Below are 48,367 nucleotides of genomic sequence, written 5' to 3' on the forward strand. Positions count from 1 at the left end.
TTCTCTATGGCTAATGTTTGCTCTTGCATCTTCTGCGGGTCTAATGGTGATTGGTAATATCACTTCTATCGCTGCAGAACAGGCAGGTATAACTCAAGCTGCCTACTTGGTGGTGATTCTTTCGATCTTCAACTCCGGCGGACGTATTGCGGCAGGCATGCTTTCAGACAAGATCGGCGGCGTTAAAACTCTGATGCTTGCATTCATTATGCAGGGTATCAACATGGCGCTATTCGCAAGCTTCAAGACTGATTTTACCTTGATGATCGGTGCCGCACTTGCGGGTATCGGCTATGGCACCCTACTTGCCGTATTCCCATCAATCACTGCAGATTATTACGGCCTGAAAAACTACGGTGCTAACTATGGCGTACTATACACGGCATGGGGTATCAGTGGCTTTATCGGGCCAGTTGTTGCAGCCGTTGCAGTTGATACAACAGGTACCTACACACTTGCTTACACAATCTGCGCAGTAATGATGGCTGTTGCAGTTTTCCTGTCAATCATCACCAAACCAGTAGATTCTGAAGCCCTGGAAAGAAAATTTGCTCAAGCATAATTACTGCTTATATAAAATAAATTCGATTTAAGCAAAAGCCTGACAACAATCGTCAGGCTTTTATGTTTTATAATTCAGTCATAATTAACTTTACGAGACAATTTCTACTTTCAAGACCATTTCTTATTTCATATATTTTCAAAAACAAACACTTCGCACATATTGTTCACAGGTAACAAACTGCAACTATATAATCTACAAGAAAAACTGGGGTTAACTTTACAAAATCAAAACCATACCATCATAAGATTAATTATAAGTAATTGAAATCATTGTTATAGATATTAAAATGAAACATTAATCAAAGCCTTCTTTATATACCAAAAATATACAAATACAACCATGGATTTAGCACGGTTATTATTAACAATAACCTTATACTCTTTACTGACTTCTTCCCAATAAAAATATAACCCACTTATTATTAAGAGAAAAGTAATTCGCTTGGATGTAAAAACCTTAGGATATTTGTTAATTTATCAACTGTAACTATATTTAAATACATTCTTTTTTTATCACCTACAAGTAACTAACCAGTACCACTAACTTGACTAATTTTATTCTCACCTCTTTTAATTTCACAAAAACAATAATTGAGAAGTTTATTTTTTGCCATTCTAAGAGATACGAACTTTATGTTCGTATCTCTAGTAATAGTTTCTTCATTGCGAATGGACGCTAGGAGTGAGTAATGAATAATAAAAAAACATATAATCGGCTTCGACTCGGTGTACTAATTACAGCAGGGTGTATACTCGGGCTAGCAGGCAGCCTGGTTTATGCTGAAGTTGAACTTGTGCCACCATCGCCCCCAATAAGCTCGCTGAAAGGTATACAACCAGCACCTGTACCTGGAATAGATGAATATATTAAAGATAAATATGCGGCTATCCAGCTTGGTAAAGCGTTATTTTGGGACATGCAGGTCGGTAGTCAGGGGCAAAGCTGCGGCAGTTGCCACTTTCACGCAGGCGCGGATAGTCGAGCTAAAAACCAATTGAGTCCAAGTTTAAATCATACTGATGAATCATATAGAGGGGTATTTAACTCAACACTATCTGGTGGAAAAGGAGGGCCAAACTATACACTGACAGCAACAGATTATCCCTTTAGAAAATATGAGAATCCTGATGACAGAAAATCAAAAGTTCTTTTTGATTCTGATGATGTCACTTCTTCCCAAGGAGTCTTTCCTTCCTCCTTCACCGACCTGTCAGGCAATGACTACCCAGCAGAGTTTAATGACGGAAAGGAAAACTGTACGACAGATTCTGACATTTTTAACATTAGCCACATCGCATTACGCAAAGTTGAACCTCGAAACACCCCCACTGTTATTAATGCAATTTTCAACTTTCGTAACTTCTGGGATGGTCGAGCTAACAACGTCTTTAATGGTGTCGACCCATTTGGCCATCGAAATAAAGACGCATATGTTCTTCGTTATGATATAAAAACCAATAAGCTGAGTCCCAAAAAAGTTGCCTTGATCAATTCAAGTGCAGCTTCTCAAGCCGTAGGGCCAGTGGTCAGTTCGTTTGAAATGGCATGTAAAGACAAAACGTTCAAAGTAACTGCTCAAAAACTACTAAACTTGACTCCCCTAGCTTTGCAGCAAGTCGACCGCTCTGACAGTCAATTAGGTCGAATAAGTGCTTATCCGGCAAAAGGCCTATTAGATTCTTACAAGTCTATGATTATGAAGGCTTTCAGAGATGAGTACTGGATGAGTCCGCAGCTTACTGACGGCTTTACCCAAATGGAAAATAATTTCTCTCTTTTCTGGGGGCTGGCAATTCAAATGTATGAAAGTACTTTAGTCTCTGATGATTCTCCGTTTGATCGCTATATGGATGGTGACTCTTCAGCTCTCAATGAATCAGAAATCAAAGGCATGGCAATATTTCTTGGCAAAGGCAATTGCGCTAATTGCCACAGTGGCCCTGAGTTTTCCAAGGCAGCAACCCACTTGGTAGGTGAAGAGGAAGAAGAAGGGCTCGTTGAAAGAATGCTCATGGCCGATGGCTATGCCGCAATCTATGATAACGGCTTCTATAATATTGGCGTTCGCCCAACCAAAGAAGATCTAGGCTTAGGCGGTAAGGACCAATGGGGCAACCCGCTATCATTTTCTCTTCAGGCTAAAGATATGGCGGCGGGAAAAAATGCACCAGATAACTTCGAAGTTGATCCTGAAACCTTTGAGGAAGCAGCAGGCGTAGATATAACTCCGTATGAACGAGATGCTGTATTTGGCGCATTTAAAGTCCCGGGGCTTCGTAATGTTGAGCTAACTGGTCCTTATATGCATAACGGCGGTATGTCATCACTCATACAAGTTGTTAATTTCTACAACCGCGGTGGTAACCGTATTGGTGAACACTCTAATGACTCAACTGGATTTGATGGAAATAACACTACATCCAATTTGGATCCTGACATTCGTGAATTAGGTTTAACTGAAGAGGAAAAAGGCCATCTAGTCGCCTTCTTAAAATCACTGACAGACGAACGAGTTCGCTGGGAAGCTGCGCCATTTGATCGACCGCAGCTCTTCGTTCCTGCCGGAGGTTTTGGTGACGAATACACTATCGAAGATGATGGTACTGGCCGTGCAATTGAAAAATGGCTCGAACTACCGGCAATTGGCGCAAAAGGCCGTTCAGTCAAAAAACTACCGCCAATCCAACCTTTCTTGAACGGCGGTGAAACTGAAGATGAAGCCGAGCCTCTAAAAGCCATCGTAGCAGTCGATGATAGTGTCACAGACTCTTTCCTTCGTGGGATCACCATTGATGTACTGGCCAATGACATTGCAGGCTCGTTCCCTATCGATCCGAGCTCCGTTGTTGTGGTTAGCGAACCAAATCCTCTTTATGGTTCACTGACCAATAATGGTGACGGCACTTTCCTTTATCGCGTATTTAAATTAACTGATACTTCGTTTACTTACAAAGTAATGGATGAAAATGGTATGGTGTCGAATATAGCTACGGTCAACATCCATGTTACTCCATAGCCTTTTCGTCTACTGCCATAATGTAATGTCATTCGGATAAGTATTCACACTTACTCTAGATTAGACAACAGCAACATACATAAAGCACTGAACGAATTAATGTTCAGTGCTTTTTCCCATCTAGTATTAAATGTTTACAATCATGTATCTTCATTTTAGTGTTAGAGAATTGCATCATCCATCACTCTTGTCTATCACAACCGTATTCAGTATAAGCGTTCCCATCCCAAAGTTTCATCAAGTTATCAAAAGTTAGATTTGTGAGATCTCATCTTTTTATTAGACATGATATTAAAAATTAAAATCTCATGTAACAGCTAGAATTTAAAACAAACCATTTGTTAATGATAAATGGCTTTATCTTGAAATATACACTTCAACAATAAAGAATTAATTAATAATAAAACACACAAGCGTCTCAGCCATTAACCTCAATGTAATTCAACATTAATAAGGAAATAAAGCACTAACAATCAATACAATAGACATTGCATCCTGCATTACCATTATTAAGATAATTTCTAATTACGAGTTTGCTAAATTCAACTTATCAATTCACCCACGTAAAAAAAGGAAATTTAAAGCTGTTATTAATCAACGTCAGTAACTAGGAGTGAGTAATGAACAAAACATTAATAAGGAATAAAATATCAATACGGCACTATCGAACCGTTATAGGATTAACGTTTTGTATGGGCTTATTACCTTATGACGCCAATGCCGCCGATAATAACTTAACGTATCTGGAGGAAATGGGTAAACGACTATTTTTTGAAGAGATATCGCTAAACAGAAATATGTCATGTTCATCATGCCATTCCGCGGGAACAGGCGGTACTAACGGTGATTCTGAGACAAATCTTGGTGAAGTCGCTGTTAGAGGATCCGATAGAAGTCGTATTGGGACTCTTAAGCCACCAACAAATAAATACGCACAATTTCTGGATGATGAGGGAAAAAAAGCTGGATTAAAAACCTTTGATCCTGCGTGTCCTGCATTTGGCGGCACTGCCCCGTGTGGTGGCGCATTCTGGAACGGCCGGGCTGAAGGCGATCTAATTGAGAATTTCCATGAAGTAAATGTATTCGAAGGCCTAAGTAGTGAATACGAAACTATGTATAGGAAATATTTAGGGCCGGTTTCAGATCAAGCTCACGCGAGTCCATATACTAACCCCGTAGAGCAAGCTTTGCCTGATAAAAAGTCAGTTTGTATGCAGGTTAGCAGCACTGAATGGGGTGAAGAACTATACAAATATGCATGGGGAACAGCTCTTAGTTGTGATGAAGAAAACGTGGACAAGGAATTTGCAAGATTTGCGGTGTCCTTAACGGCATGGCAAATGTCCAGCGATAATAATCGTTTCGATTCAAAGCGCGATGTTGCGCTAAAAGGCGATGAAGATGGTAAATTTCCATTAGATATTTTTACTGAGCAAGAAAATCGCGGCCATGACCTATTTTATGGCGTAGGACCAGGAACAGGAGCTCGGTGCTTCTTCTGTCACCAAAGCGAAAACAATGAAGGTGTAGGTAAGTTTGAGCGTTATACCAATGATCGATATTTCAATCTCGGCGTGCCATACAATCATGAAATACCCAATGCTGCAGAACCCAATCGTGGTCTATTTGAAGTAACATCATCATCTAACCATTTAGGTCAACATAAAGTACCTACCTTACGTAATGTGGATAAACGCCCAGATCATCGCTTTATGAAGGCATACACGCATAATGGTTGGTTTAAGACCGTAGAGCAACTGGTTCATTTCTATAATTCAGCAGCAGTCCCTACTAGTAGTGAAGATATTGAAGCATGTGCAAATGCAACGACTGATGAGGAAAAACTCGCCGTTTCTACAGCATGCTTCTTTGGTAAAACACGCTGTGAAGAGGGAGAATGGACAGTTGAAGAAGCCATGGAAACCAATTGCTGGCCAGAGCCTGAAATAAAGGAAAATGTTGCGATATCAACATCAAACTTTGGCCCTGTAGGCAATCTTAAAATGACAAAAGATGATGAGGCTGCAGTAGTTTCGTATTTGAAAACCTTATCCGATAGAACGAGCGTTATACCGCCAAGAGCATATCAGTCTCAACCATATGATGAACGTCGCTTGAAACACAATCTGAAGAAACTTCCTCACTGATGATCTACGTCATGAGAAGTTAATGTTCTCAATATCGAATCTAAAGCCGCGGTTACACACGCGGCTTGTTTAGATCTGTTAGAACAGATCCAGCGAGCCTCATCTGGCCGAAGACAGGCACCAGATGTTCGAAGGACGACCACTAAAATCAAACATACAAAAAAGCCCCAGCATTCCTGCTGAGGCTTCGTTGTAGTGGCGGAGCGGACGGGACTCGAACCCGCGACCCCCGGCGTGACAGGCCGGTATTCTAACCAACTGAACTACCACTCCAATTCTGTGTGAAGCCCGATGTTAAACATCCAACTTCTAGAATGTGGCGGAGAGATAGGGATTTGAACCCTAGATACGCTACAAACGTATGCCGGTTTTCAAGACCGGTGCTTTCAACCACTCAGCCATCTCTCCGTAAGTGCTGTGAATAATACGGATTCCCGTTTTTTCTGTAAAGGATTTTTTTGGTTAAAAATGACAAGCGCACAAAACCAAACCGATCAGCTCAATTCTATGTCAATGCAAACATATAAAACACACTCAGCTACACACCTAACAACATAAGTTAGTCGGCATATGACTCAAGGTTAATAGTATTAAGCATATTTCTTGCGCTCCCCCTCATATTCAACATAAAAAAGCATCTAATTATATACTTATGTTTGATATTTCACTTTTTTGTGACATTTTTTATGTTTCGATATATCGGCGTATGCATTTTCACAGAGTTATTAGCACCATGATCTGTACGAAAAACCTTTTTCCTCCATACTGGTTGTTACTCAGCCTAGGCTCGCTGTTTTCTTATTCCAGCCTTGCAACCGAACAGCCTTCAAGCCAATGTCAGATCGAACGCTCTGCATCTGAATGGCAATTTCTCAATTCACAGTGTGATATCGGTACTGGCCTTTGGGGACGAAAACCGAAGGAGAACAATGGCAGTTTCTGGTTACAATGCAACTACAGCAAAGCGCTGCCTAACAAGCTCCTATCCAAGGCGATCCACAAGTTTTTTCCTCATAACAGCTACCTCATACCTGACAATGGTAAATACCGCTGTGTGATCGGCCCTTTTCAGGATCATGAATTGGTAAAAAATGCACAACAACAATTTGCTAAGCTCAACATAAATAAAGCATTTGTTCGTCAAACCACAACCCAAATCACAGTCAGAGGTCAAACCGAGTTACCCGTTATTTCAGCGCCAACGGAAATCAAAACAAGTAAACAAAACGCAGCTATAAAATCCAAACAAACTAAATCCGTTACGAAAGAGACACAAAAACAAACAGATAAAAAGAATGTCTTAATAGAAAACCGCGTAATTCTGAACTCTGCTATCTATTCTTTTACTTTTAACAACTTAAAATACCACCTACCAATGACCATCAACTCGACGCAAGAAATGCCACCAATGTTCATCCGCGAGCATAACCAGTACTGGTCAAAAGTGAACTTTGCTACTGCGGAAAATTGGTGTCAACACTTTGGATTAAGGCTACCAACCATTGCGGAACTGCAATATCTGCATACCCATGGTCAGCACTTCCTGCTACGACATCGCTGGCCAATCAAAGCCAATTTCTGGAGCAACACTGTGAATCTCTATTCAGGAGAGATCCGAACAATGAACATCCGTAGCGGCCGTCCTGATGACTATCGTCCCCTAGCCTTGCATTATACAACCTGTGTAACAGAAGCAAGCTAAAGCACGGGAATCGAACAGTAATAGCAGCAATATATCCTCAACAAGGCCACTCAATGTGGCCTGTTTTACTTTCCTCAGCACTTTTCATCACCAGATAGTCAAAATGCTACTAACTAGAAGAATTCCTAACTGTTCCTATACTGAAGATTAACCAGAATTACATACAGTTGTTGCAATCAGTGCCCTAAATGAGAGATCAACCAATGTTGATTTCTCTCTGAAAAATATAAAAATGACAGGACGTAACTATGAAGCAAACGATCAAGTTTTCTCTCGCAATTTCGACCTTGGCATTATTACTATCCGGCTGCGACAGTGGTAGCAGTGCTGAAGACAAAGCCGTCATTAAATCTCTTGAAAATAAAATTCAGCAGCTTGAAAATCAATTGGAACAATCAGAGCTGGCATCAGCAGAAGCAGCCAAAAGCTCAAATGCCAGTGCAACAGATATCGAAGCGTTAGAAGACAAAATAGCAAACCTAGAGAAACAACTGGCCGGTCATAAAACAACGAAAGTGACTTCCGGTACGCTTGAGAAAGTCCAGAAACAAGGGTACGTCCAGTGTGGCGTCAGTAACGGTTTACCCGGATTTTCAAACCCTAATGACAAAGGTGAATGGGAAGGCCTGGATGCTGAATTCTGCCAAGCAGTAGCTGCTGCAACCCTAGGCGATAAATCCAAAGTCAAATATATCCCACTAACCACAAAAGAACGCTTTACTGCACTTCAATCTGGTGAAATTGATCTGTTAGTCCGAAACACTACCTGGTCACTCCATCGTGATTCTGCCTTAGGCGTTAATTTTGCGGGTGTAAATTATTACGATGGCCAGGGCTTTATGGTTAAACGAAACCTTGGCGTATACAGTGCTACCGAACTTGACGGTGCAACAGTCTGTGTTCAAGCAGGAACCACAACCGAGCTTAACCTCGCCGATTATTTTCATTTCCGGGAAATGAAATACACCCCGGTAACCTTTGAGACCGAGGAGAAAACAATCAAAGGTTTTGAAGCTGGGCGTTGTGATGTCATGACTTATGACCAATCTGCACTTTATGCTTTGCGCCTGAATTTACAAAAGCCTAAAAATGCCATCGTTCTACCAGAGATCATCTCCAAAGAACCCCTTGGCCCGGTTGTCCGCCAAGGTGATTCACAATGGTTTAATATCGTGAAATGGACTCTCTTTACCATGATTAATGCCGAAGAGCTTGGCGTATCATCCATTAGTGTCGACGATATGAAAAACTCAAACGATCCCAATATTCGCCGATTAATTGGTCTGGATGGGCCTAAAGGTAAAGGGCTGGGATTAAAAGATGACTGGAGTTACCAAATCATTAAACAAGTAGGTAATTACAGCGAAAGTTTTGAGCGAACAGTCGGCATGAGCTCACCACTGGAAGTCAAACGCGGAGTCAATGCTCTTTGGCGAGATGGCGGGATCATGTACGCGCCACCAATAAGATAATACCTAAGCATCCACCAACGAGGAGTAGTCAGCACAGCTCTCCTCGTTTCACTAACTGACATGTTTTATGAATTCCCATAAGCCCCCCCTCAGCCAATTCACAGCACACGTATATTTTTCCCGCACATATGATGAAATTGTCGTTAATAAACACATCACCTCTTAACTTTTTTGTGAGCCAGGCAAAAATTGAAACATTCATTTACAACTTTAAGATCTAAGGTAAGGAATTGTTAAGTATCATCTTTGTCAGATACTTACACTAGACATGTTTGCGTACATTAATCATCCATGTGCGTATTGGTGACTTGCATTTATATGTGAATACCCCAATATATGTCTTATCTGCAATCACCATAACTAACCCTGAGGGGAAAATTTATGAACGATCGTATTGTCAATCGTAGCTCGGCTTACGAAAGCGTACTTTCAACCAATAAAGTTTTACGCAATACCTATTTCCTACTATCGCTAACCTTAGTATGGTCAGCAGTAGTTGCAGGGTTCGCGATGGCAATGAACCTTCCGCACCCAGGTCTGCTAATTACTATCGTCGGTTTCTACGGCCTAATGTTCCTGACGGAGAAAAACCGTAACAGTAGCCTAGGCATTGTCTTTACCTTCGCCTTCACTGGTTTCATGGGTTACACCTTAGGTCCAATCCTGAACAAGTACATCGGTGTCGGTCTTGGCTACGCCATCATGCCAGCTCTGGGTGGTACGGCCCTGACATTCATGGCATGTTCGGCTTACGCACTAACAACTAAGCGTGACCTTTCATTCCTTGGCGGTATGCTTCTGGCTGGTTTTGTAGCAATTCTTGTGGCTATGGTTGCTAATATCTTCCTACAGCTACCGATGCTTTCACTGGCAATCAGTGGAATGTTCGTTCTGTTCTCGTCAGCGGCTATCCTACTGACCACACAGAGCATCATTCGTGGCGGTGAAACTAACTACATCTCAGCAACTATCACGCTGTATGTATCTATTTACAACCTGTTCCTGAGCCTACTACAAATCCTCGGTGTTATGGGTAGCGACGACTAATCGTTGTTCTTTATATTGCTAAAAAAGCGCCCTTTGCGGCGCTTTTTTATATCCACTTTCCATCAGACTACACTTTTACTTGCAGCCTCATAACTTAATCACTATTCTTGCCCGGTTCCAAATATCGAGGCACATCATGCTTGAATTTGAAGGTAAACAAATCGAAACTGATGCTCACGGCTATCTGAAAAATGTTGATGATTGGACTGTTGAGCTAGTTCCCCTTCTTGCTAATGAAGAAGGTATCGAACTGAGCGAATCGCATTGGGAAGTTATTCACTTTGTACGCGACTTTTACAAAGAATTTAATACTTCCCCTGCAATTCGCATGCTGGTTAAGGCGATGGCCAAGAAGTACGGCGAAGAAAAAGGTAACTCACGCTACCTATACAAGCTGTTCCCTAAAGGCCCGGCAAAGCAAGCAACTAAACTTGCAGGGCTGCCAAAACCAGTAAAATGCATTTAATGCAACCAAGAACCTGGAACATCAGTTCTGGGTTCTACATAATCTCAAACCCATCAACGTGGCGCCACTCCACCTCTTCAGCATCAACACTATCCACTCTTGATGTCCGAGGGCCATCCTCAAGCCATCGAAGCAACTGATTAACTTTTTCCTCATGTCCACAGGCCAGGACTTCTACACTGCCGTCCGGTAAATTCTTTGCGTATCCGGTCAGACCATACTTTAAACCTTGATGTGCAGTATGAAAACGAAATCCAACGCCCTGCACCATTCCACTGATCAAAGCTTTTACACAAATTTGTGACATCCATCACCTCAAGAAATATATAAATTATTCGATAATTCCTTAGTATTAGCGTTTTCAGCAAGGCTGACGCATAACTAATTTGCTATAGCATAGGATAACAAAATGAAAGAAGTTGCCTTTCGATGGATTGATAAGCATCTAATTAATATAACAATACAGGAAAAGTTCTATCTTCTATTCATTCTCCCCATAGTTGCAATCCTAAGCGTCAGTGCAATTTTAGTTGATGCGGCGGATGAACAACGTATTGAAATCACGACCAATCAACTAAATGCAACATCTTCCTTACTTTCCGAATACAAGGTAAATCAATCAGACGCAGCTGTGCTACTCGCAAAAAGCGGACTTCAAATCGGCAATGGCGAAATCACCACAACCGTCTCTGGCATGAACTACTCAATCACAACAGGTCAACTCCCTACCCTGCTTAATTACCTGTCACCGTTACAGTTAGGCCTTGTTGCCATTGTACTGATAACCCTGATGGCAACTGTGTACTACATCATGTCTTTTATCGGCGGTGCTATGTTCACAACCAATAAAGCACTGCAGGCGCTGGCTGACGGTGATTTAACCAACCGTTTGAATTTCTTCAAGGTAAGAGACGAATTCAGCACCCTTGCGATTACAATTGACAAAGTAAGCGATCGGGAACAAAAACTCGTTCGGGCAACTCAGGAAGCCATAGCCCTGATGCAGCAGCTCAGCAGCAATCTTCGCCAACGTAGCCATGAAAGCGAATCTCTTTCGACTAGCCAACAACAACACTTGGATTCTCTAGCCAGCGCGACCGAAGAAATGGCAACCTCCATTCGTGAAGTGGCGGTGCACTCGGAGGAAACCTCACAACAAACCCAGGAAGCCCAACGCGTTTCAGAACAAGGACGTGCTCAGGTGGAACAAACCCGCTCAGCGATTTCGCTACTGAGTAACGAAATTGGTCAAGCCGCTGACGCCGTTTCTGAACTCGACAATAACGCGGCCAAAATTGACGATGTTGTAACCACCATCAACGGGATCTCAGAACAAACTAACCTGCTGGCACTTAATGCTGCAATCGAAGCAGCACGCGCCGGAGAACAAGGACGCGGATTTGCCGTTGTTGCCGATGAAGTGCGCACCCTGGCGGGCAGAACCCAAAATGCGACAGTCGAAATCCAGCAAATGATTGAATCGTTACAACAAAATAGCCAGCAACTCATGGGTGTAATGAAAGGCACCGTCCAAAATGCGCAGAGTAGCGAACAACTAATGGATTCAGTTGACAGCGAAATCAACCAAATGACCGAACGTAATCAACTCATTTCTGACCGAAGCACCGAAATTGCCGCCGCAGCTGAACAGCAAGGTGCAGTTGCAGACAATATCGCTTCCAGCGTTGAACAAATACGTGCTCAGTCAAATCAAATTTGTGAAGCCATTACCCAGTCGGCTAATGAAATCGATAGATTAAATCAGCAATCTGAAGTACTTGAATCACTGATGAGCGGACTAAAAGCCTAAACCTTGTCCGTCAGTTAAATAGATAGGATGTGCCCTGCGCACATCCTTTTTTTTATTTGCTTACCCTTCTTTTTATTACCGCAGGCAATCTGCAAGATATATTTGCTTTTCTGCTTTGCGGACAACATAATACGCGACCATTCTGAACTCCATACTGGGCATGTCATGACAGCTTCAATTTATCTGGTAAAAGGCCGTGAAAAATCTCTTCGCCGCCGTCACCCTTGGGTTTTTTCACGTGGTATTCAACGTGTCGAAGGTAAACCATCTCTTGGTGAAACCGTTGAGATCTATGATCATAAAGGTGAATGGTTAGCTCGTGGTGCCTATTCTCCGCAATCGCAGATCCGTGTTCGCGTATGGACTTTCAATAAAAACGAAGCTGTTAACGTTGATTTCTTCGTTAATCGCCTAAAAACAGCTCAAGGCCTGCGTGATATCCTGGCTGAACGTGACGGTCTGACTGGATACCGCCTGATTGCCGCAGAATCTGATGGCCTACCGGGTATCACCATTGACCGCTACCAGAACTTCTTGGTATGCCAGCTTCTGAGTGCTGGCGCCGAAGCTCAAAAAGATCTGTTAGTAGAAGCCCTGAATATCTGCTATCCGGAATGTAGTGTCTACGAACGCTCCGACGTATCTGTTCGTAAGAAAGAAGGCCTTAAGCAACGTACTGGTGTCCTTTCTGGCGAAGAACCGCCTAAATTCGTTACCATCGAAGAGAACGGCGTAAAAATCAATGTTGATATCGTTGGCGGCCACAAGACTGGATTTTACCTTGACCAGCGTGACAGCCGCCAGGGCGCGGTAAAATATGTCAACGGCAAACGCGTACTGAACTGCTTCTGTTATACCGGTGGCTTTGGTTTATATGCTCTTAAAGGCGGTGCTAGCGAAGTTGTTAACGTCGATGTATCGCAGCCAGCACTGGACACGGCTCGTCTGAATGCAGAGATGAATGACCTGCCAGTAGAAAATGCTCAGTTCCTGAATGCAGACGTGTTTAAGTTGCTTCGTGAATACCGTGAGCGCGGTGAGAAATTTGATGTCGTGATCATGGACCCACCGAAATTTGCTGAATCGAAATCTCAGTTAATGGGTGCTTGTCGTGGCTATAAAGATATCAACATGCTGGCAATGCAGATCCTTAAACCGGGCGGTACACTGCTGACTTACTCATGCTCTGGCCTAATGGACAATAACCTGTTCCAGAAAATTATTGCTGATGCGGCTCTGGATGCTCACCGCGAAGTTCAATTCATTGAACGTTTCAGTCAAGCGGCAGACCATCCGCTAGACAGTGCTTACCCTGAAGGTTTCTACCTAAAAGGCTTTGCCTGCTACGTCAAATAACAGCGTATCCATCGCTTCTGACAGCAAAAAACAATAAGCCTGGCAATATGCCAGGCTTTATTTTACCTACGTTTCCTTATAATGATCAGCTAAGCATGGCTGCAATACACCCACATAGCGTCATCAGGAAAAGAAACCATTTCAATGTCTCAGGCTTTGCCTTAATAGCCATCTTCACCGCAACATGGGCACCAAGCATCGTACCCACAGCTAAAATTAATCCAGGCAACCAGAGTACAAGCCCTTCTGCGACAAACAGCACCAAAGCCACCACAGTAAACACCAGAGTACACAGCATTTTCAGGGCGTTGGCCCTGACCAAGTCATACCTCAGCGTCCCGGCCAACGCAGCGAGTAACACAAAGCCAACACCTGCCTGAACAAAGCCACCGTAAAAACCGGCCAGCCCAAGCCCCCACCAGGAACTAGGTGTATCTCGCACCTTGCGACTCAATGTTCCCGGTTCGGGAGCCACAATTGATGGCCTGACTAAAATAATCAGCGCCATCGCCAGCATCGTGCCAAGTAGCAATGGCTTTACCCACCCAGATGGCGCATAAGCTGCCGCAGCCGCACCAAGAAGGCCGCCAATGATAGATGGAATAAGAATAGGAACGGTATCATCAGTCTCAAGCTTACCGTGCTTCTTAAAACCAAGAAGACCAATAACACTCTGAAGAACAACTCCCACCCGATTGGTAGCATTGGCGACTTCAGCCGGCATCCCCATAACCATCAGAGCCGGCAACGTTAAATTAGAACCGCCACCAGCAAGCGTGTTGATAATACCAGCAGCAAAACCGGTAACCATCAATAAGCCAACCTGTAAAAGACTAATGTCCATATCCATTATGAAATTCCTTAATTATTAACTTGTTATACATTATTCTTGGTCCTATACGCTACAGTGTTCAGGCTTTCGCCGCCAAACTGCAGTGATAACAGAATCATCAAGGAATTGACATGAAATTTCGTACCGCCATTCTGGCCCTAACCGCATGTGGGCTAAGCTTTCCTTCGCTTGCCGATATCAAACTAGAATTACCTTACAGCGCCGAACTCGTTCTGGTAAATGGAATTGAAAAAGATGGAAATGATCCTCTGGTATTAAAAAATGGCGCAAACCAAATTGCCTTTCGTTATCAGGATGGCTACCGAGAAAACGGCGAGTACCAAATATTCAAGTCAGATGTGATTGTCATGAAATTCAGCGGCGAGGATGCCAGCTACCGCCTCAAGCTACCTAAATTGCGCACCGAACCTGAAACTCGCAGGTTCAATTCTAAACCAAGCATGACTCTGACAGATCACCAGAACCATGCGGTTAACTTTTCTCAAGACAAGTTGATGAAATCAGGCATCCAGTTTGGTCGTGACTATGAGGCCGAAATTGCGGCTTACAACCAAACCGACAAACCTGCAGCAGTAAAATCAGCGGCTGCAATTACAACACTTTCGGCAATGGCAAACATAGATGAAAAACAGAAAGGGAAAAATGTTGCCGAATCAATGTTGAACTACTGGTATGAGCAAGCCGATCCAGCGACTCGTGAACGTTTTAAGGCGCGTATAAACCAAGAGCACTAAGACAGATAGCAAAAAGCTCAGCATTGCTGAGCTTTTATTTTAGTTCATCAGATAATTGTCGGGTTACATTTCTTCCAACATTTGCTGATAGAATTTAGGCACCAAATCAACCGGCAATTTACACCGAGCACTTAGCCTGTTGAGAGCCACCCAATCAGCCCCTTCATAAGCAAGGACGATATCAACCAATTGTTTAAGCTCACACTCTTTTCCTGTAAGAGCCTTTCTGATATCTTGATGTATCTGAAGTAATTCCAGTGCCTCATCTATATCAAGCCCCAAGATATCTGGAAGACTTGAGAACAAACCGCAGAGAAACGCCCTATCAATTACTGAGTGACTTTAACCCATTTTCTTAGCCAACAGCTCACAAAAACGAACTCTGCCTGCAACCTTTAAATAAATATCACACGATCGAAAATCCGTCAGCTCTTGTGTTGTCAAAAGAGAGATAAATTTCCGCATATTATTCTCTCCGATAAAGCAAATTGCCTGCTTTATCGAATAAATACCCGACTCTCTTCCGTACATTGCTGAATTAAGAAAAGAAATACCCTAAGACCCCCCCTTCAATGTATTGCGCTCAAAAGGGATAATCGCAGTCTTATTTTCTGATAATTGCTCAAGCCCGGCTTTAACAAGCACTTCATGCAACTGCTTGGAATCAAATTTACCGCGAAAGACCGCTGAAAGAATGCATTTGTTGGACAATTGGTCCTGATTCATAAAGTTGAACTGGTAGGCAACCTTATTCTTTTTTGCGTTATAAATCGGTTGTCGTACGGCGAAAGATTCCATTAAAGATAGACTCTGGCACCCATAGAAATATGCAAAAGCTTCAATACAGCTATTTTGTGGCTAAATATTTCGCCAAGCCTTTATATAAATGCCCTATTAACAAGTCAAACAATAGCCATTGTGGCACGCTATTTTAAATAGTGTTCGTTATTCACTTTATCTATAGCGCCCTTTGCTATGAATTTATTCATCTAAAGCATTTCATAGGGTTAACTCAAACATTCCAATTTGGCCGAATAATTAGTTACCTGTGCAAATTAAGATGGTCAATATTACATAATATACACATTCCGATGCGACATAACATGTAAAAAACAATAATTTATGGTGATAAAATAACCAGGGTTTCTATAGTTACTTTACGGTAGAACTTAAGTGTGATTATGCCGTATTTACTTTTTTACCAATTGATGAAACAACGACTTAAGGATGAATCCATGAATCATTCGAAACACGGAAAGGTGGTAAAACAAACCTTCAAGCTTAGTGCCCTCACTGCTTCATGCCTACTCGCTTTCAATGTGCACGCTGCTATGGATTGCAGCACAATCGAAATCTGGGATAGTAGCCAAGCATACAGTGGCGGAGTTCAGGCCCAGGAAGCAAATAAGGTTTATAAAGCGAACTGGTGGACCAAAGGGAACAACCCTGCCAACCATTCCGGGCCTCATCAGGAATGGAGCTTTGTTGGTGACTGTAGTTCTGGCGGCTCCAATATCCCGCCATCTGTCGATCTGAGCCTATCCGCTACAACTGTCGATATCGGCGGAACCGTCACCTTCTCTTCGAATGCAAGTGACAAAGACGGTAAAATTGCTAAAGTTGACTTCTTCGTCAACGGTTCCTTAGTGGGCACCGCAGCGACATCACCATACACACTTACTTATACCGCTAAACAGGGTGGAACACTTAAAGTCATTGCCCGCGCCACCGATGATCTTGGCGCAACGACAGACTCGGCTAGCACACTGCTAACCGTCAATGGTGGCACACAAGTAGATAGCTGCCGACCTGATGGCCTGTATCAAACCGAAGGGGTAAATGTTCCTTACTGTACCAATTATGATAAAGAAGGCCGCGAATTAATGGGCGCCGATCACCCACGCCGTGTGATTGGTTATTTCACAAGTTGGCGAGCCGGAAACGACCCTCAAAGCGCTTATCTGGTTAACGATATCCCATGGGAACAACTAACCCATATTAACTACGCCTTTGTCAGTATCGGCGCTGACGGCAAAGTCAACATAGGTAATGTCAACGATCCAAGTAACCCGGCAGTTGGTATGGAATGGGATGGTGTCGAAATAGATCCGACACTCGGATTCAAAGGACATTTCGGCGCACTGGCTACTGCCAAAGTAAAACATGACGTGAAGACATTAATTTCTATCGGTGGTTGGGCAGAAACCGGCGGTCACTTCGGCGCTGACGGTAAACGCGTGGCAGATGGTGGATTCTACACCATGACAACCAATACCGATGGTAGTATCAACCATGCAGGCATCCAGAAATTTGCCGATTCCGCAGTCGAAATGATGCGTAAGTATAAGTTCGACGGCCTGGATATCGACTACGAATACCCAACCTCAATGGCTGGTGCCGGTAATCCAGATGATCGTGCCTTCATGGAGCCACGCCGCCAGTACCTATGGGCATCGTACCAGGAACTAATGAAAGTTCTGCGTGAGAAGCTTGACCATGCTTCAGCTACAGATGGTGTGCACTATATGCTGACCATCGCAGCGCCTTCATCAGGCTACCTGTTACGTGGTATGGAAACATTTGATGTCACTCAATACCTAGACTACGTCAACATCATGTCTTACGACTTGCACGGTGCCTGGAACGAACATGTTGGCCACAATGCTGCACTGTATGACACAGGTAAAGACTCAGAGCTTGCCATGTGGAATGTGTACGGTACTGCAGCATACGGTGGTATCGGTTACCTGAATACCGACTGGGCTTACCACTACTTCCGAGGCTCAATGCCTGCTGGCCGTATCAACATTGGTGTCCCTTACTACACCCGTGGTTGGCAAGGCGTTAAAGGCGGAGAAAACGGCCTCTGGGGTAAAGCTCCTCTGCCGAACCAGTCTGAGTGTCTTCCTGGAACCGGCGAAGGCCAAAAGAACAACTGCGGTAACGGCGCAATGGGTATTGATAACCTGTGGCATGATAAAGGTGCTGCCGGTAACGAAATGGGCGCAGGCTCTAACCCAATGTGGCACGCCATGAACCTTGCCCAAGGTATTTACGGTAGCTATGCAACGGCCTATGGTCTTGATCCGGCGACTAATCCGCAGCACAAGCTAACCGGTACCTATCAGCGCAACTACGACAGCGTTGCTGTGGCACCGTGGCTCTGGAACGCAGAGAAGAAAGTATTCCTGTCAACTGAAGACAAAGAGTCAATCAACACCAAAGCCAATTATGTTATCGACAAAGAAATTGGCGGTATCATGTTCTGGGAACTGGCTGGTGACTATAACTGCTATGTGTTAGATGCCAACGGTAATCGTACCACTATCGATACCACCGAAAATGCCTGTAAGACCGGCAACGGTGAATATCACATGGGTAACACCATGACCAAGGCGATCTACGACAAGTTCAAGTCTGCCACACCTTATGGTAATAAGGTTGCGGTTACTCCAACGCCAACAGAAGCACTCGATATCACTGTATCGATTAGCGGCTTCAAAGTCGGCGATCAAAACTACCCAATCAATCCAAAAATCACCTTCACCAACAACACAGGTCAAGAGCTGCCTGGAGGTACTGAATTCCAGTTCGATATTCCAGTATCAGCACCAGACAATGCCAAAGACCAATCGGGTGGCGGCTTGAAAGTCATTGCATCTGGTCACAGCCGGGCCAATAACATTGGTGGATTAGATGGTGTAATGCACCGCGTCGCCTTTAGCTTACCAAACTGGAAAGCTTTACCGGCTGGCGGTACCTATGAACTCGATATGGTTTATTACCTGCCAATCTCCGGCCCAGCCAACTATAGTGTCAACATCAACGGTAAAGACTATGCGTTTAAATTTGAGCAGCCTGAATTACCACAAGGCAATCTGCAACCATAACCAATGGTTGCAATAAGTAAACTCAAATAGGCATAAATCACCAGCCCTGTCGATTTCCTGCCAGGGCTGGTCATCAAAAAACACAAATAAAAAGACACAAACACAACTTTCTGCCCCAGTACTACATCACATACTCAACCAGTGTAATACTCGAAAATTTAAACACTCGTTTGAGAGAATAAAAAATGCGATATTGTGCTCATTTTTTAACCAAACGGTTAAAATGGTAAATTTTCATTATTTACGGGCGTTTTCCGTTTTTTTTCTATTAAAAAACAGAATACTAACCCTAGAACAATATCTACTATCTTATATTTGATCCATTATTATCAGGCATGAGACAGAATGTCAGATAAAAGTAAATATTGAAAATAAAGCACTGTTAATAAAATATTTTGACATGATACTGATGAATTAAACTAGATTTTTTTTCACTTTTCTCCCTTTCCTAACGCCAGTCACAGCCTCTATAAATTCAAATCTTTTGTGGTAAAGTCACGACCTCATACTAATAAACCCAACAATAGAGTGTTCAATAAGAAAAATGAAGAAGGCGATTTACCTATTCATCTGTGTGCTTTGCTATTTACCTTTACACGTTTCAGCAAGTAATAGTCATAGTAATTCATATAGTGAAAGTGAAAATCATGATGTCGTTATTAACTACGTATATAAAGAGGCAAAACTAAAGGGAATAATCAATTATCAAGTATTTAAAAATGGGTATAACGCGTACTTTAATACAAAGACAAGAAAGAAACAGTTGTTAACGATTATTGATTACAGTAAGCCCTCAACAGAAAAACGCTTTTTTGTTATAGATTTAAAACGTAATAAATTAATTTACAATACCTATGTTTCTCATGGTGTAAACAGCGGAGGTAGAAAAGCAAGCCGCTTTTCAAATATCGTCAACTCAAAACAAACTTCTCTTGGGACGTTTTTGACTGACAGTACTTATTACGGAGGGAATGGATACTCACTAAAACTAGACGGGCTAACACACGGCAAGAATGATAACGCCCGTCGCCGATACATCGTTGTTCACGGTGCAGACTACGCGTCAGAAGCTTTCATCAAGCGAAATGGCTATCTTGGTCGAAGCTGGGGTTGTCCGGCATTACCACGAAGCCTTTCACGTAAAATCATAGATACCATTAAAGGTGGCAGTGTGATTTACGCTCATGCATAATTTCAAATACTTAGAAGGCATTTAGCCGAATAAATGCCTTCTATCTGTTTTTCCGCTCTTTTTCCATCATCCTATCTCTCTTTCGCTCTCTCGAGCATTAACTTTTACGACTATTCCCAGTGGTTGCATAGTGTTTTAACTAAATGTCTATCCAACTATTATCAAGATATGTAATAACAAACACCTACCAATTATATATTGATAAAAACCGAGAAATCCTCCTAGATTGGCTTCTACCAAATACCATCAATTTCTCATCATTCATACCAATTACCCTAATGATTAACTCTTATCAATTTTAAGATGCTCCCCATGTAAGATAACGCTTTGTAGCTTAATAAAACCTTAAGAAGCCATTCATTGACTTTGTTTACCTTCACAATAAATACATAAACATTAAAATCAATGTAAGAACGAGCTAGCCCCGCATTATAATCACATACAGCAAAGTTCAACATAAAACCAAAATCATACATTTATCAACTTCCATCCTTTAAAACCAACTCTTAAAATGAATGTTAATTTAATACAACAAAAAAATATTACCACAAAAAAGTTAAGTAGAACTAACAAACATAGTTAAAGCACTATTGAACATAAAATTAATATAGATGAGAGATAATCATCATTTCATTTAAGCATTACTTTTTTGCCTTTATAAAAAGCAAAAAAATCCCTGCATAAACAGAGATTTTTTAATAAAGGTAAAAGAGTTTTATGCGAGAGCATCTTCAGCTGTGATATATGGAAGATCCAATGCTGTCGCTACTTCCTCACAAGTGATCTTGCCGCGATAAACATTCAAGCCCTTCAACAAATGGTGATCTTCTTGTAGTGCAGCTTTATAGCCTTTATCCGCCAGCTTCAAGATATAAGGTAGAGTCACATTATTCAGCGCAAATGTTGAAGTACGTGCGACCGCACCAGGCATGTTCGCAACGCAGTAATGAACAACATCATCAACAATATACGTTGGCTCGCTATGAGTAGTCGCATGAGAAGTTTCAACACAACCGCCTTGGTCAATAGCGACATCAACAATTGCCGAACCTGGCTTCATCTTCGTAATCATTTCCGCAGTAACAAGTTTCGGAGCTGCAGCACCGGCAACCAATACCCCACCGATTACCAGGTCAGCCTCAAGTACATGCTTCTCAATAGCGTCTTTGGTAGAGAAAACACAATGAACATCACCACCGAATTGAGCATCAAGGCTACGTAATACGTCAATGTTACGATCAAGCACAACCACATTGGCACGGAGACCGACAGCCATTTGCGCAGCATTTGCACCAACAACCCCCCCACCGATGATCACGACTTTCGCAGGCTCAACACCTGGTACACCCGCAAGTAACATACCACGGCCGCCTTTGGACTTTTCAAGTGCAAAGGCACCAGCTTGAACTGACATGCGTCCGGCAACTTCTGACATTGGAGCAAGCAGAGGCAAGCGACCGTTGTTATCTGTTACCGTTTCGTAAGCAATACAAACAGCTTTGCTGTTAATCAAATCAAATGTCTGTTCTGGATCTGGCGCAAGGTGAAGATAAGTAAACAGAATTTGACCTTCACGAAGCATCGCACGCTCAACAGCCTGTGGTTCTTTAACTTTAACAATCATCTCTGATTCAGCGAATACAGATTCCGCTGTCGGCAGAATTTGAGCTCCTGCATCAATATAATCCTGATCACTAAAACCGATTCCTACACCAGCTTGCGTTTCCACATACACTTTATGGCCATGTAAAACGGCTTCGCTAACAGAGGCTGGAACCATACCCACACGGTATTCATGAACTTTGATTTCCTTCGGTACACCAATAATCATCTTCGTATCCTTGCTGCCTTATTTAAAAGATATGTAAACGATAAATAAAATCCCGTAAAATGTGCCACCAAATATTAACCTAATTACAACAAATGAATCTGGTATTTTCTTCTGTTCCAGCACAATGAACCGTTTTTGACTCAGCTCACACAAGAAAAATTCGATATCTACGACCAAAGTAGAACAGCAAACCACCCTTAGCCGTAAAGCTGGTTTTTAATACCAATCACCGACTTATATTAAGGCTTAAACACTACTCAAAAACCACAAATAACAAGTAGATATCAGTCTGTTACTGATAAATCATCTAGGATAAAAGACACTTAATCTTAATTTAATAGCATAAGAATCTAACTGGGCGAGTTATCTTGTTTACCATCAATGATAACAACCGACACAAAAAACAAACACTAATCACTACTATGTTTACTCAAAGGCGTAAAAATTGGCACAAAAAAAGCCGCGTAAGCGGCTTTTCATAAAAACAGTCAAAACAGATTACTGTTTAGTCCTCATACTCCCAAGGCATTTCTGGTAACGCATTCAAGTTTTCTGCATAGCGCTTAAGGTCAAAAGAACCTTCATTTTTCACTACATCAAAAACCTCAACAGACAAAGCACAGGCAATCATTTGAATTGCTTCTTCTCTTGGAGTACCGGTCATCATTAACCGCATCAACGTCTCTTTGACCTTAATCGGATTACCTTCAGCCAGCTGATTTTCTACCGTTTCCACCAGCATATCGCCAGTCATGATCTCATCATTTTGCATAATATAGCCTGTTAGTCGGTCAACATTCCTATTCTATACCACGTAATTACTGGTTTACATCAGCAACATGTTTTTCATTCAATTCCCGCTTACTATTTAGCAAGCCAGCAACGACTGGATGGGCATCCATAATTGAAGAAAAATGATAGTCTGGCATTACATGCCAGTTATTTTCTTCCTCGTTAACCAGTACCACTTTCAAACCAGCCGAAGTTGCAGATTGCATGCCGGTAAGGCTATCTTCGATAGCAATCACCCGCGAAGTGCAATAACCAAGTGTTTTGCAAGCCAATTGATAAATATCCGGTTCCGGCTTATTGTTCTTAACGTCTTCACCACAAAACACATGCTCAAACAAATCAAGCCAGCCATGGCGTTGTAAAATCCCTTCGACATATTCTCGGGGAGCTCCAGTGACGACAGCAAGAGGAAGGCTACCATGGAGATCTCGCAGCATGGTATCAACACCATCTTTAGCCGGTATTGTTCCCTTCATCAAAGCATCGTGAGTTATTTCGACCATCTGTTCAAGGATCTGCTCAACTGTCGGCTTTAGGGAAAAACGGTCTTTCAGATCTTGCGCTACTTTTATCCAAGTTACACCGGCATAATCACGCAAAAACAGATCTGATGGGATTTCCACTTCATTTTGTGCCAGATAATCCGACCAATTTTGGGCATGAAATACCTCTGAATCAACTAACGTCCCATCAAAATCAAAACAAATTGCCTGCATAGTGCTTCCCGCCATAACCAACTGATAAATCGAACGTCTATAATACCAACCGGGATAACACGGCGTCGAAGCAATTTTTACAATCAGCAGAAAACAAAGAAGTTTATGAAGGAAACGAAGGTGCATCGCCTTCATCAAGCGTTGCGCAGCCATGTTTATAGCAAACTGAATAATAAACTCGCCCTTCGGGAGCGTTTCAGCCGCTCGATACTAGCCCCAGCCTGCATCTTCATCAATTTAGATTGCTCTCGAACGGCTGAAACACTCTGATTGGAGCAGATTGTTGTTCAGTTTGATACTACAGCCAGAAAGTAAATCAGTCATAAACGATGGCTACTACTGCTTGTGAAAAATCAACTTAACTCACAATTTGAGCTTTAGGATGAGCAGGTAGTCGAATAGAAATGATGGTTGTGATCAGCAGAAAAGCAAAGGATACCCATAAACAGGCTGACAGCCCGGCCATTTGGTAAATCCATCCTGATAGGATAGTTCCGATCAATCGCCCCATCGCATTGGCCATATAATAAAAACCGACATCAAGCGACACACCGTCATCTTTTGCATAACTAACGATTAAATACGAATGCAACGATGAATTTACGGCAAACACAGCACCAAAAATCAATAAACCGGCGACAATGGTAAGCTCTGGTTGTATACCAACCTGCACACCTAAAGCAACCAATGCTGTAATCATCGAGAGTAAACCAGACCAGCCCAGTGCCGCCTTACCATCAGGAACAATGCCTTTCGCCTTGCCAGTGATCCGCGGAGCAATCCCCTGCACAAAGCCATAACCGATCACCCAAAGAGCCAGGAAACCGCCGACCCATGTATGATCCCAGCCGAAAACTTGTCCCAAATAGATTGGTAAAGCAACAACAAACCAGACATCACGGGCCCCAAACAAAAACATCCGCGCGGCAGACAAAATATTAATACTGTCACTCTTGGAAAACAGATGAGTAAACTTTACTTTCTTTTTGGCTTTACCCATTCCCTTTTCCAGCCACAGCAAACTCATTGCAAGGACAACGATCAAGACAACCGCCATCACAATAACCGCCGCTTTAAAGCCGATAGTTGCCAGTAAAATACCACCAACAAAGAACCCGGCGCCTTTCAAAGCGTTTTTAGAACCGGTCAGAATTGCAATCCATTTATATAGTGCGCCTTGCTGATCCCCCGGAACCAGAGTCTTAATCGCACTTTTTGCACTCATCTTATTCAGGTCTTTTGCAATCCCCGATAAGGCCTGTGCCAACATCACCCATGGCACTGTCAGGTAAGCAGATGGAACAGCCAGCATCAACAAGGCAAATACCTGCATCCCGAGGCCAATATTCATTGTTCGGTTCAGCCCCAACTTGGCACCAAGCCAGCCACCAACCAGGTTAGTGACAACACCAAAAAACTCGTAAAACAAAAACAGCGATGCTATCTGCAACGGCGTATAGCCCAGCTGGTGGAAATGCAGCACCACCAGCATCCTCAGCGCACCATCTGTTACCGTAAAGTTCCAGTAATTAAACGTCACCAACATATATTGGCGCACATCTTTAGATAACGCGGAAAAAGCGGCAATCATGCAAAATTCTCTTTCTTATGTATTTCTTAATTAATACGACTAGCTGGCCAGCCAGCAAAAAGAGACCGGCTGGACATAAAACAATAAATTCACAAATAACAGTGCTATGCCAAACCTACTTTTCGGATGAGCTCCGAAGTTCGGGTCGCATAGCCCATTTCATTATCATACCAGGCATAAACCTTCACCATGCGGTCATTTACTACCATGGTTGACATTGCATCAACAACGGTTGAACGTTGGTCACCTTTGTAATCAATCGACACCAATGGGCGCTGCTCATAACCAAGAACACCGGCAAGCTCACCTTCTGCGGCCTCTTTTAGTAATGCATTCACCTCTTCTGTCGTGGTATCGCGGCTAACATCAAAGATAATGTCGGTCAGTGATGCATTTGCCAACGGTACACGAACTGCATGACCGTTAATCTTGTCTTTTAACTCGGGAAAGATTTCAACAATTGCTGTGGCTGAACCGGTTGTCGTTGGGATCAAACTCATTCCGCATGCACGAGCGCGACGCAAATCTTTATGTGGTGCATCCAGAATCGTCTGGGTATTCGTTAAATCATGAATTGTCGTAAAGGAGGACTGCTCAACCCCTAATTTCTCATGGATCACTTTCACAATCGGAGCTATGCAGTTCGTCGTGCATGACGCCGCTGTCACAATGCGATGCTTCTTGGCATCAAATAAATCATCATTTACACCAACAACAACATTCAGAACACCTTCTTCCTTCACTGGCGCCGAAACAACCACGCGCTTCACCCCCTGATCCAGGTATTTTTGAAGAAAGGTCGTTTTACGGTGAACGCCTGTCGCTTCAAGTACAACATCGCAGCCAGACCAATCGACCGAGTCAATATCTCGCTTTTGGCTACAACGGATCTCATGATCTCCAATAGCAATTGTACCATTGCCAGATTTCACTTCATGGTTCCAACGCCCCTGAACGGAATCAAATTCCAACAAGTGCGCAAGCGTATGGGCATCACCAGCAACGTCATTAATCTGCACAAATTCGATTTCAGGCCAATCATACGCAGCGCGCAGTGCAAGGCGACCTATACGTCCAAAACCATTGATACCTACTTTCACAGCCATTGCTACTTTCCTTCTCTAACATCCTACGAATACTATAGCTGACAATATATCCGAACGACCATATATATGGCAAGGCATATATAGCAAGGTTGAATCACTGATGCCAGAATTTTATTCATACAAAAAACCCCACGTTATGTGAGGCTCTAAGTAACTTGAAACTAAATAGACGCTTTGACTATTTTAAGGAAGCTAAGATCATATTTAACTTAGTCTTTTTTAAACTTCTGGATGTAATCAATATGAGCTTGTCGGGTAAATGCCCCAGGGCGCAATGCCTGAATTTTTTCAATTGCCGAATCAAGAGATTCGCCACGCTCAAGCATGATACGAGCCGCAATCAATCCGGTACGACCAGATCCGCCCATACAGTGAACAGCCAAGGCTTTACCTTCATCCAACATTTCTTGCGCCGCCTTATTAGCATCCGGCCAGTTTGCATCAAAGAGTTCGCCCGGCGCACAATCATCTTCAATAGGCAGGTGGAACCATTGCATACCCAACCCAGCACAAGCATCTGCCAGCAGCTGGAGACCACCGCCCGGTAAATCACCGGGTTCTAACGCCGTTAATACCGCAGTTGCACCGGCCTCTTTAAGCTGAAGCAATGAATGATGTAAATCAGTCTCTTTGGTACCCGGGCATGGTGTAAGCAACAATTTAGCGCCACCAACCAATGGTAGCGTCCAGAATGGGTGCGTTTGTGACATATTACTTTCCTGTATATTAAATAAAAACTTATCTCAAATTTGGGGTGCTATACCGTTAACTGAGAGTTCGCTTTTTGGCTGAATCCCGGCTTCTTTCGATCCGTCAGCTGGCTGATTTTAAGCTTCTCTTTATTAATCATCCCCGGGTTACCGGTTCTTACCGTCGCCAGCGTATGGCGGATCCACGCTGGTAGTGATTCCGCTAACCGATAGAAAATCCATAAACCTTCCCGCTGATCCTGCAAAACACCACCATCACGGAGCAAGGCAAGGTGACGAGAAACTTTTGGCTGACTGACTTCCAGTACTTTGGTCAAATCACCTACCGTCATAGCCTGCTCATCTTCAATCAACATTAAAATCCTGAGCCTGAGGGGATCACTCATGATCTTAAACAACTCAACAGGGCCTAGAACATCAGACTGCTCCTCGCCGTTCAGCATAAGAAACAGGGCTATACGTGCTTGCAGGCCTTCAAAGGTATCTTGAAACCCTTGCATGCCATCAAGTGGCTTAGGATCTTTAAAATCCCAATGGATCAGCGCATCGGAATCAGCAAACAAAGCGCACTCATTGCTGGCTTTATCACACAGAGTGATCACAACATCAAAATGCTGATCTTGTAGATCGGCTGCAGATTGACTGTGCAGGTTATCGGCACAGACACCCTGCTCTTCCAGCACCTGATAAACACGCTGATCAACTTCTTCCGGCTTCATACCGGCACTTACTACCTCGTAACAGTCCGCAGCCATATGGCGCATCAGAGCTTCTGCTAACTGTGATCGGGCGGAGTTACCCGTACAAAGAAATAAAATTCGCTTCTTCATGCTGATCTCAAAGAATTACAACAACTGTCAGTATATGTGACTTTTCATATATAACAATAACCAGATAATCATTCAAGATCGCCAGCGGTTCCAGACAACAGATACAAAAACGCCCCGATAAATGGGGCGTCACTGCATTCAGGTTTTAGGCAACACGTCAGGAACGTCTAGCGTATTGGTGAGTACCCACTGTTCCAACTTTCCTGTTACTTGCGGATGGGTTAACAAATCCAAGTGGTTAATTCCAACGCCAACCCACGTATTTTCCTCTGGGTAATTCAATGACGGCAACTCATCAGTCGACTCACCAAGGGCACTAGAAACAGGCACTAACCCGTCACCTAAGCGATGGTTATTATCATCTTTAAGGTTATGGCCCAGGCAACTAGCTATAGCACAGCACATTACACCTGCCGGTAACATTGGGCGTTCGGGCAACCCAGTGTCATTATCATTTGCTGATTGCCAATCGGTATGCTGAATAAACCCTTTGCTGAGATCCTTGGTACCGCTGCTTCGGATTTCGGACAACTTATTCAACATCTTCAGATAAGGAGCTTCGGCGACTCTGTCATCTATCCAGCAGGCAAGTTGGGCCAGAGGCGCACCATTATGTGGTGTACCAAGAGTAATAAAGGTTCGTAAAGTCGATAGCCAATCAAGCTGATGCTGTTGCGCGTAATAACAAGCACTTCTGGTTACCAGGCCTCCCATGCTATGACCGATAATAACCAGCTCTCTGACCTGGCATGGCCATGCTGAAATTAGCTGCTCCAGCATTAACGCAAACGACTCACCATTAACGGAAATGTGCTGGCCAGTGTTATAACGCAGATATACCGGGGTATAGCCATATTTCGCCAGGCTACGTCCGTGGTCATGATCTTTCCATTTCCACTGCACATCATTCATACACCAGCCATGCACACACAACACAATACGTTCGGTATACTCTGGCAACTGTTGATTCAAAACAACAGCGTCAAGACTCAACGTTTGTTTCTGATCCCGAAAAACCATTTCTTGTCTAAAGCGACTGTTTCGCTGAACCAGGTAATCACCTAATATACCGTTCAACGTTGCGATAACAGCTTCACTCTGAACTGGCGGCAAGCCATTCTCGATAAAATCACTAAGCTTCTCTTTCGCAACGACTCGGTTCTCAGCCACCTTCGATGAAAGTTCTCCCATAAGGGTCTGAAGTTTCTGACTTAGGTTATTCCTAGAAATCATACATCAACCTTTGTTAAGCCATTTTCGATATCCATCATTGATTAGCAGGGAAATTAAATCAAGCGATTCCGGTTTAAGAAATATCAGATTTATTATTTTATGTGTGAGTAAGCAGGTTATTATTTATATACAGATGAGAAAGGTAAATTATTTAAAATAAATGCAAAGCAAGTATGACACTAAAAATTAGAAAAAGCATTCTAACTTTAAAATAATTCAGGCTGATATAAACAGCCTGAATATTTATGTATTACATATTATGAAATATCCATAGATACCTGTTTATCTGTAACGGACTTTTTTAAATAATCCTCCAGAATCATATCCGACGCCTTCTCTGCAATCATTATTGTCGGAGCGTTCGTATTCCCCCCAATTAAAGTCGGCATAATAGAAGCGTCTACAACCCGCAAGCCTGTAATTCCCTTCACTTTTAAACGAGGATCAACCACCGCCTGCTCATCAACCCCCATCTTACAAGTGCCTACCGGATGGTAGATCGATTCTGCCTTGCGCCGAATAAACGCCTCAAGCTGCTCATCAGTTTGGAGATCCTTGCCAGGATAAACTTCCTGTCCGCGGAAACGGTCAAAAGCAGATTGTTTGAGTATCTCTCGAGACAACTTAACAGCCTTCAGCATAACGCCGATATCTTCTTCATTTTCAAGATAATTAGGGTTAATCAAAGGCGGATTGAGCGGGTCACGATCCCGAAGGGTCAGACGACCACGACTTTTAGGACGAAGGTTACAGGCATGAAGAGAATAGCCATGTCTGATGGTTTGCCACAAATTCAAGCCATGATTATCCAGAAAACAAGGAGAAAAATGGAACTGAACATCTGGCGCAGCCTGATCTGGCGACGTCTTGACAAAACCACCAGCCTCGGCAATATTACTGGTGAAATTTCCTTTCCTGAACAAGATATAGTCAACAAGCCCCTTGAGTGATCTCAGCAAGGCAACCGGTGAAAAACCGACCGAGTAAAATGTCCGTTCACGGGTTACAGCCAGCACATCCAAGTGATCCTGTAAGTTCTCACCAACTCCTGGCAAATCACAGACAATAGGAATGCCGTGTTGAGTCAGCTGCTCTTTCCCACCGACACCAGAAAGCAATAGCAACTGAGGACTATTAATTGCCCCGCCGCTCAACAATACCTCCCTACTACACTCTAATGTTTGCGTTTTCCCTTTCTTTCGATACTCTATTCCCGTGGCTTTTGTACCATCAAAAAGCAACTTTGTGGTAAGTGCATCAGTAATAATCGTAAGGTTATCCCGATGCTCAGCTGGCCTTAAATATCCCACAGCGGAACTACAGCGTTGACCATTCTTTTGGGTAACCTGATAGTAGCCAATACCTTCCTGCTCTGCTCCATTAAAGTCCTGAACATGCTTATGCCCAGCCTGCTTAGCTGCTTTGATAAAAGCTTCTGAAAGAGGATTTCTTATTTTTAAATCAGAAACATAGAGTGGGCCATCACCACCATGGTAATCATCAGTCCCCCGCTCCTGATGCTGAGATTTCTTAAAGTATGGTAATACATCTTGATAGCTCCACCCCTCATTACCGAGGGCTGCCCACTCATCATAATCACAGGCATGGCCGCGAATATAGCACATTGCATTGGACGCACTGCTGCCACCCAGGGTTTTACCTCGTGGCCAAAACAATTTTCGGTTATTTAAGTTGGATTCATTTTCAGTGTAATAGCGCCAGTTCATTTTTTTAGAATGCATCATGCCAATGATGCCTAGTGGCACATGAACCATTACACTTGAATCTTTTGGTCCGGCTTCAACCAAGCAAACTTTAATATTCGGATTAGAAGACAATCTATTTGCAAGGACACACCCCGCAGAACCTGCCCCCACAATTATGAAATCGTACATAACATCCTCTCAAGTTAATTGTGATGTTTTGCCAGCCAACTTATTTATAACCCAGTCATTAAATTTATTTATATATACCCTTTAAAATGATAGGTTATTTTTATCTAAATTAAATCAATCCACCTAAAATAATTTTTAAAAACCAATTTATATTAAATAAAAAGGTGATCTACATAATAATTTTCACTTTTAATTAAAGACAAGAACTCTGACCAGTGTAACTTATATTTCCCTAAGGAATATGAAAAGTGTTGTAGTTACATTAAGGAGAGAGAATGGCATATTTTTTGACAGGTGGTACAGGCTTCCTAGGCCGTAACCTTATCACCCGTTTATTAAAGCGAGAGGGTAACATCTATGTACTCTGTCACGACAAGCTAGCGCGAGACCGCTTGGCTGCCTATCAGGAAGAGCACAATATTCCAAAAGGCCGTTTAACAGCGGTTCAAGGTAACCTGACTGAAGAAGGCTTAGGGTTATCTGAATCAGATATAGCGACCCTCAAAGGCAATATCTCTCACTTCTTCCATCTTGCTGCGATCTATGACCTCAAAGCGTCTGCCAAAGTGCAGGAAGCTGTCAATATTGAAGGTACTCAAAACGCTGTTGACGGTGCGGCATTGCTGAATGCTGGCTGTTTCCACCATATCAGCTCGATTGCTTCCGCAGGCCTGTATGAAGGTCACTTCCGCGAAGATATGTTCGAGGAAGCTGAAAATCTGGATCACCCTTACTTCTCGACCAAACATTTATCTGAAAAAGTAGTCCGCGAAAAATGTACCGTGCCATTCCGCATCTACCGCCCAGGTATGGTTGTGGGTGACTCTAAAACAGGAGTTGCCGATCGCGTCGACGGTCCTTATTACTTCTTCAAGATGCTCCAGCGCATCCGTAATGTCTTACCAGCATGGATGCCAACTATTGGTCTCGAAGGCGGATTCCTGAATATTGTACCGGTTGACTTCGTCACCGATGCATTGGATCACATTGCCCACAAAAACGAACTGGACGGCCAATGCTTCCATCTGACCGATCCTAAGCCTTACCGTTCCGGTGAAGTACTGAATATCTTTGCCGAAGCCGGTCACGCCCCTCGCATGGCTGTACGCTTTGATACAAGGCTATTTAGCTTCATTCCTAACCAGGTTCGCAACGCTATCCTTTCATTACCGACTATCAAGCAAATTGCTGATGTCACAATGAAAGATCTCGGCATTCCATCTTCAGCCTTACAATTTTTCGCATACCCGACTGATTTTGACTGCCGTGAAACACAAAAAGCACTTAAAGGCTCAGGCATTGAATGTCCTCGCCTGCCAACTTATGCTCCTGCAATTTGGGATTACTGGGAACGTACGCTGGATCCGGAGATTTCAGGCGATCGCAGCTTAGCTGGCCGCGTGAAAGACAAGATCATTTTGATCACCGGTGCAAGCTCTGGTATCGGACAGGCAACCGCGTTCAAGCTAGCAGAGAATGGCGGTGAGATGATCCTGGTTGCACGTGATGAGGAGAAACTGGCCCACACTAAACTGGAGGTAGAGAAGCGCGGTGGTATCGCCCACACCTACCAATGTGATCTTTCTGCTATAGAGCAAATTGAGAAACTAACGGAAGATGTGCTAGAAAATCACGGTCGGGTAGACATTCTGATCAACAACGCTGGTCGCTCGATCCGCCGCTCAATCGCTAACTCAATTGACCGCTTCCATGACTTTGAGCGCACAATGCAACTGAACTATTTTGGTTCACTGAAGCTGACTCTGGGTCTTCTTCCTTCAATGGAAGCCAATGGCGGTGGTCACGTTATTAACATCTCATCTATTGGTGTTCTGACTAATGCGCCACGCTTCTCGGCCTATGTGGCATCAAAAGCTGCACTGGATGCCTTCACCCGTTGCGCAGCGTCAGAATACTCTGATGTAAACGTAAACTTTACTACCATCAACATGCCGCTGGTTAGAACTCCAATGATCGCACCGACTAAAATTTACCAGTCAGTGCCGACACTAACACCAGATGAAGCGGCAGATATGCTGGCAACCGCTATCATTGATAAACCAAAGCGTATTGCTACCAACTTAGGGATCTTTGGCCAATTGGTTCATGCACTATTCCCTAAACTGGCTGAAATTATCATGAATAGCTCATTCCGAATGTTCCCTGACTCGAAGGAAAGCGAGCAAGGGAAAGAAGCAAGAAGCGAAAAAGCCTCTTCGGCAGAGCTCATTGCATTCTCTGCACTGCTGAAAGGCATTCATTTATAAAAAAACCACACACCAGTGTTGGTTAGGATTATTTATTAAGGAAAAATCATGGCTGATCTAAAAGCAACTTTTGAACAAGCACAAGTAGACGTTAAACAACTAACTAAGCGCCCTTCTAACGACGAATTGCTGGCTCTATATTCTCTGTACAAGCAAGCAACTGAAGGTGATGTTCACGGTAAACGCCCTGGCATGTTTGATTTCAAAGGCGCTGCTAAATACGAAGCATGGGAAGGCTTGAAAGGCATGGATGCAGAAACTGCAATGCAGCAGTATGTAGACAAAGTTGCCGAGCTAACTGCAGCTTACGCATAATTTGCAAGCATTAACCATGAAGGGCCGCGATTGCGGCCTTTTTTAGTTTAGTAAGGCCTTTTTTCCGCATCTTCCAAAGGCTCCTCCAAGAGCGCAACGTCAATCCTATCAACGACCCTGTATACCAAACTGAATAATCTGGCCTATCTGCAAGAATGAAAAGGCTCAGACAAGGCACTTATTGTAGCTGTCTTTGCCCCCATCAAAATCAAGTAACACAGCAACGGTTCACCGCTCTTCGGGAGTACTTCAGTCACAACAAGCTGTGTTCCATTTAATTCAATACCATAATTTGCTTCTATTTCAGGTAAAGCTTCACCGCATTTAAGAGCACACAAATAGAGCACAACAAAAAGCCACGCAACAGCGCGTTGCGTGGCTTTATTACTTATTACTTATTAACTTATTAACTTATTAAGTATCGTTTTATATTAATGAATATTTGCTGCTGCTTTTTCCTGAGTTTCTAGCTCATCCTGGTTTTTTGCTGACTGGTTAGGATTTACCTCAACCGTCACTGACAGCATGTCAGTCAACCTAGCTAACTGTTTTTCCAGTTGTTCAACTTTCTTCTGCTTTTCTGTAAATAAACGTTCGAATTCTTCGTCTTCCGGCGTTAAGGAGCCATTCGCGGCCTCGACGGCAGTTTCGACAGCCAACGTCTCATCCTCACGGTATTCTAACTGATCTGCTACCGCTGACGCCGCGGCATCCATCACTTCATACTTAAGCTCTTCCAATGCTTCAACCATATAATCGGCAATAACCTCAAAACCAGGTAATGATTGATTACAGGCAACAAGTGAATAGTACATGGTGTCGGCATTACTAAAGAAAGTGATATTCAGTGTCTGACCAGGCATCAATAACGAGACTGGATACTGCTCCTGCACCTTCGCCCCCATGTAAAAGAGCTTCTCTTTTGCACCAGGAACATTTGATATCAGTAAGTTACTTGCTGGCGGAATAAAATTATTCAAACCGAATTTACCGCCAATCAACGAAACCCCGTTAACAACCATTGAATAGTTCACATATGCATCAGGTGAAATATTCAACGCTTCACGCTTAAGATCCTGTGTTGCATGCTCAATAGCTTCAAGACGCTCTAATGGAGTCAATAAGGGCTTGCCAAGCTCTACATGCCCAACAGACATCTTATTGCCCTTAGCCGCCACATCATTCTTCTTACGCAAGTTAATCGGCATCATTGCAACCAGCGGCTTACAAAGCGGGATTGCCCGATCATTAAGATAACGATTCAACGCAATATCACTGACCGTAAACAGGACATCATTCATCGAAGCACCGGTGATCCGGCTGATATGCTTCAATTCGGTAATTGAAAACTGGCCTAAACTCACTGCACGGCTTCGCTTAGGGCTCAGGTTAAATGGTGTTTTAGGGGCCGTGAACGGTACTTTGAGATCGCAATCGGCTAATTTAACAGCTTTCAGCGCCAGCTTACTGCCCAGCCTGAACATGGACGGGATCAACGATATTTGTTTTGAAGCCGCCATCACTGTTTTCGTTACCATATCAGTCAGGTGCGTTTCTGCTCTGCGCTGAGAAGCGCTCTTACGCAAATCACACTGCCAGAATGGCTTACCGAAAGAATCTTCAATATTATTCGCACATGAACGGGTGAACAGAGTTGCAGCACGTACACCGTCAGCCATCGAGTGATGGATCTTCATCACCAGCGCAACACGATTATTTTCAAGTCCACCGATTACCCACAACTCCCACATTGGACGGCTACGATCCAACACCTGGCTGTGCAAACGACCGACAACCTGCTGAAGTTGTTTTTCAGATCCCGGCGACGGTAGCATTGTGATACGCAGATGATCCTCTAGGTTTACCTGGGATTTGGTATCCCAACGAGGCTTTCCGGTTAACGACCAATTCAACTTCCAGTTAAATGGCGGAACAGTTTCAGTTTGCTGCAGGAAGTGTCCGTAAAGATCCTGAGCAAACGTCGCCGCCTGTTCTTCTGGCGGATCCAAAATCACCAATCCCGTCACATGCATTGGTGTTTTGGCTGTTTCGAATACAATAAAACTGAAGTCAAGAAGAGACAAACTTGGCATATGATTTTCCTTTATCTAACTTGCTTTGGGGCCAATCTGCCTCAAACAATAATCAGTGGACCTAAAACAATAGTGAAGTTTTATTACTTATCCTTTTGTGCCAGTTCATCTATGGCTTTTTGCAATTGATCAATCTTCACCTCAAAATTAGTAAGGCGATCACGATCAACACCACAGGTCTTATTTAAAGTGCGATTAAACTGAGATTCTGCGCGTCCCATAATTACAGACTTAGTATCCATAACTCGCTGAACTGTTTCAGCTTCAACAGCTTCACCTTTCACTACCAAGTCATTAAAACGTTTAGTCGCTAAATGCTGAGCCATACCAAACTGTTCGATACCTTTACTATAGGCACCTAGGCCTGCCAAGATAACAGTTCTGACTGATGTTTCACCCATATGGCTCACAGATTTAATATTTCCAATCATTTTCACTGGATTGATCATAACTAATTTCCTATCAATTTCTTATTAGAGGTTGAAATTAAACCTATAACTGGGCCAAAGCGTAACAATTGGAATTAGATCATTCTTTCTAATCTTTTATTTTTTTACAGCACATTAATATCACATTACATGCCGGCATTTAATCATCATTAATTTCAATAATTTAGTTATCAATAGAAGCCTCATCAATGGGATTTAGAATCCTCAACCTAAATGATAGAAAATTATAAAAAATACGGCCGATGTGACTAAGTTCAATTTATTGAAATAAAACAATCATCAAGTTAGAAAAATAGAGTGAACACTCTACCTTTAAGGGGAAGAATATTACAAAAATAATAAGAATCTGCCTCCAATAATAAACATCGAACAAGGAATGCGAAATGTCAGTATTAGAGTTAGTTGATACAAATCTTACTACAACCCCAACAAAAGAAGATGCAGCAGCACAAGCCAAGCCACCAGCAACCGTTGTTGCTGATGCTGAAGATCTTGTCGATCACGTCTTAAACGTTGTAGGAAAAAACGTTGTTCTCGGGGCACCGTTAGCAATAGGTAAATCAGTTACCTTCATCAATGCACTTTACCAACGGGCCAAAGCAGACCCGAGCATTAACCTTCGCATTGAAACCGGTATTACGCTGGAAAAACCTGTCGGTAAAAGCCAGCTTGAAAAGAACTTCCTCAAACCGTTTGTTGAACGTGAATTTGCAGATGTACCAGATATTGATTACGTCATGGATCTGCGTAAAGGAGCTGTACCAGATAATATCACAATTAGTGAGTTTTTCTTTAAAGCCGGCAGTTTCCTTAATAGCCCGCAACAGCAAAACTATACCAGTACCAACTACACCCATGCAGCACGTGACTTATTTGATAAAGGTGTCAATGTCATTACCCAACTCGTTGCTTCACGGACAGTTGACGGTGTAACAACCTATAGCTTGTGCAGTAACTCGGATCTGGCTCTGGATATGATCCCGGAAGTTGACAAGCTCAAAGCTCAAGGTCATCCATTTGCTGTCGTTGGCGAAGTAAATAGCAACATGCCATTTATGGAAAATCATGCCGAAATTCCAGCTAACATGTTTGACTTCGTACTAGATGGTAATCTAAAGCCGGATCACAAAGACTATGAACTGTTTGCTGCTCCACAAGCCAGCATCTCTGCCGAAGATCATATGATCGGCTTCTACGCCAGTTCATTGATCAAAGATGGCGGCACACTTCAGGTTGGTATCGGCTCACTAAGTAGTGCTTTGATTTACAGTGCTTTAATGCGTCATCAACATAACGATACGTATAACAAACTACTTAAAGAGCTGAAAGTTGATGAGAGGTTCCCTGTTACCCGAACTGTCGGTGGAACAAATACCTTTGAAGAAGGCTTGTACGGATGTAGTGAGCTCATGGTTGATGGTTTCGTCCATCTCTACCAAGCCGGGATCTTGAAACGTGAAGTTTTTGAAGACCTCACCATTCAAACTCTGCTAAACAAGAAGAAGATTACGACTGATGTCTCTGTTTCAACCCTGCTTGCCCTATTAGAGCACGGTGTAATTCAAAAACAACTCACCAGTGAAGATGTAACCTATCTGAAACGCTTTGGTATTATCAAACCTGCGGTGAAATATACTGAAGGTCAGCTAGAAATAGACGAGCAAACAATCCCAGCCGATCTTGCGAACAGCGAAGCTCTAGAGTTAATCACCAAGCACTGCCTGGGTGATAAACTGGTTGGTGGTGTGGTTATGCATGGTGCCTTCTTCATCGGTCCGAAAGACTTCTATGAAGCGCTTAGGACTATGTCACCAGAAGATCATAAAAAGTTCTGCATGACGAGTGTAAACTATGTCAATGATCTCTATGACCACTTCCTGGGCAGCCAGCAACTTAAACAGTCACAACGTAAGTACGCACGCTTTATTAACTCAGCCATGATGGTCACACTCAATGGTTCGGTTATTTCTGATGCACTAGAAAATGGTCAGGTTGTTAGTGGTGTCGGTGGTCAGTACAACTTTGTAGCGCAATCACACCAGATGAGTGATTCGCGCTCAATTATTACGTTACGCAGCTGTTCATTCCGCAAAGGTAAGCTTGAGTCAAACATCAAATTTAATTACGGCCATACAACGGTCCCACGCCAGCTAAGAGACATTGTTGTTACGGAATACGGTATTGCTGATTTACGCGGTAAACCAGATCATGTGGTTTACACCGAGTTGATCAAAATTTCCGACTCACGATTCCAACAACAACTGCTTGAGCAGGCAAAAGCCGCCGGTAAAGTTGCCAAGGATTACACAATTCCAGTTGAGTTTGGTAATAATACCCCTGAGGCAATCAAAGCAACTTACAAGAAATATACGGAACAAAATATTTTTGGACCATTCCCGTTTGGCTGTAGCTTTACAGATGAAGAACTTCAGCTTGGTAAAGCTCTAAAATCGCTGAAAGTGAAAACAGCAACACCAGCAGGAAAAATTCAATCTATCCTACATGCACTTACAGCACCTAAGCCAGATCAGCACACTGAAACACTTCTGAAACGTATAGGCTTGGATAATCCTAAAAATCTCCAGGATAAAATTACTCAGCGTGTACTAATATCAGAATTGAGAGGCCGCAATTAAGGCCCGAGCACTGTGAGTAGCTAACGAGGAAAGCTAATGGCAAAAAAAAATAAGGAAATGGCTTTGTGTCCCTACGCCGCAATTTGGGGTTGTCCGAAATGCCCGGTCAGGAAAATCTGCCCAGGGAAAACCACTATCGGTGATCAACCACTGAAACCAAAAGTGGAACAAGCACAACACAAGTAAGACACAAATTAAGCGCAATTGCCATAACAAGAAAGAAAGCCTCTGTGCTTTCTTTCTTTTTTCTAAATACCATCAACACCAGGCACCAATATCATCAGTGCAGATATTTATCCCCTTCCTAATACCAAATTGAATAATAATCCGGCCTATGCAAAATCAGAATGAGTAAGCTTGAATTTAGACCCGCATTTTACTGACACTAACCAACCCAATTGCACTATCAATCTTTATTAGCCACTCATCAACAAGCGAATTCACAACTGAATAGCAATAAAACACATATTAACCCATAGGAAACCAGTATCATCACTCACTGTTACAAACTCGATCACGATAAGTAACAACTACCCCACCAAACGTTTGCGTAATCGATAACGATCCCTTTCCCTAAAATTAACTGTTCAACTCATCATTAGCCGTTGTTATAGTTTCAACATAATTTATACAAAGACCACTCGGGGCAAGGAATCTCCCCTTTCTATCAATCACTCGATTGATAACACGCTCATGATGAGTGATTGGCAAAACTAGAGGGTATCAATATGGATTTCAACATGGTTGAAATGGTGGGTTATGCATCATCACTAATGGTAGCAATATCACTAATGATGAAAGACATCGTATGGCTTCGTATTCTAAACTTTATTGGCTGTGTACTATTCACAACTTATGGCTTCATGATTGATGCTTTTCCGGTTGTGGTTACTAACGGATTTATCGCATGCGTCAATATTTACTTCCTTGCTAAAATGCAGCAAGAGCGCAGCAAGCAAGCAAATATGTCCTGCGAATCAGCCTGATAAACCATCAATCAATACAAGATAAAGCCAACAGCGATACTGTTGGCTTTTTGTTTCTTACTATAAATTACTCAGCTAATACCATAATTTTCGTTGAAAGTTCCTGTTCAACTCCATCATCATCCCGACATTTCACCTTCAGTGTATCATTGAGAACCTTCAACCCCTCAGCAACACTAAATTCCCCTTTTGGCGTAACCGCAAAGGAACAACGGTAATTCTCACTCGGAGCAATTGACGTGCTAGCGCAATCAATATTTTCAACCGTGAAATCATTAAATATCCCACTAAATAATGGTACTTCTATATTCGTCTCAGGTGCATTCTGATCAGAGTTCGGAACTAATACAATAAAGTCTGAATCGGGTTCAAAGCTAAGCTGTTCGACATTACCAACGGCCCCAGTAACCGAGACTTGTATTGTTGCAGACAGATTCAAGCTTAGTTCCATATTATTAGCAACCGAACTAAACAAAACCATTGCATCATCGGTGTCAAATCCCTCCCCAACGCTACCATCCGCACCCTGCTCTCCATCCGCAACCAGAACCCAGGCAATGTTATCGACTGATTCGTCGTCATCCCCTTTAACCTTGAAAGATATCGTACAAGCAGCAGAGTCACCAACAGAGACCGTTGTACCAATCAAGTTTGAACAAGTATCAGCGACTGGCGAGGTATCAGCAATATTACTATCAAATACCTGGCTAGGAGCCGTAAGCCCAAATACATCTGCCTGTGCAAAATCAATAAAATCCTTAATTTCAAAGGGTTCAAAACTATTATTGCTAACCACAAACAAAAAAGTCACCACTGGAGCCTGAGACAAATCGGCCAGCTGATATTCCCCCACACTTGTCGACGTATCATGATAACTAACAGGATCCAAAGGACTCACATCAGGAGCCAAACCAGCCCTCACATACTTTTTCAGGCTAACAATAGGATTAACATTGTCGACATTGATACTGGCTACCGCTGTTGTTAAATCACCCGGCGTTCCTTCTTCATCAGTCGGGATAGCCGTAATTGTATTTTTATAAACATCACCAGCGTTAATATTCGAATAAAGAGCTCCAATATTAACCCCATAGTTACACTCAGAATGGCTGTTGTAATACAAACCACCAGTAGCACATCCCGTATAACCTAACGGGATTGGCGCAGCACCGCTATTCATTTCCTGTATAGAATCATTGATATCCGTATCTTTGATGTGTATTTCATCCCATCCCGATTCATTCGTAAAAGTCACCTTGTAGTCAACGTAGTCAAAATCACTGACTCCTGTTTCAAGGATAGACGTTGGTGATGCTGATTTTGATACGGTTAGGATTGGCGGAACATCTATGATACTGACCGTAACCGCATTAGATGGGCCAAAGTATTGCGCAGATGTATTATCAAACCGCCAATGGACACCAAATTCATTAACCTTATCTTCACGAACTTCGCTTGTTAATGTATCAGTATCAGTCAAGGACAGACTCTTCCAACGAAAAGTTACAGTGCAGGTATAAGTGGCTCCCGGTGCAATAATCTCAGAACCTGATGCCAAACAAGTTCCGTCATTATCAACAGCCCCGCTCAAAACCACCTGGTCTTCATTAATCACACTTACAGTTGAAAGGTCACTTGAAATATAAAACTCTGTACCACCGAATTTCTCAACTAGTTCAGTAATAACCAAGGATGTGTTGGTATTAGGATTGGTTACATGTAAATCAAAACTAAATGTATCCTGCCCGGCAAAAATATCTGATTCTAACCGTGAAGAAACACCGTTAACGGATTTTTCCAATACAGGCTCACTGGGTAAAACTTTGACAGGAATCGTAACGGTTTCACAGTTACATTTTGATGGAGCTCCTGGAGTGGGTAATAATCCGGTCTGAATCCCATCACTTGTGCTGCAAAGGCTATCATCATTTTGATCCCAAGTTGCACAATAGTCTAAATCGACGAAACTATCTCCGTCTGTATCCTGACAAACAAAAGTTACGTTTTCTTCTTGATACACAGCATCCTTAGATTTCGTCACATCAGCACATAGATCACCATTAGCTGATTGCGAATTTAGAGACGTTGCATCATTGCCTATCTCACCAACCCAAATAAGACACTCATTGTTGCGATCACCTTCAACACCATCTAACGGATTAGCCAAAGGATTGGTTGTGGTATAAAACGCAAAGTTATAGCGAATATTAGCTGTAGACTTGACCTTAAAGTTGAGCTTCTGGTTTACAGTCTGACCAGCTTTACAAGTCGATGGCGCTCCCTGAGGTAAAGTAATTTCCGCCAACTGAACATCATTGGCCGTACAAGTCAGACTATTTAAACCTGCGCGAGCGCGAACACATTGTTCCCTATTAGATGCTGACAGTTCGTAGTTATCCGGAAAAATGCGAATACTAGAATATACGTCTTCCAAATTCCTCTGGCCCGAATAAACATTAGCGCTACTGGCCAACAAAAAGAAAAAAATCAGAAAACTAAAAATAACAAAAACTTTCCTTCGGTAGTCAAATTGACATCTCATCATAACCACTCCGCTTTGCCAGCAGATTCAACCATGAAGTTCGAAACAGCTCTCATCCATGCAAATTTAAATATGCTGACTAATTTAATAATGTTGTACCGGTTAAAAAAACAAATTTTCCCCTAATACTATTTTCCTATTCCTACCACTAGTGCTCATTATATCTCACTAGGAAGTAACAACATTTTCTAGAAAGCGCTTAAAGTTACTGCTGGACACTTTTATAACAGCAAGAAAATACAACTAAGATAGTGCAAGTTACAAAGGTTCAATTCTTAACATTAAGAATTGTTAGCGCGGAATGGTTTTATGGCTAAATATCAAAGCAAATCTTATTATTGCTTAAATTAGTAACAATAACTGGAAAGGTTTAAATATAAAGGTATTATCGAAAAAACAAGCCATGTCTAATTGAGCTAGCTGAATCAAAAATCTCTGCAGAATTTATCACCCCCTAACCATATCGAAATGTTGGTACTACAGAAATCCAGAGAGAAAAATAACAGCTACTCTCAGGATAATATTTTCCATTCGATGCTAGCCATTATGGATGTAAAAACCCAGCCCTATAACGCAGCTCTGGACATTTTTACCCAATGTCGTCGCTAGAACTTACAGGCGGTGGCGATATCACAGGGAAAAGCCGAACCACTCAGGCTTGGCTATATAAATCATCAAAACAACTACATATAAATACGTGCGTGGCTACACTCACTGGCAGCTCGCCAACAATTTCGGCCTTGCCCCTTAGCTTCATACAATGCCTTATCTGCTTGCCCTATTAACTTTTCGACAATACCTAACTCAGCTTCACAACTTATAGCCAAACCAAGGCTTACCGTACATGCCACATCCTGGCCCTCATGACTAATTGTCAAAGTCTCAACACAGTGGCGAATTCTTTCCGCAACCAGTTTTGAACCATGAAGATCAACATCAAAAAGAACCAGCACAAACTCCTCACCACCAAGTCGAGCTAAGTAGTCATTCTTACGCAGAACCGTCTTTACTGCTGATACTATCTGGACCAATACAACATCACCGAACTGATGCCCGTAACTGTCATTAACACGCTTGAAGTGGTCTATATCAAAGATAATGACGCTAACATGTGTATTGTCAGGAGCTGAACCATTTAAAATCGAATCAGCCCTCATCGTTAAGGCTCGACGGTTTAATACGCCAGTTAAAGGGTCGGTTTCTGCCAGGTGGCTCATCAACTGACACTGCTTAGTATGAAACTTAACCCACAGTGAACTGCCTAATAAAAATAATACAAAACCACCAGTTTCAAGGAAATCTTCGTATATCTCATACGGTTGCATAAGGTAAGTGAATTCATCAGAAAAATCCCAGAAATGAGCAATAAACATTACTGTCGAAGCCAGCAACATAATACGGTAAACAAGGAGAGATTCTTTCAAAGCTTCAACGTGGAACATCAGATACAAACAGCTAAGAGCCATACCTCCATCAAAAAAGATATCAGGTAGAAACAATGGGGTGATAATCGGAAAAAAAGCAAGCTCCAAAAAAAACAAAACGAGCAGGATAAATAAACAGGTTAACTGATACTTATATTTTAATAACTTAACCACTTCCTACTGCCTCAAAACAACCCATAACCCGCCAATATAACATATAAATCTATCAATAGCATTTCGGCATCTTAGCCATCTCAACAATAATAGTGGCAAAACAAATACACCTTTATAAGAACATCAAAAAATCATTGCTATACATATTGAGCAATCCATTCTTATGTAAAAAATGATCAATCAATCACAGACGTGAATCAATATTACTTATGCAACCGCTTTAATCCAACCATAATAAACATTCAACAGCCCAACACTTGTTTATGTTGGGCTTAATTCATTTAATGAGTTTTCAGGTAATTAATTTAATAACAACTTCCAAGGACCATGAACATTCCCTGGTTCGTTATTTAATGTCCACCATTTGGCAATGTACAAATCCCCCTGATAAACGACTTTATCACCTTTATAAAATACAGTTTCAGCATCCCACGCAGGAAACTTATTAGCTTCCAGAACATTGCCTACACCGTGGTTCATGGCATTCAAAATATCGCCATTATCCTGGCCATATTCCCACGAAAATACCCCAGCAAGATTATTAGCAACGACATAATGACCTTTATTCTGCACATCTTTCGGGTGATCAAAACCTACAAATGCCCCGTCACTTTCTCGCCATGCATAATGACAATCACAATCACGATCGTAATGTATTTCAAAGCCATTGATACCTGTACCATCCGGACCTAAAATCTCGGCGGCCACACGTTTATAAATAGCCACTCCAGCTTCGTCCCACGGGTTAACAGGTTTAGGGAATAACCCCGTAGCTGTGCCGCCTATCTCAGCACCTTCAGGGCTACGAGTCACACCATCCCAGCCACGAGCATACATTGCTACACCCAAAACCAATTTTTCAGCAGGAATACCAAGATCCTGCATGTTTTTTATACCTTGACCGCCACTATGCCCATACCCTTTTGCAAGGTTACTTTCATGTAATTGCAACGCCGTGTGATGACCAATATTAGCTTTCGACCAGGCACCAAAAAAATCGTACGTCATCATAAAGATGTAGTCCATATATGGCTCTGCACGTACGTAATTGACATTTTGTATATTATTGGTGTGAGTGCCAATCGCTGATGTGATCAGATATTTTCGGCCAGTATCTTGCTCTAACAAATCAAACGCATTACGCATTTCAATCATCAGGTCAGCATACGCTTCACCCTCTTTCGGATTCTGTGGCCACTCCCAGTCAATATCAATACCATCGAAACTTGGATTTCGTTTTAAGTAATCAACAACAGATTGAATAAAAACCTGACGAATCTCTGCCGTGGCTGTCATAGGGACAAACGGAGCCGATCCACCCCATCCTCCAACTGATGGGATCACTTTGATATGGGGAGCGCGTTTTTTCAGGTCGGAAAATTTAGCAGCAAAGGTTTTATCGATACTGTTTGTATCTTCTGCAAGTTCAAAATCATTTTTCTTACTACAGATTTCATTAACGCTCGCTATTTGTCCCGGCCCACAAATATGCATAAATGCATAGAGTACATGCGTTAAATTATTACCATATACACTGTCCACTATCGCCGGGTTTGCCCAATTGGCAACATAACTAGCCACCACTTTACCGCTGGTTTGCTTAAATTTATCGTGTTGTCCTGTAAAGTAATCGCTAGGCTCGCTTGCGACTACAACATTGCATCCTAGCGCTAACGCAAGTGGTAATGCCACACATTTACAAGTTTCGGATAACTTCCATTTCATCGTCATTTCACCTCTATTTAGGACCCTTTATAAACTCGTGTATATCCTTATTGGTGCGTACGACCAAAACAACCGAAGGCGTTCGTTTTTTAATCATCTTGTGATTATGTGTTACAAAATGAATGTTACTAATGAACACCATCGAGTGAACGGGTGACGTGAAGCAATATTGATTCAAAATCGTTATTTAGAGTAAAAAACAAAAGATCCAGCATTTCTGCTGGAGCCTCTTATATGGAAGCACGTCCCGAAGTCAAACCGAGAGCCCCGAAATGCAATATGGTAAATATCACTCTTGAAACGCACCATATTTAGAACGGTGCGCCGGGCTAGGCATGCAAGATATTATGACTTTTACACCACGGTACTCATTATTGCTGCCACAATACCGTAAACAATCATTGGTACAACGGTTCGCTTAATAATATAACCTTCTTTATTAGCTATACCTAATATTGTTGACACAGCAATGATGTTATTGATGCACACCATATTACCCATAGCACCACCTACTGACTGCAAAGCTAAAATAGTCGTTTGTGGTAGCCCAACATTCATTGCAATCGTCTGCTGGATAGCACCGAAAGTCAGGTTAGACACAGTGGCAGAACCAGAGAAAAATGCCCCAAGAGCACCCAAGTACGCCCCTACATACTGCCAGCTTGTCCCCATAAGATCAGAGAAGGCTTGTCCTGTTGTCATGATGGGAGAATTTTCTCCTCCTGTCATCATAAGCTTCACCATAATTAAAGCCCCTACCAGCGCGATAAATGGCATTTTGATTCGGTTTGCTGTTTCAGAAAACATTTGTTTAACGACATTTCCAGACAAATTCAACAGTGGGATAGAAATCAATACCACAAGAAGGAAAGGTATCAATGCTGGTACATAAAGAGTTTTATAAGCCCAAGATACATCGGTTCCCAGAATATGGCTGAGTTTAATAATAAGTGCCTTACTAAGGCTAAAATCACCAAGCGGACCAAGCGATAAAGTAAATATTTCAGTACCGTCAATCAGCATTGACTTAATACCGAACTGCTTAATTCGAGTTACGATAAGAATCGCAATGAGTAAAATCGTAGGCGTCATAGCTTTAAATATCTGTGTCAGTGACACCTTTTGATTTTGGCTACTTTCATTTTTTGATGAATGATTCGCTGTCGAATGTGAATCACCCGTTACCATATTTACTTCTGTAACGTCACCGAAAGCTGCGGCATTCCCAGCAGGAATAGCTTGTGTAACACAGCGCTGCTCTGCAACTAAACCCAGGCCGAAACGCGCAACAATAACTGAAATAATCAAGCCGATAGCACCTCCAACCAGTGCAGGGAACTCATAATTCCATTGCGCAAGTAGGAAGTAAGGGACAGTACATGACAAGGTACTAATCAACACAAACAGATAGTTCTTACGAATATCGTTCCAGCTAACGATAAAACGCAGAGCCATTGGCGGAATGATAAATGCCGCCACAAAATGAATTAGAGCAGAAATGTTACCTGTTTCGAGTAGAGCTGCATCATCTAAACCTAGGTTGGAAAAACCGAACCAAGTTGGGGTTCCCACTGCACCGAATGATACAGGTACAGAGTTCATAACTAACGCCAACATGGCAACTTTTAATGGGTTAAAACCTAAGCCAACGAGAATAGGAGCAGCTATTGCAGCGGGGGTACCGAACCCAGATGCACCTTCAATCATGAATGCAAAGGCCCAACCGATTATCATTAGCTGAGCAACCTGGTTTCGACTGATCCCTTCAAGCCAGCAACGAATGGTATCTTCAGAGCCTGAAAGAAAGATCATCCGGTTTAATAAAATAGCGCCAGCAACAATAGAAATAGGGGTAATAGCAGAAAGAATACCAGCAATGATATTGGCGTTGATTAAAGTGAGGTCTGTGCCAAAGTAAAAAAATTGTAGTGATCCCACCATTAGAGCAGTAATCGGTAGCGCTATGTGCGAAGGTAACCCGTTTTTCTTTGTCATCATCCAAATCAAGATGACAATAGGTATAACGGATAAAAATAAGGACGTCATGATGTTTCACTCCATGTATTAGATCAAATAGTTACATAACAAGTTACGTAGCTTCTTGGGATTAATTCCCCTGTTTTTAGTTTTATTTTTTCGTTACAGAACGTCTTAAAAAAGCAATTCCCTGTAAGGTTTTTTATTGTAAGGAAGATATTTTAAAGCCGAAAAATATAATGCCTATGACTCTTTTTGTTACAAACAAGCCACAATCCATATAAGTCACTTTATTACAGGTTATGACTCTCGCTTCAACACCTTCTAAAACAAAGATGTAAGAAATAAAACGTGCAAATAACCACCACTCATTGCGCACAAACTTGAAACAATCATTTTCAAAATACTTACTAATAATCAAGCGAGATAACTAATGATTTTATTTTTTGCGCACTGTAACCGAAAAACAAATCAGTAACCACCAGACGCCATGTTGTAATATAACAACAAAAGCAATCATTTTAATGCTTCTTACTTCACTATCTGTAATTTAATTACAAAGCAAAACCAATACAGCATCTATAAAATAAATACTCATCTGGGTTAACTCCTGCTTTCCGGCAAAAGGAGATGTAACAGAAACAGTATCTATTGCTCCCCTATCCATTTCAAAAACACTCGATTTATACATTCACTATGTTCAGCTAAATCATATTTTCGAAATAACACATACAGCTCATAGTTAGGTCATGACGCCAACTTGTTGAACTAACATCTGTAGAACTCACGCTCAATGAATGTGCCAATTACCTTGTCATGCAT

At 42.4% G+C, this 48,367-nt stretch carries 36 protein-coding genes, 2 tRNA genes and 1 pseudogene (1 of these 39 running past the window's edge); 17 read left to right on the forward strand and 22 right to left on the reverse strand.

The features are described from left to right. From Q0852_RS06410 to Q0852_RS06420, 3 genes are all read left to right on the forward strand, one after another. A protein-coding gene (locus Q0852_RS06410; RefSeq protein ID WP_299015494.1) for an OFA family MFS transporter crosses the window boundary here: on the forward strand, positions 1-562 show its 3' portion. 665 nt of this gene lie to the left of the window's left edge; 562 of the gene's 1,227 nt are visible here — the last part of the coding sequence; the start codon falls outside the window, past its left edge; its stop codon occupies positions 560-562. Between the two features lie 691 nt (positions 563-1,253). Continuing rightward, on the forward strand, positions 1,254-3,581 hold the full coding sequence (locus Q0852_RS06415) for a cytochrome c peroxidase (RefSeq protein ID WP_299015497.1): 2,328 nt from the start codon (positions 1,254-1,256) through the stop codon (positions 3,579-3,581). Between the two features lie 620 nt (positions 3,582-4,201). Next, positions 4,202-5,731: a cytochrome c peroxidase gene (locus Q0852_RS06420; protein ID WP_299015500.1), complete on the forward strand. Its 1,530-nt coding sequence runs from the start codon at positions 4,202-4,204 to the stop codon at positions 5,729-5,731. A gap of 196 nt (positions 5,732-5,927) precedes the next feature. On the opposite strand, the gene Q0852_RS06425 is transcribed toward Q0852_RS06420, so the two are convergent. Together Q0852_RS06425 and Q0852_RS06430 are read right to left on the reverse strand one after the other, a co-directional pair. Further along, positions 5,928-6,004, reverse strand: a tRNA-Asp gene (locus tag Q0852_RS06425). Positions 6,005-6,048: 44 nt separating this feature from the next. Then, a tRNA-Ser gene (locus Q0852_RS06430) sits at positions 6,049-6,139 on the reverse strand. Between the two features lie 325 nt (positions 6,140-6,464). On the opposite strand from Q0852_RS06430, the gene Q0852_RS06435 reads away from it, so the two are divergent. The 4 genes from Q0852_RS06435 to tusE all read left to right on the forward strand — a co-directional run bounded on the left by Q0852_RS06435 (position 6,465) and on the right by tusE (position 10,418). Continuing rightward, positions 6,465-7,433, forward strand: a complete 969-nt coding sequence (locus Q0852_RS06435) for an SPOR domain-containing protein (protein ID WP_299015503.1) — start codon at positions 6,465-6,467, stop codon at positions 7,431-7,433. 248 nt (positions 7,434-7,681) lie between these two features. Next, entirely contained in the window at positions 7,682-8,905 is a 1,224-nt protein-coding gene (locus tag Q0852_RS06440) for a transporter substrate-binding domain-containing protein (RefSeq protein ID WP_299015506.1), read from the forward strand. 381 nt (positions 8,906-9,286) lie between these two features. Beyond that, positions 9,287-9,952, forward strand: a complete 666-nt coding sequence (locus Q0852_RS06445; RefSeq protein ID WP_299015509.1) for a Bax inhibitor-1/YccA family protein — start codon at positions 9,287-9,289, stop codon at positions 9,950-9,952. Positions 9,953-10,088: 136 nt separating this feature from the next. Beyond that, entirely contained in the window at positions 10,089-10,418 is a 330-nt protein-coding gene (gene tusE / locus Q0852_RS06450; protein WP_299015512.1) for a sulfurtransferase TusE, read from the forward strand. Between the two features lie 34 nt (positions 10,419-10,452). On the opposite strand, the gene yccX is transcribed toward tusE, so the two are convergent. Further along, positions 10,453-10,725 (reverse strand): acylphosphatase, encoded by a 273-nt coding sequence (gene yccX / locus Q0852_RS06455; RefSeq protein ID WP_299015515.1) that lies wholly within the window; start codon positions 10,723-10,725, stop codon positions 10,453-10,455. A 102-nt stretch (positions 10,726-10,827) separates the two neighbouring features. On the opposite strand from yccX, the gene Q0852_RS06460 reads away from it, so the two are divergent. Together Q0852_RS06460 and Q0852_RS06465 are read left to right on the forward strand one after the other, a co-directional pair. Then, positions 10,828-12,228: a methyl-accepting chemotaxis protein gene (locus tag Q0852_RS06460; RefSeq protein WP_299015518.1), complete on the forward strand. Its 1,401-nt coding sequence runs from the start codon at positions 10,828-10,830 to the stop codon at positions 12,226-12,228. 165 nt (positions 12,229-12,393) lie between these two features. Further along, positions 12,394-13,584, forward strand: coding sequence for a class I SAM-dependent methyltransferase (locus Q0852_RS06465; protein ID WP_299015521.1), 1,191 nt, complete (start codon positions 12,394-12,396; stop codon positions 13,582-13,584). An 85-nt stretch (positions 13,585-13,669) separates the two neighbouring features. On the opposite strand, the gene Q0852_RS06470 is transcribed toward Q0852_RS06465, so the two are convergent. Beyond that, a complete protein-coding gene (locus tag Q0852_RS06470) occupies positions 13,670-14,428 on the reverse strand; it encodes a sulfite exporter TauE/SafE family protein (protein ID WP_299015618.1) in 759 nt (252 codons plus the stop codon). 119 nt (positions 14,429-14,547) lie between these two features. Between Q0852_RS06470 and Q0852_RS06475 the strand changes: the two genes are divergently transcribed. Further along, the gene (locus Q0852_RS06475; protein WP_299015524.1) at positions 14,548-15,171 is read left to right on the forward strand and encodes a DUF2057 domain-containing protein; all 624 of its coding nucleotides are present in this window, start codon (positions 14,548-14,550) and stop codon (positions 15,169-15,171) included. A 63-nt stretch (positions 15,172-15,234) separates the two neighbouring features. On the opposite strand, the gene Q0852_RS06480 is transcribed toward Q0852_RS06475, so the two are convergent. Genes Q0852_RS06480 through Q0852_RS06490 form a run of 3 tightly spaced genes read right to left on the reverse strand, consistent with a single transcriptional unit; the run spans position 15,235 to position 15,969 of the window. After that, positions 15,235-15,477: a hypothetical protein gene (locus Q0852_RS06480; RefSeq protein ID WP_299015527.1), complete on the reverse strand. Its 243-nt coding sequence runs from the start codon at positions 15,475-15,477 to the stop codon at positions 15,235-15,237. Between the two features lie 36 nt (positions 15,478-15,513). Then, the gene (locus tag Q0852_RS06485) at positions 15,514-15,723 is read right to left on the reverse strand and encodes an HDOD domain-containing protein (RefSeq protein ID WP_299015620.1); all 210 of its coding nucleotides are present in this window, start codon (positions 15,721-15,723) and stop codon (positions 15,514-15,516) included. Positions 15,724-15,726: 3 nt separating this feature from the next. Beyond that, the gene (locus Q0852_RS06490) at positions 15,727-15,969 is read right to left on the reverse strand and encodes a hypothetical protein (RefSeq protein ID WP_299015530.1); all 243 of its coding nucleotides are present in this window, start codon (positions 15,967-15,969) and stop codon (positions 15,727-15,729) included. A gap of 437 nt (positions 15,970-16,406) precedes the next feature. Between Q0852_RS06490 and Q0852_RS06495 the strand changes: the two are divergent. Further along, a pseudogene (locus tag Q0852_RS06495) lies at positions 16,407-19,052 on the forward strand (glycosyl hydrolase family 18 protein); the annotation flags it as partial. A 553-nt stretch (positions 19,053-19,605) separates the two neighbouring features. Further along, positions 19,606-20,253 carry a murein L,D-transpeptidase catalytic domain family protein gene (locus tag Q0852_RS06500; protein ID WP_299015533.1) on the forward strand — a complete coding sequence of 216 codons (648 nt, stop codon included), beginning with the start codon at positions 19,606-19,608 and terminating at the stop codon, positions 20,251-20,253. Positions 20,254-20,968: 715 nt separating this feature from the next. Here Q0852_RS06500 and ald read toward each other — a convergent pair. From ald to Q0852_RS06545, 9 genes are all read right to left on the reverse strand, one after another. Continuing rightward, on the reverse strand, positions 20,969-22,084 hold the full coding sequence (ald, locus tag Q0852_RS06505; RefSeq protein ID WP_299015536.1) for an alanine dehydrogenase: 1,116 nt from the start codon (positions 22,082-22,084) through the stop codon (positions 20,969-20,971). Positions 22,085-22,589: 505 nt separating this feature from the next. Further along, positions 22,590-22,856: a hypothetical protein gene (locus Q0852_RS06510; protein ID WP_299015539.1), complete on the reverse strand. Its 267-nt coding sequence runs from the start codon at positions 22,854-22,856 to the stop codon at positions 22,590-22,592. 46 nt (positions 22,857-22,902) lie between these two features. Beyond that, positions 22,903-23,745 carry an HAD family phosphatase gene (locus Q0852_RS06515; RefSeq protein ID WP_299015542.1) on the reverse strand — a complete coding sequence of 281 codons (843 nt, stop codon included), beginning with the start codon at positions 23,743-23,745 and terminating at the stop codon, positions 22,903-22,905. A 205-nt stretch (positions 23,746-23,950) separates the two neighbouring features. Continuing rightward, positions 23,951-25,183, reverse strand: a complete 1,233-nt coding sequence (arsJ, locus tag Q0852_RS06520; protein WP_299015545.1) for an organoarsenical effux MFS transporter ArsJ — start codon at positions 25,181-25,183, stop codon at positions 23,951-23,953. 104 nt (positions 25,184-25,287) lie between these two features. Beyond that, on the reverse strand, positions 25,288-26,289 hold the full coding sequence (locus Q0852_RS06525; protein WP_299015548.1) for an ArsJ-associated glyceraldehyde-3-phosphate dehydrogenase: 1,002 nt from the start codon (positions 26,287-26,289) through the stop codon (positions 25,288-25,290). A 209-nt stretch (positions 26,290-26,498) separates the two neighbouring features. Then, positions 26,499-26,999 carry a phosphatase gene (locus Q0852_RS06530; RefSeq protein WP_299015550.1) on the reverse strand — a complete coding sequence of 167 codons (501 nt, stop codon included), beginning with the start codon at positions 26,997-26,999 and terminating at the stop codon, positions 26,499-26,501. A gap of 47 nt (positions 27,000-27,046) precedes the next feature. After that, on the reverse strand, positions 27,047-27,829 hold the full coding sequence (locus Q0852_RS06535; protein WP_299015552.1) for a metalloregulator ArsR/SmtB family transcription factor: 783 nt from the start codon (positions 27,827-27,829) through the stop codon (positions 27,047-27,049). 138 nt (positions 27,830-27,967) lie between these two features. Then, entirely contained in the window at positions 27,968-29,062 is a 1,095-nt protein-coding gene (locus tag Q0852_RS06540) for an alpha/beta hydrolase (RefSeq protein ID WP_299015555.1), read from the reverse strand. Positions 29,063-29,319: 257 nt separating this feature from the next. After that, the gene (locus Q0852_RS06545; protein WP_299015558.1) at positions 29,320-30,957 is read right to left on the reverse strand and encodes a GMC family oxidoreductase; all 1,638 of its coding nucleotides are present in this window, start codon (positions 30,955-30,957) and stop codon (positions 29,320-29,322) included. A gap of 275 nt (positions 30,958-31,232) precedes the next feature. Between Q0852_RS06545 and Q0852_RS06550 the strand changes: the two genes are divergently transcribed. Beyond that, a complete protein-coding gene (locus Q0852_RS06550; protein ID WP_299015561.1) occupies positions 31,233-33,224 on the forward strand; it encodes an SDR family oxidoreductase in 1,992 nt (663 codons plus the stop codon). Positions 33,225-33,272: 48 nt separating this feature from the next. Continuing rightward, positions 33,273-33,539, forward strand: a complete 267-nt coding sequence (locus tag Q0852_RS06555; protein WP_299015563.1) for an acyl-CoA-binding protein — start codon at positions 33,273-33,275, stop codon at positions 33,537-33,539. 431 nt (positions 33,540-33,970) lie between these two features. Here Q0852_RS06555 and Q0852_RS06560 read toward each other — a convergent pair whose 3' ends face one another. Both Q0852_RS06560 and Q0852_RS06565 read right to left on the reverse strand, forming a co-directional pair. Then, a complete protein-coding gene (locus Q0852_RS06560; protein ID WP_299015565.1) occupies positions 33,971-35,632 on the reverse strand; it encodes a wax ester/triacylglycerol synthase family O-acyltransferase in 1,662 nt (553 codons plus the stop codon). Positions 35,633-35,715: 83 nt separating this feature from the next. Then, a complete protein-coding gene (locus tag Q0852_RS06565) occupies positions 35,716-36,081 on the reverse strand; it encodes a hypothetical protein (RefSeq protein ID WP_299015568.1) in 366 nt (121 codons plus the stop codon). 383 nt (positions 36,082-36,464) lie between these two features. Between Q0852_RS06565 and Q0852_RS06570 the strand changes: the two genes are divergently transcribed. From Q0852_RS06570 to Q0852_RS06580, 3 genes are all read left to right on the forward strand, one after another. Further along, positions 36,465-38,717: an acetyl-CoA hydrolase/transferase C-terminal domain-containing protein gene (locus Q0852_RS06570; RefSeq protein WP_299015571.1), complete on the forward strand. Its 2,253-nt coding sequence runs from the start codon at positions 36,465-36,467 to the stop codon at positions 38,715-38,717. A gap of 36 nt (positions 38,718-38,753) precedes the next feature. Further along, positions 38,754-38,903, forward strand: a complete 150-nt coding sequence (locus tag Q0852_RS06575) for a hypothetical protein (protein ID WP_299015573.1) — start codon at positions 38,754-38,756, stop codon at positions 38,901-38,903. A 542-nt stretch (positions 38,904-39,445) separates the two neighbouring features. Next, positions 39,446-39,703, forward strand: a complete 258-nt coding sequence (locus Q0852_RS06580) for a hypothetical protein (RefSeq protein ID WP_299015623.1) — start codon at positions 39,446-39,448, stop codon at positions 39,701-39,703. Between the two features lie 67 nt (positions 39,704-39,770). Here Q0852_RS06580 and Q0852_RS06585 read toward each other — a convergent pair whose 3' ends face one another. The 4 genes from Q0852_RS06585 to Q0852_RS06600 form a co-directional block, all read right to left on the reverse strand. After that, positions 39,771-42,248 (reverse strand): hypothetical protein, encoded by a 2,478-nt coding sequence (locus Q0852_RS06585; RefSeq protein WP_299015576.1) that lies wholly within the window; start codon positions 42,246-42,248, stop codon positions 39,771-39,773. A 680-nt stretch (positions 42,249-42,928) separates the two neighbouring features. Then, a complete protein-coding gene (locus tag Q0852_RS06590; protein ID WP_299015579.1) occupies positions 42,929-43,843 on the reverse strand; it encodes a GGDEF domain-containing protein in 915 nt (304 codons plus the stop codon). 300 nt (positions 43,844-44,143) lie between these two features. Beyond that, positions 44,144-45,568 carry a glycosyl hydrolase family 18 protein gene (locus tag Q0852_RS06595; RefSeq protein ID WP_299015582.1) on the reverse strand — a complete coding sequence of 475 codons (1,425 nt, stop codon included), beginning with the start codon at positions 45,566-45,568 and terminating at the stop codon, positions 44,144-44,146. Between the two features lie 354 nt (positions 45,569-45,922). After that, complete coding sequence (locus Q0852_RS06600; protein WP_299015585.1) at positions 45,923-47,614, reverse strand: L-lactate permease; 1,692 nt, start codon at positions 47,612-47,614, stop codon at positions 45,923-45,925. Between the last annotated feature and the right edge of the window lie 753 nt (positions 47,615-48,367).

Origin of the sequence: uncultured Photobacterium sp. (assembly GCF_947502415.1) — a bacterium.
Taxonomy (GTDB): Bacteria; Pseudomonadota; Gammaproteobacteria; order Enterobacterales; family Vibrionaceae; genus Photobacterium.

Bases quoted from the DNA above. Each gene is read 5' to 3' on its own strand.
- Q0852_RS06510 (WP_299015539.1), bottom strand. From the start codon at position 22,856: ATGCAAAATGATGAGATCATGACTGGCGATATGCTGGTGGAAACGGTA.
- Q0852_RS06540 (WP_299015555.1), bottom strand. From the start codon at position 29,062: ATGATTTCTAGGAATAACCTAAGTCAGAAACTTCAGACCCTTATGGGA.
- Q0852_RS06595 (WP_299015582.1), bottom strand. From the start codon at position 45,568: ATGAAATGGAAGTTATCCGAAACTTGTAAATGTGTGGCATTACCACTT.
- Q0852_RS06515 (WP_299015542.1), bottom strand. From the start codon at position 23,745: ATGGCTGCGCAACGCTTGATGAAGGCGATGCACCTTCGTTTCCTTCAT.
- Q0852_RS06560 (WP_299015565.1), bottom strand. From the start codon at position 35,632: ATGCCAAGTTTGTCTCTTCTTGACTTCAGTTTTATTGTATTCGAAACA.
- Q0852_RS06575 (WP_299015573.1), top strand. From the start codon at position 38,754: ATGGCAAAAAAAAATAAGGAAATGGCTTTGTGTCCCTACGCCGCAATT.
- Q0852_RS06470 (WP_299015618.1), bottom strand. From the start codon at position 14,428: ATGGACATTAGTCTTTTACAGGTTGGCTTATTGATGGTTACCGGTTTT.
- Q0852_RS06440 (WP_299015506.1), top strand. From the start codon at position 7,682: ATGAAGCAAACGATCAAGTTTTCTCTCGCAATTTCGACCTTGGCATTA.
- Q0852_RS06570 (WP_299015571.1), top strand. From the start codon at position 36,465: ATGTCAGTATTAGAGTTAGTTGATACAAATCTTACTACAACCCCAACA.
- Q0852_RS06435 (WP_299015503.1), top strand. From the start codon at position 6,465: ATGATCTGTACGAAAAACCTTTTTCCTCCATACTGGTTGTTACTCAGC.
- Q0852_RS06565 (WP_299015568.1), bottom strand. From the start codon at position 36,081: ATGATCAATCCAGTGAAAATGATTGGAAATATTAAATCTGTGAGCCAT.
- Q0852_RS06420 (WP_299015500.1), top strand. From the start codon at position 4,202: ATGAACAAAACATTAATAAGGAATAAAATATCAATACGGCACTATCGA.
- Q0852_RS06525 (WP_299015548.1), bottom strand. From the start codon at position 26,289: ATGGCTGTGAAAGTAGGTATCAATGGTTTTGGACGTATAGGTCGCCTT.
- arsJ (WP_299015545.1), bottom strand. From the start codon at position 25,183: ATGATTGCCGCTTTTTCCGCGTTATCTAAAGATGTGCGCCAATATATG.
- Q0852_RS06535 (WP_299015552.1), bottom strand. From the start codon at position 27,829: ATGAAGAAGCGAATTTTATTTCTTTGTACGGGTAACTCCGCCCGATCA.
- Q0852_RS06500 (WP_299015533.1), top strand. From the start codon at position 19,606: ATGAAGAAGGCGATTTACCTATTCATCTGTGTGCTTTGCTATTTACCT.
- ald (WP_299015536.1), bottom strand. From the start codon at position 22,084: ATGATTATTGGTGTACCGAAGGAAATCAAAGTTCATGAATACCGTGTG.
- Q0852_RS06545 (WP_299015558.1), bottom strand. From the start codon at position 30,957: ATGTACGATTTCATAATTGTGGGGGCAGGTTCTGCGGGGTGTGTCCTT.
- yccX (WP_299015515.1), bottom strand. From the start codon at position 10,725: ATGTCACAAATTTGTGTAAAAGCTTTGATCAGTGGAATGGTGCAGGGC.
- Q0852_RS06550 (WP_299015561.1), top strand. From the start codon at position 31,233: ATGGCATATTTTTTGACAGGTGGTACAGGCTTCCTAGGCCGTAACCTT.
- Q0852_RS06445 (WP_299015509.1), top strand. From the start codon at position 9,287: ATGAACGATCGTATTGTCAATCGTAGCTCGGCTTACGAAAGCGTACTT.
- Q0852_RS06465 (WP_299015521.1), top strand. From the start codon at position 12,394: ATGACAGCTTCAATTTATCTGGTAAAAGGCCGTGAAAAATCTCTTCGC.
- tusE (WP_299015512.1), top strand. From the start codon at position 10,089: ATGCTTGAATTTGAAGGTAAACAAATCGAAACTGATGCTCACGGCTAT.
- Q0852_RS06580 (WP_299015623.1), top strand. From the start codon at position 39,446: ATGGATTTCAACATGGTTGAAATGGTGGGTTATGCATCATCACTAATG.
- Q0852_RS06415 (WP_299015497.1), top strand. From the start codon at position 1,254: ATGAATAATAAAAAAACATATAATCGGCTTCGACTCGGTGTACTAATT.
- Q0852_RS06600 (WP_299015585.1), bottom strand. From the start codon at position 47,614: ATGACGTCCTTATTTTTATCCGTTATACCTATTGTCATCTTGATTTGG.
- Q0852_RS06530 (WP_299015550.1), bottom strand. From the start codon at position 26,999: ATGTCACAAACGCACCCATTCTGGACGCTACCATTGGTTGGTGGCGCT.
- Q0852_RS06475 (WP_299015524.1), top strand. From the start codon at position 14,548: ATGAAATTTCGTACCGCCATTCTGGCCCTAACCGCATGTGGGCTAAGC.
- Q0852_RS06490 (WP_299015530.1), bottom strand. From the start codon at position 15,969: ATGGAATCTTTCGCCGTACGACAACCGATTTATAACGCAAAAAAGAAT.
- Q0852_RS06585 (WP_299015576.1), bottom strand. From the start codon at position 42,248: ATGATGAGATGTCAATTTGACTACCGAAGGAAAGTTTTTGTTATTTTT.
- Q0852_RS06555 (WP_299015563.1), top strand. From the start codon at position 33,273: ATGGCTGATCTAAAAGCAACTTTTGAACAAGCACAAGTAGACGTTAAA.
- Q0852_RS06460 (WP_299015518.1), top strand. From the start codon at position 10,828: ATGAAAGAAGTTGCCTTTCGATGGATTGATAAGCATCTAATTAATATA.